This is a genomic window from Chitinophaga niabensis (genome assembly GCF_900129465.1).
Lineage (GTDB): Bacteria > Bacteroidota > Bacteroidia > Chitinophagales > Chitinophagaceae > Chitinophaga > Chitinophaga niabensis.
Window position 1 is genome coordinate 1038084 of sequence record NZ_FSRA01000002.1, and the last position, 57671, is coordinate 1095754.

Genomic DNA, 57671 nt, shown 5'->3' on the forward strand with positions numbered 1-57671 from the left:
AAAAGCTTAAAGGAGAAATAAAATATCATACCCTGCATGCCAATGCATGGGTATCACAATTATGCCGCGCAGGAGAAGAAAGCCATGCGCGAATGCAATCCGCGCTCACGGCCTGTTTTCCATTGGCACTCGGTCTTTTTGAACCAGGCGGCGAAGCAGAGCAGATACTGATAGCAGAAAAAGTATATCCCGGCGAAAAAGCCCTCAAAGAGATCTGGATGGACAGGATCTATAATATCCTCACAGCAGCGGCATTAAACCTCCCGGATGAAAACACAACAGAACCCGTTTATGGTGGCCGGAAAGGATATCATACCATCTACCTGCAACCTTTACTGGAAGAAATGGGGGCCGTATTCCGTACAGACCCCGCAGCAACCTGGTGATCATGGAAGTGAATGAACAAAATATCTATAAAGCGCTGGAACTGGTCATGGATCCGGAAATTCCCGTACTCAATGTACTGGACCTGGGCATGATCACTTCTGTTACCTTTTCAGATATAGGGGTACATGTTAAAATGATCCCCACCTTTGCCGCATGCCCTGCCGTAGAACTGATCCGGCGCAATATCCGTTCTGTATTGCAGGACCAGCTGCACACGGAAGTAATCGTGGAAATAGATAAGGAAGAAAGCTGGAACAGTAACCGGATGACGGAAGGCGCGAAGGAAAAACTAAAGAACTTTGGCATCGCACCACCTAAGCCCTATAACGGAGAGGACTACACGGAATTTTTCCTCGGCACCACCTGCCCTCACTGCAACGGCAACGATACTTACCTGCGTTCCCCATTTGGCTCTACCCTTTGCCGCGCCATTCATTTCTGTAAAGATTGCGGCCAGGTGTTTGAGCATTTCAAACCGCTGGATTAATTAGTATATTGCCATCATGAAAATCGGTCTATACTTTGGTTCTTTCAACCCTATACACACGGGTCATATGATCATCGCCAATTTTATGGCCTATCATACGGACCTCGATAAAGTTTGGTTGGTAGTATCTCCGCACAATCCATTGAAAGCATCTTCCAGCCTGCTGAATGAACATCATCGTTTTCATATGGCAGAAATGGCGGTAGCGGATGAACCCCGCCTGAGAGTAAGCAATATTGAGTTTTCTTTGCCACGCCCATCCTTCACCATAGATACGTTAACTTATCTCACAGAGAAATTCCCCACCCAGGAATTCGTGGTGATCATGGGTAGCGATAGTTTTCAGAACATCTCCCGCTGGAAGAATTATGAGCAGCTCATAGCACGTTATGCTATTTATGTATACAACCGCCCCGGCCATGAAATAAAGGAAACGTACGGAGCAAATGTGAAGATCATGCATGCGCCGATGCTGGACATTTCCTCCAGCAATATCCGCAAATGGATCCAGGAAGGCAAATCCGTGAGATATATGGTACCCGATGCTATCTGGAAATATATGGCCGAGAATAACTATTATAAGGGCTGATCAACAAACTGTGGAATTAATCCCCCGACTTTTTCATCTGCTTTTCTTTGGCATGCGCCGTTTTTACAATTTTAACTTCCCGTTTTTTAACGAGATATTCATTGGAATAGATCTTTAAAAGCACAATGAACAAGGAAATTAACAGGGGACCGAATATCAGTCCTATGAATCCAAAGAGGCTCACACCTATGATCACACCAAAGATGGTGATCAACGGATGCACATCCCCGATCTTTTTAGCCAGCATCATCCTGAACAGGTTATCAGAGGTTCCCACAGCCCCAAATCCATAGATCAGGATGGCAACCCCCTGCCATGTTTGCCCGGAGGAAAGAAGGAAAACGCCCATGGGCACATATACTGCGGCAGCGCCAATAATAGGCAGCATAGCCGTAAAGCTCGTTACCACAAACCAGAATACAGGCTCCGGCACACCAAAGATCAGGTACCCGATCAAAGACACAATGCCTTGTATCAATGCTATCAGCGGGATCCCGATGGCATTGCTCACCACCATGTTCTTCATTTCTTTACCCAGTAATTCCACGTTCTCATCTTTCAGCGGAATATATTCATAAAGGGCTTCTTCCATTTCCCGCGCATTCACCAGCATGAAGTATAGTATAAAATACATGATAGCAATAGCTGTGAGCGTATTGAAAGTGGCCCCCACAAAGCCTGGCAGCACGGCAGTGATAGTTTCCTGTATCTTCTGCAAACGGGCCTCCGTCATCAGGTTAACCCCGAGAGATTGCTGCAATTGCTGGTTGAATTTTTCCAACCCTTTGATCAGTTCAGAAGAATGGGTGATGGCATAAGTTACTTTGGAAGTAAGCATGTTCACCAGCCCACCGATAGGCAGCAGGATGATCAGGAAAGATAAGACCATGATCAGCGTAGCAGCCCAGCTCCTGCCCCATTTGCGTTGTTCCACCAGGCGGAACATCCATTTCCGGGAAAGTACATACAGGGTAACCGCACCGAGGAAACCAGGGAAAAATGCATATAGCTCTTTAAAAAGGATGATGCCCAGAAATGCAAGGATCAGTAAAAATACAACCTGTTTCAGGCGTTCATTGTCGAGGTAGCTCATAGCGGGTAATGTGGGTGGTTATATCAAACCTACATGATTTTCAGTGGATCACAAAGTGTGCCATTGCGCCCGGGGAGGGAAATATAATGCTGTTTTAACAAGTAAAGTGGGGAATTGAACAATTATGGAACAAAGTTTGTAACCTTTAATGCGGAGTAGATGGAAGCCCCAACACTCCCGAACCCAATCTTTCACTTTAAAAATTCTTAACTATGAGCAGAAGTTCAAAAGCGGTGGTGTCTTTTATTGTAGGAGCTGCCGTTGGCGTAGCCGTTGGTTATTTCCTTAATTCAGACAAAAAAGATGAACTGGTAGAAAAATTAAGATTCCAGGCGGATAAGTTGAAAGATAAATTCCGCGCTAAAAAGCAACAGTTTGAAGATGCCATGGAAAATGAATTAACTTAAGGATTCCTTTTTAGCATCTAAAAAATCAAAGCATGGAAGATAATTTTTCCAACTATTTTTCTGAGACGGGCAAGGTGGCCAGGGAATACGTGGAAACCCGGCTCGATCTCATTAAACTGCAGGCAGCAGGAAAGCTGTCGAAAGCGTTAGGCCTGTTCTTTTCGCTCATCATGGCTTTCCTGTTGTTCTTTTTTGTAGTCGTTTTCCTCGGAATGATGTTAGGCTTCTGGATAGGCGAAAAGTATAACAGCTTCACCTTAGGTTTTGCCTGGGCTGCGGGCTTTTTTATCTTCCTGTTCGCCCTTATATTAGTGTTCCGTAAAAGCCTTATCCAGCGCCCGCTCGCTAACCTGTTAGCGGCTGAACTGGTAGAAGAGATAGAAGAAATGGAAGAGAGAAAAGAGGAAAGGAAAAAATCAAAAGATCAAATGGCACAATAATACTTTCCAAAACATGCCTAAGAAAAAAGTAACTAATCTGGCGATGCTTGAGGAGGAAATCCTTCGCCTCAGGGAAAAGAGCCGTGGGCTGGAAGATCAGCTGGGAGAACGGGTAGACCATTTCAAGGCTAATTACAAAAGTATGGCCATGAACAGCGTGATCCCCGGAGTGGCCAATAGTGGTGTGTTTGGATTTGTGGGTAAAGTGGCACAAACCGCCTTTAAAAGCGGATCTGGCAAATCCCTGATCACCAGCGCACTGATGACGGCGCTGGAATTTATTGCCGTGCGTTTTGGCGTAAAGCTGGTGAATAATTTTCAACAGAAAAGGCGGCGCAAAAAGGCAGAAAAAGCAGCTAAAACAGAAGAATAGCTTTAACCCCAGACTTTCGTTCCTTCACTGCAATTCGCACAGATATCAATGTGTTTACGCCCCTTGATGATCTGGCTGCGGAAGTTCACATAACTTTCATTATGCCAGAGCGTTTTGAAGCTGGATGATTTCAGGTCTCCCAGTTTATGTGTGGCGTCTTTATCAAAGCAGCAGGGCACTACCAGGCCATCCCAGGTGATCACCGGGGAATGCCATAAGCGCCAGCAATGATCTTCCATCGTATTTTTAATGGCATAAGTTCCATCTTCATTTTTACGATAGCGGGAATATTTATCTATTGTGGGGATCAGGCGGTTGCCTTCTTCATAATCATATACCTGCGCGGTTTTAAACCTCACCTCATCTACACCTACTTCAGCAGCTAATTTCTTGATATCTTCTATCTGGTGCTCATTCGGTTTTACCACCAGGAACTGGAAGAACACAAATGGTTTTTTAGATTTCAGCTCCTTTTTCCATTTCACAATATTCTTCGCACCCTCGATCACTTTATCCAGGTTTCCGCCAACACGGTATTGTGTATACACATCCTGGGTGGTACCATCTATGGAAATGATCAGCCTGTCCAACCCGCTTTCCACCGTTTTCTTCGCATTTGCGTCTGTGAGGTAATGCGCATTGGTGGAAGTAGCCGTGTAAATCCCCTTACCGGAAGCATATTTCACCATATCCAGGAAAGCAGTGTTCAGGTAAGGCTCTCCCTGGAAGTAAAAGATCAGGTACAACAGGTCCTTATGCAATTCATCGATGGTTTCCCGGAAGAATTTATTATCCAGCATGCCTGTAGGCCTGGTAAAAGCCCTCAGCCCGCTGGGGCATTCCGGGCAACGGAGGTTGCAGGAAGTGGTAGGTTCAAAGGAGATGGAAATAGGGAACCCCCATTGGATAGGTTTCTTTCTCCACTTGCTCCAGTAGAAACTGCCCAATACTTTTCCCGCGTTCCAACCGCGGCGGAAAGTAAATTTTGACAGAAAGTTCAACGAGTCATTCAGGTTCAGTTTCGGCATAATTCGGGCCTCTTTAGGAGCCTAAATTTACTACAACTCTGCGGGCTTTCATGCATAGCACAAAAAATTGCCCTATACTTGCTCCTGAATTTCATAGCACACCAGTAAGAATGGCAAGAAGAAAACGCGTGCGGAGCCGCCCCTTTATCTACATCTTTGTGTTCATCAGCCTGGCCGGAGCTGCCGCTGCTGTATGGTGGTGGCTGCGTACAAAGGAACCCATGACCTTTGTACGGTATGAGGAATTTGGAATAGACATGCCCGTGAATTATTCCGTGCATGGCATAGATATCTCCAAATTCCAGGGAAATGTGAACTGGATGGCCGTGCGGCAAATGCAGGTAGATGAAATTCGTATATCCTTTGCCTTTATTAAAGCTACAGAAGGGATCAGCCGCCAGGACGGTACTTTTCAGCGGAACTGGGAAAAAGCCAAAGAAGCCGGTGTGATCCGGGGAGCCTATCATTTTTTCTATTCCACCCGAGATCCTATCAAGCAGGCCATCAATTTCAGGAATGTGGTACAGCTGGAATCAGGGGACCTCCCTCCCGTACTGGATATAGAAGTACACAACAATCAGCCCGCTGCCGTGATCCGCAGTACAGCCCGCATCTGGCTGGAAGACATGGAAAAGGCCTACGGCGTAAAACCCATCATCTACACCAATATTCATTTCTACGAAAAATACCTGGGCAAAGAATTTGACGATTACCCGCTTTGGGTGGCGCATTATTATCAGAAGGATAAACCCCGCAGTGCCAGGAACTGGGTCTTCTGGCAGCACAGCGATATCGGGCATGTGAACGGGATCAGAACTACCGTTGATTTTAATGTTTTCAGGGGAGATAGTACTGAGCTCTTAAAGCTCTGTATTCCGTAACTTTACTACTATGGAAGAAGAACCAAAAGATAATTTCGACTGGAAGCTTCTGCAATTCTTTGTGAAGATCGTCCGCACCATCTTCATTGGGCTGATCCTGATGATGATCGATATTTTTACGGGCATGTATCTTGGCTTCGGCATCCCGGAAGAATCCACTCCCACCAGGTTAACACTATTCTACATTTGGTTTGGCCTCAGCATGGGGGCTTACATTTATTTCCTCTGGCGCTTGTGGCGAAAGAAAATGCCCGCCCCCTGACCTTATTTTATTATTGTTTGGAAGAAGTGGCACCGAAGGTCTGCGTCCAGATATTTCCGGCACGCGCTACGGCAACATCTCTGTAATTGGCACTCATCATATTCTTGCAATGCCCTGCACTTTTTAACCAGCCATCGATCACTGCCTGCTCTGTAGTTGGCCCTGAAGCAATATTTTCACCAGACCAGGACGCTTTGTAACCGGCATCTGCAATGCGGGTTTGGGGAGTACCGCCATTAGGACTGTTATGTGCAAAGTATTTGCGTGTTTGCATATCCTTACTGTGGTTGGCTGCAGCCAGTTCCAGGTAAATATTCCATTTAAGAGGATCTACAGGAGGCATTACTTCACCCCCACAATTACATCCTTTGGTACGTACATTATTTATAAGAGAAAGCAGCACTTCTTTATTGACGTTGTTCTCAAACACCGGAACAGTTCCTGGTTCCTGCGTTGCGGGCCCTTCCGGCAGTTGTGGCTCCAGCGGCGCTTCTTTAGTGCACGCAGTAGCGAACAGCAGAATGGAAATAACAAAAGGTACTAAGCGGTTATTATTAGGTAACATGTAAAATCCCAGTTAAAATAAAAAATAGGTACTGGGTTCTTAATAGGAAAAAGGCTAAAACAAAACGAATGGTTCTTTCAGAGGAGAAGGGTTAAAAAGGAAGAATAGATCTTTAATTCCGGATCAAAGATAACCTGCCGGCTGGAATAAAGCACTGGGAGCATGCAAAAAATATGTTAATGAAAATAACAGATTACAGATCAACGTAGTATGATCCGTAATCTGTATATAATCGGCTAGAACGCTTTAGGGACGGCCATTTCCTGGCTCCAGAAGTTGCCTACCTTAGCAACGCCCATTTCACGAAAACTACTGGTCATCAGCACTTTACAGTGCGTTACGCTCTTAAACCAACCCTCCACAACGGTACGCTCATTGAGCACTCCAAGGGCAATATTTTCTCCCCAGGCCTGCCAGATATACCCCATGCTGGCAATCCGTTTCCCACCGTTTCCACCCTCCAGGTCATTATGACTGAAATAATTATTCTCGAACATATCCTTGCTATGTAAGTAGGCTGCCCTTTCTAATGGTTTGCTCCATATAATAGGAGCGGCGGCTGCCATAAATGTATCGCCACAATTACATCCTTTCGTGCGGATCTCATTCACTAATGTTATTAATAACTGCTGGTTAACCGGGTTATTCATCACAAACGTCGTGTCCTTAACAGGCGGCGGCGGTGGTGGTGTCATTTCTGTTAATGGTGTTTTGCTGCATGCAACAGAAAGTAATACCCATAGCGATGCACCTGCGATCATTGCAGGGCGTACGATTCCCTTCATCATGTTTTGATGATTTAAAAAATGAACAATAAAAACCGAGGTGGTTTACAGGAAGGCTACGGTAAAAAATAAGGTGGCTTAGTCGCGAGGATATGAGAAAAAATATCAAGTCTGGTTACTGTGTCTTTTGGGCAAACAAATAGACCACCAGACAAATTTGAACGACATAGGAGTTTGCAAAGCTAATGCCGGAATCATCTTTTGGAGCTTTCCTGCTTGTAAAATTTCTGTTAACGTGTTGATTGTTAAGCGCTTGTAAATATTTTCATAGGCAATAATGTATAGGTTCATGTTAAAATACTATCACTGTCAGGCATAGGAAAAAAAGTAACAATTCCAGAGTTTCGTTTATTTAGATATGATAGCTTGTCAAATATATAAAATAATAATAAAATGTAAAAATATAAATGTCAGCCGGAAGATTGAATAGATGGCCCGGAAATTGAATTATTTGATGCTTAGATCGTATTTTTAAACCCTCTTATATCAGCTATAAGATTTATATTAACTGTTACACATTGCTTGACTTCTTCAAAAGCTTTTTTTTAAAGTACAGCACGAGAAAAATTCGGTATGCCGCACAGGATTACAACCTGATTTTGGAGCAGCAGATCGTCAATGGTATTCCTTTGGAACACCGTTATCTTGGAAAGCTTACACTTTCAAGCGGTTTTGTTGTGGCATGTGATCCCCTGTTAGGCCTGCACGATGCATTACCTTTTACACGTAAAGTCCCTACCGGCGAATATCCCGTTTACATGGTACTGTCCGGCAGTGGCAACCATCGCAAGAATACCCTGATCAAACTGGAACTCTCAGATAAACGGGCAGTCCGTTGGGAATTGGCCATGGTACCCGGCCAATCTTCCGGCCATTCCTATATTGCAGATGTATATTATGGTTTCACCGTGGATGCCGGCATTGGTTGTATCTGTGATGCCCATACACAGAAACACTATAATAGTTACCTGGAACGTTTCTTTAAGGACAATCCGAACGGTAATATTTATGATTCACTCTTTGCTTCCGCATTTGCACGCAACGGTATAGAAGAAAATCATAGCTTTAATTTCTATCTCCCGGCACGCCCGCAACAAAACGTGATCATGTTCCATACCGGTTATGGTGATGGTATTTATCCCGCTTACTGGGGGCTGTCTGAAGAAGGAGATGTTTGCAGTTTTGTGATCGATTTTATGGTACTATAAATTATTCCGCTATGTTAGCCATACGTTTATTCCTGTTGTTATGCCTTGCGCAGAACAAAGAGCTTGCCGAAGGAGACATCATTTTTCAATCCAATATTTCCCCGCAATGCAAAGCCATTGAATTAGCCACGCATTCCAAATACAGCCACTGCGGCATCTTATTTAAGAAAGGACAGGATTGGTATGTATGGGAAGCCGTGCAACCTGTAATGCAAACACGCCTGGAAGAATGGACCCTGCGGGGCAACAAACATTTTGTGGTGAAACGCCTTATCGCAGATTCACTGATCACCACAGCCGTGATCAAAAAAATGCAGGATGCCGGCAGTAAATACATGGGCAAAAATTACGACAGCTACTTCGAATGGTCGGACGACAGGATCTATTGCTCTGAGCTGGTATGGAAGATCTATAAAGAAACGATGGATATTGAAGTGGGGAAACGCAACCCGCTGCGCAGCTACGATCTCAGCCATCCGCTGGTAAAGGCCACACTGAAAGAAAGATATGGGAAGAATATTCCTTTGGAAGAAATGATGGTATCCCCCGGTGATATCTTTGAAAGCCCGTTATTGAAAACCGTCGTTTCTCAATAAGAGAGAACACTCTTTCTTTTTAAATGTTATATCCGTATGAAAAAACTTCATTTACTCCTCATAGCAGGTGCATGGAACTTCACCGCTTGCCAGAATGCTCCTAAAACTACTACCGCAACAGACAGTGCGCAAGCCGCTGTTAATGCGGATGGTTATTACGAAGCCAGCCTGGCAGCAGCATCTTCTCCCGGAAGATTGATAGGCCTCACGCTGAAAACCACCAACGATGCGGAAATGACCACAGACTATCTCAACAGCACCCCCGAGATAGTGCAAATGGGTAACTGGTCTGCGCTGGACAGTGGAAAATACCTGATCACACTCGTTACCGTAGGCAGCGGCAATCCCCAAAAAGATTCCCTGATCTTTAAACAGGATGGGAACGATCTTCGCTATATAGGGGATGATTATGGTTCGGACGGATTAACGCTTATAAAGAAAGAAAAACCTGCCCCCACCACAAAACAACTGATCATCTGGGTAAAGAACGAAGCAGAATGTGACCGCGGCCCCGGATTCGGCAAAACCAAATGTTACGACGTGGTATACGGAGACAAGCTTCTCCCCGATGCAAAATGGGACAGGCTCTCCGAACCAATAGACAGCTTTACCTACGAAAAGGGCAATATCTATAAGCTGAAAGTGAACCGCATCCCCCGCGATCCCCGTATCCAGGACGTAGGTGCTTATGAGTATAAACTGGCAGAAGTGATCTCAAAAGAGAAGGCAAAGTAAGGGATCCCAATACTTGACATAGGCTCGACATAGGCTCAGCCTATAAGATTCCTATACTATTCCTTAAATATCTTCTCCCCACTGCAGCATCTGGCCGCACTCCAATATTCCTCCAGATTTGCATCTATACTTTGTTTTACGAACAAGGCAGGCCCTGTTCTTAACAAAGTTTCCGCATGAGGTCATTCGTACGATACATTATTTTCCTCTTAAGCTTGAACGGGCCGCTGATGGGCCAGGAGAAAACCCTTGATGACTATGTCAACACCGCCCTTCAGAACAGCCCATTGCTGAAAGATTATACGAACCAGCAAAAGCTCAACCAGGTGGATAGCCTTCGTATCCTCGCCGGGTACAAACCCCAGGTAACAGCTATCAGCACCAATACCTATGCTCCTACTTATCATAGTTATGGTTATGACAATGCTATCACCAACGGAGGCCAGTTCAGCGAGCTGGTCACCGTCAACAAACTCCTTATTGGGAAAAAGAACCTGAACAATCAGCTGGATGCCGTACTGTTATTAAACCGGTCCCTGGAAATTACCGGTAAAATATCCGGGCAGGACCTGAAAAAAGCGGTAACCGCACAATATGTAACCGCTTATGGTACCAGCCAGGAACTGAAGTTTAATGAAGAAATGCTGACATTACTCCGTAAAGAGGAAGTGATCCTGAGAAAAATGGCAGAAAAAGGGGTTTACCGGCAAACAGACTATCTCATCTTCCTGACCACTTTAAAGCAGCAGGAACTGGTGAACACCCAGTCAAAGATCCTGCTGCAGAAAGAGTATGCCGCCCTTAATTACCTCGTAGGCATAAAAGATACCGGTACCGCCATCCTTCGCCCCCCTTTGCTTTCTCCTGAAATGGTGGCAGATGTGGAAGGCACAATATTTTACCAGCAGTTTATCACAGACAGCCTGAAACTTCGCAATAGCGATGCCCTCATCGACTATAACTACAAGCCCAAAGTGAGCCTTTATGGTGATGCCGGTTTTGCTTCCACTTTTACAGACCATGCTTACAGGAACTGGGGTGCCAGTTTTGGGGTAACGCTTGCCGTTCCCATCTATGATGGCCACCAGCGCAAAATGCAGCATACAAAAATTGAGATGCAGGAACAAACGCGGCAGCAGTACCGGGACTTCTTTAAGGTGCAAACGGCTCAACAGCTGGCAGACCTTTACCAGCAGTTACAATCCACCCGGCAGCTGATATCGCAAACTGCTGATCAGTTAAAATATGCATCAGCCCTCATTGCGGCCAACCAGAAATTAATGAACACCGGTGATGTTCATATGGCAGACTATGTACTGGCTATCGGCAATTACATGGCGGCAAAGAACATCCTTACGCAAAACACCATCAACGAACTACAGATCATTAACCAAATAAATTACTGGAACGGAAAATAATATACAATGGCATTATCCCGATTCATTCTTGCTTCTTTTGTTTTGCTGGCCATGCAAGGTTGTGGCCCCAAAGCGCCGGATGCAGCCACCGCAGGGGCAGAAGCAAATAGCGAAGCAGCCGGAACCCCCGTTACGGTTACCTCGCCGGGCATAGAAGACATGCAGGATGTGATAACGTTGAACGCTGTTTCTTCATTCCTGTTAAAAACGCCTGTGAGATCAAGCGCTAACGGCTACCTGCAAAAAGTGTACACCCAGCCTGGCCGTTTTGTCAATGCCGGGCAGGACCTCTTTGTTATCAGAACAAAAGAATCGCAAAGCCTGGGCAATACTATCAGCGGACTGGATTCCTCCCTGCATTTCGACGGGCTCATTCATGTGAAGGCCCCCGGAAGCGGTTATGTAACAGGGCTTTCGTACCGCCCGGGAGATTATGTGTTGGACGGAGAGCAGCTGGCCACGATCTCAGATGCCAAAAGTTTTGTTTTCCTGCTAAATCTGCCTTATGAGCTGAAACCATTTATCCCGGCCAATAAACAACTGACCCTGCAATTGCCGGACAGTACAAGCCTCACGGGTTACCTGGATATTGCTATGCCCGCACTCGATTCAGCCTCACAAACCCAGAGCTATAAGCTCAGGGTTAACACGAATATGGATATCCCGGAGAACCTCATCGCCAAAGTAATGCTCCTAAAGAAAACAAGCCCTCACACCGTAACCTTACCCAAAGGAGCGGTATTGTCAGATGAAATGCAACGTGTTTTCTGGATCATGAAAATGATAGATAGTACCACCGCAGTAAAAACGATCATCGCAAAGGGAATGGAAACCGCCACTACGGTAGAAATACTTTCACCAAAACTCTCTGCTACAGATAAGGTATTGCTCACAGGCAATTATGGCCTGCCGGATACAGCAAAAGTTTTAATCACCCAACAACCGTGACCATGCGAAATTACTTTTCAGCATATAAAAATCCGGTTGCAGTGCTCATCGTGCTCATCATCTGCGGAGGCCTTTTTGCTTACAGCAAAATGCAAACATCCCTTTTCCCGGAGATCACTTTTCCTAAGATCAAGATCATTGCAGATGCAGGTCAGCAACCAGTGAAAAAGATGATGATCACCGTTACCCGCCAACTGGAAAATGCCATAAAACAAGTGCCGGACCTGGAAATGATCCGCAGCAGAACCAGCAGAGGCAGCTGTGAAATATCCGCATACATGAACTGGAACAGTAACATAGATGTGAACCAGCAAAGGATAGAATCAAAGATCAACGAAATAAAGAATATCCTGCCACCGGATATCCAGATCACGGTGGAAAGGATGAACCCTTCTATTTTGCCGGTTATCGGGTATTCGCTGGCCAGTAAAACACGCAGCCCGGTAGATATGAAGATGCTGGCCAAATACACCATCAAACCATTTCTTTCCCAGGTACCCGGTATTAGTGATGTTCGTGTGGTAGGTGGCAAAGAAAAAGAATACTGGCTCATCCTGGACCTCCAAAAAATGAACACCCTGGGCATTACTCCTGATATTATTAATACCGCATTGGGACAAACAAATTTCATTCGCTCTAACGGGTACCTTTCTGATTACCGGCTGATGTATCTCACCATCACAGATGCCTCCGTTACTTCAAGGTCGCAGCTGGAAGAGATCGTGATCAGTAATAACGGCCAGCGCATTGTTACCCTTAAAGATATTGCAGCCGTTGAGATCCGGGAGGCAAAAGAATATGTGAAGATCAACGCTAATGGGAAAGATGGTCTATTGCTCGCAGTGATAAAACAACCAAATGCGAACCTCGTTGAACTCAGCGATAAAATGCAGGTAAAGCTCGAAGCGCTGAAAAAGATCATACCCCGGGACGTAACGATTGAACCATTTTATATACAGGCAGATTTTGTGAAAGATGCCGTACACAGTGTTACGGACAGCCTCTGGATAGGTCTTGTACTGGCCATTTTTGTTGCCATTATATTCCTTCGGTCTGTTAAAGCAAGCGCTGTTATCCTGGTCACGATTCCGGTAATACTTTTATTATCCGTTATTTGTCTCTTTGCAACAGGCCAGTCGTTCAACATCATGACACTTGGCGCCCTTGCTGCTGCAATAGGCCTGATAATAGACGATGCCATTGTTGTAGTGGAGCAGATCCATCGCACGCACGAAGAACATCCTGAGGAACCAACGGCCACCCTTGTTCAGAAGGCGATTAGGTATCTCTTCCCAGCTATGGTAGGCTCTTCCTTAAGTACTATTGTAATATTCCTGCCCTTCGTATTAATGAGTGGTGTGGCCGGCGCCTACTTTAAAGTGATGACGGATACGATGATCATCACCCTCACTTGTTCATTTTTTGTGACCTGGTTGGTATTGCCTGTCATCTACCTGTTGCTGACAAAAAAAGACATGCCAAAGGCCCGGCTGAAGGAAACACCTGCACATCATGTAAAAACACAGCAATGGGTAGCGTTCTTTATCAAAAGGCCGGTTATCAGCCTGGCCATAATAGGGTTCCTGGTTGCCAGTATCATCTATATTTATCCTAGGCTGGCCACAGGTTTCCTGCCGGAAATGGACGAAGGCAGCATTATCCTGGACTACGAATCGCCACCCGGCACTTCCCTGGAAGAAACGGATAACATGCTTCGGCAGGTGGAAAAGATCCTGGTGAAAGTGCCGGAAGTTCAGGCTTATAGCAGGCGTACAGGCACACAGTTGGGCTTTTTTATAACAGAGCCCAATACCGGCGATTACCTTATTCAGCTGAAAAAACAACGGAACAGGTCTACAGATGAAGTAATTACAGCCATCAGGGATCAGGTAGAAGTGTCACAACCCGCACTTAGAATAGATTTTGGACAGGTGATCGGAGATATGCTGGGAGACCTCATGACTTCCGTTCAACCGATAGAGGTGAAAATATTTGGCACGGATCAGGCAAAACTGCAGGAGTTGTCCAAACAGGTAGCCGGCATTATGTCTGAAGTTCAGGGCACGGCAGATGTATTTGATGGCATTGTATATGTAGGGCCTTCTATTAATGTGATTCCTAATAGTACCACCCTGGCCCAATATGGTATTACACCGGCCAACCTGCAATACCAGCTGCAGTCTTCCCTGGAAGGAAATATTGCCGGGGGCGTATATGACAGAGAACAGGTCACTAATATCCGTTTGGTATATCCCGGCAACCAATCACTGAGCATTGGAGATATCAGCAAAACGCCCGTTTTTCTTCCTAATGGCCGCCTGATGCCCATAGACCAACTGGCCACTGTAAATATGGTGCAAGGAGAAGCAGAGATTGAAAGGGAAGACCTGCAATCTATGGGCGTAGTTTCTGCAAGACTGGAAAACAGGGATCTGGGCAGCGTTATAAAAGATATTCAAAGTGAAGTAGCCGCCAAAGTACAACTCCCACAAGGATATGCTATAGTATATGGTGGCGATTATGCAAACCAGCAACAGTCTTTCAGCGAATTGCTCACTATCCTGCTCACTTCCAGTTTCCTTGTTTTTAGTGTGATCCTTTTCCTTTACAGGGATTTCAGGATAGCCCTCATGATCCTTTTGGTTGCCGTATTGGGTATCAGTGGCAGTTATGCCGGATTGTACTTCACTAATACGCCCCTGAATGTGGGCAGTTATACGGGCCTTATCATGATTGTTGGCATCATCGGCGAAAATGCCATCTTCACTTTCCTTCAATTCAGGGAATCACTCCAGGAAACCGGCGATGTAGACAAAGCAATCATCTATTCTATTTCCACAAGGCTAAGACCCAAATTAATGACGGCTATAGGGGCCATTATTGCCCTCTTGCCAATTGCCCTGGGCATAGGTACCGGCGCACAATTACACCAGCCTTTAGCTATCGCCGTCATAGGTGGTTTTATCATCGCCTTGCCTTTACTGCTAATTGTATTGCCAACGCTGATGCGTTGGTTCTTTAAAACACATAAAACACAATAAACATGAAAAACGTACTAACAGGGATCGCCTTACTTTTTATCACAACAGGGATTCATGCACAAAGCAAAACGGTAACAGATGCCTTCGCTAAATCATTTCCGGGCGCAACAAAGATTAAATGGGAAAAAGAGGGAGCAGACTTTGAAGTTGGGTTTACGCTGAATGGCCAGGGAATGTCTGCCGTGTATAACGGCAAGGGAGATCTGATGGAGAAGGAAGTGGAGATAAAGGTCTCAGAATTGCCGGCTGGTGTAGCAGCATATGTTAAAGAACACTACAAAGGGGCGAAGATTACAGACGCGGCCCGCATAACAAAAGCAAATGGGGAAGTGAACATAGAAGCCGGAATAAAAGGGAAAGATATTTTGTTTACAGCAGACGGTAAGTTCCTGAAAGAAGCAAAAGATTAGGCAAGATGAAATTCGCAGCAACAGGCGGCCTTGTTAAAGCATATGTGATGAATCTTTTCATGGACTCAACGCAGGATTACATGTTATACCACAACCTCTCCCATACGGAAAAGGTTGTGGGCCATACCATGGAAATAGTACGCCATTACCAGCTGAATGAAAGAGAAAGATTTGTGCTGAACACGGCTGCCTGGTTCCATGATACCGGCCATATGTTTGCCAGTATAGAAGTACATGAGGAAGCCGGGGTGCATATTATGAGGTCCTTTTTAGAAAAGGAGCATGCCCCCGGCGAATTAATAGAAATGATCGCCCAATGTATCATGGCCACCAAATATCCTCCCACACCAGGAAACCAGCTGGAAGAGATCATTTGTGATGCAGATACCTATCACTTTGGAACCCCGGAATTCAGAATAACAGATGAACTGATCAAAAAAGAAATGCAATTGAGAACTGGCAAAGAGTTTAAGAACTGGTACCAGGATAGCATGAAATTACTGGAAAGCCACCGGTTCTTCACATCCTATTGCCGTTATAAGCTCGAAGCAGGTAAACAACAGAATATACAATATCTGCAGGCAAAGATCAAAAACAGTTAACATTATTTATGAAAAGCATAACCCTTATACTTTCCTTTTTAGCTTTAAGTCTAAATATTTTCAGTCAGCAGAATAAGAACGGAAAGATCACAGGAAAAATACTAAGCAGCGCTGGCAAACAACCTGTAGAGTACGCCACCATCACTGTTACAGACCTCAGTACAGGAAAGATTGCCAGCGGCGCTGTTACAAACGCAGGCGGAACATTTGTGATCAATGCCTTAAACACCGGCAGCTTTAAAGTAATGGTGGATTTTTTGGGGTACGATAAGAAAATAATTGACAGCGTAATGATCACCAACGCAAAATCTTCCAGGGACCTGGGCACTATATATCTTTCCGTACACAGCAGATCGTTGAATGAAGTGGTAATTACTTCCCATACCATCGTAGAGAATAAAATCGACAGGGTCGTATATAATGTAGCGAACGATGTTACTTCCCAGGGTGGAGTGGCTACAGATGTACTGAAAAAAGTACCCCAGGTAACAGTAGACCTGGATGGGAATGTGGAATTACAGGGCAATCCCAATATCCGCTTCCTGATAAACGGGAAACCTTCCAGTATGTTTGGCAATAGCCTTGCAGATGCGTTGGCTTCGATCCCCGCCAGCCAGATCAAAAGTATTGAAGCCATCACCAGCCCCGGCGCAAAATATGATGCACAGGGTACAGGAGGGATCATTAATATCATCCTGAAAGACAATAAAATGCAGGGGATTAACGGAAGCGTCAATCTTTCCGCAGGCACCAGGCTGGAAAATGGTTCCGTAAACCTGAATGTACGGCACAACAATTTCGGGATGAATTTCTTTTTCAGTGGCAATGCGCAGCTCAGTTCTTCCACACCTTCCTCGCAGGACAGGCATTCCATTGATTCTATCGCCGGCACAACTACCCGTTTATTACAGAATGGCGTAGCAGACTTTCGCAGGAGCGCTTATGAATCCGGCCTGGGTTTTGACTGGAACATCAGTAAAACAGATAACCTGAGCGGGGCCTTTTCCTATGATCACTTCAGGAATAATTCAGAAGGCTTAACAAAACAGCAGCAACAGGTACGGGAATTTAACAACCCTTTTGCAGATACCACAGATATGATCAGAAGGTCTGCAACACGTAACCGCATGCATGCGCTGGACTGGGACCTGGCATATAAAAAGAAGTTCAAAAAAGAAGGGCAGGAACTGGATGTATTATACAGCGCAAGTTATGGCTCACCTTTCTCTTATTATCTGCTGGTTTTACCGGATGTAAGGTCGTTCAGCAATAATCCCGGAAAAGATAAAGAGAACAATCTTGCCATAGACTATACTCACCCGGTGAATAACAACTTTACCATTGAAACAGGGCTGAAAGCAATCTTTTATGACATCAGTAACACAGCAGATGTGCATACTTATGATAAAACAGCCAATGATTACTTTCCGGACCCTACACAAACCTACAGCTTTAATTACAAAATGAATGTTTACGGAGGATACCTGTCCGCTACATTTTCGATCGCCCGGTTCCTGGATATTAAAGCGGGCGGCAGATACGAACACACCCATGTAAATGCTGATTTTACGGGTACAAACGTACCGTCCTACGGAAACTTTTTCCCTTCGGTTATCCTGTCTCACAAGTTTAATAAAGACCAATCCCTCAAACTGTCCTATACAAAAAGGCTGGAACGGCCGGAAGGAGGAGAGTTGAACCCCTTCCTCAATCTCAGCGATCCCCATAACATCAATACAGGCAATCCGCTCTTAAAACCGGAAATAGGGAACAATATGGAGCTGGGGTATAACAGGATTTTTGAGAAAGGAGGGAATATCTATATCGCTTTGATGGAAAGGATCAACACCAATGATATAAAACAGTATACCACCTTTTATCCTGACTTCCAGGTAGGAGATTCTGTTTATAAAAATGTGTCTGTTTCAAAACGAACGAATGTAGGCGCAGAATACAATACGGGCCTGATTATTAATGGAGCAGCTCCTGTTACGCAGCAACTCAGCATGCGGGGCAACCTGATGCTTTTTAACAGGTTTGTGGTGAACGACCTGGAGGGCGGGAGGCAAACAAGCGGCCTCAACTGGCGGCTGAACATGAATGCTTCCTACCGGTTCCCGGAAAACCTGGTGGCAGAAGTGTTCGGGGAATACCGTTCTGCGTTCAATAATATCCAGGGCCGGCAGCCACAAAGCCTTTCTTACACTTTCGCATTCAGGAAACAGTTCTGGAATAAGAACGCCAGTATAGGCTTCACCGCTACCAACCCGTTTAATCAATACATCCATCAGCGTACCACCATCAATGCGGCCAATTATTCCTCGGTTGCTGAGCGGCAGATCCCCTACCGCTCATTTGGCATCAGCCTGATGTATAAATTCGGCAAGCTGCAGTTTAAGGAAAAGGAAGCAGATAATAATTACCTCAATAATCCGCCGGCCATGTAAGGATTTAATGTAATATCTACAAGATTTCTCCAGTTTTCCATAGCAAATTGAAAAGATGCGAAAGAAAATATTGTCTTTATCCCTGTTGGCCATGATGATATCTCCTTTGATCTATGGCCAGGATTCAAGTACGGTGATCAATTTCAGGCAATCGGACTATCTGCGGGAAGGCGGAAGGAAACGTTTTCCGGGGATGCTGCTGGTACCCACAATGCTTATTGGATATGGGGCAGCTTCCCTGGGCGTAAATGGCCTGAAGAATGTGAATGGTCATTTTCAGGAGGAACTATACCTGGAGCATAACCCGGCTCCATTGCATATAGACAATTACCTGCAGGTAGCGCCCGCATTGATGGTATATGGTTTAAACATAGCAGGCATTAAGGGAAAGAATAATTTCAGGGATCGTACCATCATTTACGCTATGTCCAATGTGATCATGGGAGGTACGGTATTCCTTACAAAGAACCTCACACAGGAACAGCGGCCGGATGGGTCTGACCGGATGTCCTTTCCTTCCGGCCATACGGCTACGGCCTTTGCAGCAGCAGAGTTCCTCCGGCAGGAGTATAAAGACGTTTCTCCATGGTATGGTATTGCCGGGTATGCCATGGCAGCAACTACCGGATATTTTCGCATGCATAATAATAAACATTGGCTGGGAGATGTAGTGGCAGGTGCAGGGGTCGGTATCCTTTCAACAGATCTGGCTTATTACATTTATCCTTCCATGAGGCGGATGTTTACTAATAAAAAGACCGCGGGAACAACCATCATTGTACCAACTTACCAGCAGGGAGTGCCCGGTATCAGCATGGTACATGTTTTCAGATAATCCCGGTTATTTAAAGTGAATGGTGAACACGTGTTTTTCCACTTCATAATCATATGTAACCCTAAGACCGGAAGCTTCGCAGATCTGGCGGATCACTGCCAGCCCCAAACCGTTACTGGTACTGCTATTGGAAGGATTATAAAATCGCTGGAAAAGATGTGTTTTACTCAGAGGAGTATTGTTGCCGGTATTACTGATCACCATTTGTTCCTCATCTAAAGAAATAAAGATCTCTCCATGATCGTAATTATGCCGGGTAGCATTGCTGAAAAGGTTATTCAGTAAAAATTCGATCAACTCCTTATTGGCGTTGAGGGTTACCGCTTTAATCTCTGTATGGACCGTCAGATGCCTGTCCTCCCAAAGTTCTTTAAATTGCGCAATTTTCTTCGTTAAGAGCTGATCAATGCTCACCAGGGATTTAGAGGCGAATTGTTCGTTTTCTATTTTGGTCAGTAACAGCAGGGATTGGTTCATCCTTGCTAATTTATTCAGCGCTTCTATCGCTCCTTGTAATGCGGCAAACTGGTGCTCCTGCATGTTTTCGTCCTGCATGATCACTTCCAGTTTAGACCGGATGATGGCCAGCGGGGTCTGGAGTTCATGAGATGCGTTTTCCGTAAATACCTTTAACGCTTCATAGTCCTGTAATGCCTTTTCCGTACTGCGTTCCAGCGTGGCATTCATAAAGCTGAACTCGTCAATGCCTGTGGGGGGAAATTTAAGTACCTGCCGGTTCCCTACTTTGAACTGCTGCAGGATCTCTAAAGAATGATAAAAAGGCTGCCACAGCCTTTTTAGGGTTGTTCTGTTAATAACAAATGTGGCAATAAGGATTAAAAGGATGGTACAGAATGTGATCAGGAAAACGGAGCGGGTAATGAGTTCCGTTCCCTCCAGGGACTTACTCACGCTTACATTATACCACTGCCCACCCGCACGAATGCTAAACTCAAGTTTCCGGAATTGCTCTTCATCGCCGGGCATTTCTATTGTTTCATAGAGTTGACCCTCAACCGGTTCTGCCGTTTGGCGAAAGAGGATCTGTTGGTCTTTTACCTCTACGGGGCGTGGTAAAGAATCGTGCTGATGAACAAAATTGCTGATCTCATTCTGCTCAATTTCAAGATCTTCATCCACCTGCCGCAAAAGCGTGAAGTGAAGTGCGAAATAAAAAGCAATGCCCGCCAGCACAAAGATCGCAATTGTTGAAAGCAGATTAATACGGTTATATTTTTCCAGTAATTTCATCGCAGCTGTTTAATAAGAGAACTTATACCCCATCCCATAGATGGATTTGATATAATCAGGGCAGCCTGATTGCACCAGCTTTTTCCGGAGGTTTTTGATATGACTGTAAATGAAGTCGTAGTTTTCGGAAATATCCATATCGTCTCCCCATAAATGTTCTGCTATGGCGCTTTTGCTGATCACCCTGTTCTTATTGCTGATGAAATAAAGTAACAGATCGTACTCTTTACGGGTAAGGTCTATTACTTTATTTTTTACAACGGCTGTTTTTTCCAGCAGGTTCAGCTGTAATTCATCAAACGATATAATATTACTGCCATCAAAGCTTTTCCTCCTGATAATGGCAGCTACGCGGGCTGATAGCTCCGGTAAATAAAATGGCTTGGCCAGATAATCGTCCGCGCCGGCCTTTAATCCATATACTTTATCATCCAGGGAGTTTTTGGCGGAAACTATCAATACCCCATCTGCTTTATTACTGCGTTTTAATTCTTTAAGCAGGTCCAGCCCGCTTCCGCCGGGAAGGTTAATGTCTAATATGATGCAGGTATAATCATAGAGAGAGATCTTTTCCATGGCTGTTTCAAAGGTCCCTGCCACTTCACACAGGAAGTTCTCATCTGCCAGGTACTGGCATATACTGTCTGACAGGTTCTGCTCATCCTCTATGATCAATACTTTCATATAGTTACAATTAATACGAAGTACGGGATAAAATCTGTAGACATTTAGACATCAGTCTATCCGAAACTCCGGCTTATGAAAGAACCCGAACCAGAAAGCAAACCCCTCATTTTGCTCCAATATCCCAAACTGATCGAATATCTCATGCGCAAAAGGCACTCCTGCCGTACCATTGGCCGTGATCACCTGTTTATCCCGAACAGCTGCTTTCTGAACATAATTCGCTTCCCCTTTATAAGAAGGTACTGCATCCTTCAACAACCCCAGGTCATTGCTGGTATGTTTGATATTATCCAGGAAACCCTCTGCCGCCATGTATAAGGTGGCATCACAGATAGCCGCCACTGTTTTCCCTTCACTCAATGCTTCTTTAATAAAAGGGGTGATCTCCCGGTTCTTTCCTTCGGACCATGCTGCCCCTCCCGGAATAATAATAAGATCAGCCGTATCCAGTTCCGCTAAGGACAGCCTGGGCACAACCGTAAGGTTACCAGCGGAGGTGACTGGTTTTCCATCAAGAGAAAATGTCTGTACTTCGAAATCAGTGAACTGCTGCAAACCTGCAACTGCGAGAGCGGGTTCCCAGTCAGAATACCCATTGAATACAAAGAGATAACAAAGTTTGTTTTTCATGACGCCTGTTTTTATTGACAGTACAAATGTCCTGCCGGGGAATGACAGCCTTATGTCAGTAGAAAAACAGGCATATGATGAAAGTCATTGTTTTTTTTGCGCATAAAGCGCTAACTTGCCCCCTGAAATATCTTAAAACTGTATATCATGTTGTTGAACGTTCTACTCAGCTCTGGCTATGAGCTCGGCAATAAAATCGGCCACTACGGCGCTTGGTTTTTCATCATTCTGTTTAGCCTGATGTTTTTGTATGCCATGGTGAAATACGTTAAACGTTAATCAGACAGCTCAAAATATTTGAAATAAAAGGCCCCCGATCCAATCGGGGGCCTTTTTATATGAAGTAATTTAAAACGCTTCCGACAGCGAAATATAAAACCCGCTCTGCCGCTTTTCTCCCGGCCTCTTTTCTCCCCATCCATAATCCACCCGAAGCGTGATCCGTGCCGCCTTATCATAGAAGTAACGCAGCCCCAGCCCATAATTGGGTTTTAACCCAGCAGTGGTAAATCCGCCATTCTTGAACACGGTACCTGTTCCGGCAAAACCTGCCAGCGCAAAAGTGGGTTTCATATCAATGAACCAGAACTTAATATGTTTCTTAGGGTCTAAGAAATAACGGTACTCCGCCTGTGCTGCCAGGTAATTCTGGTCGCGGTAACGCCCCGTATAATAACCCCGCATAATGTTATCATTCCCCATTTCCGGCATCAGGTAAAAAGGCAATGTATTACCCTGCAGGGAATGCCCGTAAGCATTCAGGCCCAGTGTGCTTTTTGCAGAGATGGGAATAAAATGACTGGCCTTCAGCTCAAGCCGCCACAAAGGATGTTTGCTTAAAAAAGAAGGGGCGTAGGATACATTGGTCCTTACAAAAGTGCCCCCTGTGCAGTAATTCTGATTATTCCGGTTATCGTACACACCCGTCACCCCCAAAAAAGTAGCGTAACCACCTTCTTTATCCTGCAGATCTGCCAGCGGGTAAATACCTTTCTGTTCATCCACCGTGAACCGGTCGTGCTGATACATAAGGGAAAGCCCTGCGTAAAAATGACTGGTCACTCTTTTCTCAGCTTCTACGGAGAACTTGTACCTTTTATTCCCTACCAGGGAGCGGTTCTTGTACTGCGTAGTATCTCCCATTCCGTAGAAATAGAAAGGGAAATTATGATAGCGGAAGTTTGTTTTTATATGGAAGTTGTTATCCTTCGTCCAGTTTTCGAAACGGACGTCAAACTTGAACTGGCTATTGGTAGTGAAGGTTGAAAGTATGCTGGCCGTGGAGTTCCGCGTCCAGGGAGAAGGGTCCTTTTTATCTGAATAATAGGAATACAGTGCAGCTACGCCGAATTCAAAACCCTTTTCGGGAGAAAAACCAATCACCGGTATCGGGAAAAGACTGTTCCTGCGCGCCGGAATAGAATCCGGCAGAGGAGAATCCTGTGCTCTCAGTCCCGACCCCGCCAAAATACAGAGAGAAAGTGCCGAAATGGTTTTACGCATCTGCGCAATATGCAAAAAATTCCTGAGGTACGAACAGCCGGCTACCGCTGCAAAGCCTTAAGGGATATGATTTAACACTTTCTTACCACGTATAAAACCAGCGATCAGATTAATGATAAATAGAATTTGTCCCAGCAGGAAAATAGCCAATAGAAAAACAGGCGTCTGTTTCAACACAACAGCTACCAATGCGCTGAAACCTGTTCCTGCCACGTGAAACCATTGAGTGCTGCGCCATTGGCGATAATTATCCGTGAGAAAATAAAGTACGGTTTCCAGTAGAAAGAACCCGCCCATCAACACTCCTATGTGAAAATTACTGATAATATAATAAGTGTCCATCAAGGGAATGTCTGTTGTAGAACGGCCTGCAAGAAAGCCCGAAATGATTACCAGCAAAGAAATGATCAGCAGGATATATTTGGGCTGGGATAAAAACGTCATATAGCAGCATTTTTCCTGATATCCTCAAACCGCTGGTCCTTCACCAGCTTCCCATCCTCGAAAACCGTTTCCAACACATCGGGCAGCTCAGGAAACTCATCCGCCCCCACCGTTTTATACCCATCAGAACCCTTCACGAGCTTGAATTTCCCCGCCTTGGATTTTTTGAAAGAAGTCCGCAGTTCGCCGGAAGCATCCATTTCCACCGGAGACTTAGAAACATCCACGCCTTCCCCGTTAATCTCCGCATAAGAACATTTCAGTGCAAACTCCTGCGTATCCCGGTTCACCTTTTGGATCAAAGCCCCGCCCATACCCAGCACAAGGTTCTCCGCACTGATCCCTGCCTGCTGTAAGGCAGCATAGATCTCCCGGATGGATTGGTAATTGATCCCATCCCCCTGGATCACCCGAACCTGTGGTGGCAGTACTTTATAGCCCTTTTCATTCAGGGTAAATCCAAATTTATCCATCAGGATCCCGAACACTTTCAGCAATGTTCTCACCGGGTCTCCGGAATCCGGCCGGATCACCAATGTACCTTTCCTGGCCAGGACCTGGTCTTTCAGCAAAGTGCCCCAGTATTCCTCACAGGCCCGGAAGATATTATAGGAATCAGAGACACAGGCAATAGTGCCTTCCGGAAAAGTGTCCAGCACATGTTTGAATATTTTTTCCTCTCCTGCTTCTCCCAATAAAGTAACAATAGAATGTTCCGTAGCCGGAATGGAAAGCCCCGGAGCTTTCGATGCATGGTAATATCTTTTCGCAAAAGTGGAAGCCGCCAATGTATCGCTCCCGCTGAAGTTCACAAGATGCGCACTGCCACCTAACCCTGCCGCCTCTACGGAAGTAGCGCCACGGAATCCAAAATCATTCAGCACAAGATCGATCCCCGCCTGCGAAGCGGCACTGGCCGTAGCCTTGAAGTATTGGAGAACAATCTTCTTTATCTCCCGCGAAAGCGTAGCTACCGTATTCGGATACCAAACCTGCATCAGTAATGTCTCTAAAAAATTCGTGAGCCAATAACATTTAGGGTCCGTATTTTCGATCGTCATCAATACATTTTTCACCGGAACAACAGTTCCTTCCGGCACCGCTTTAATCCGCACAGGCAAATGGCCACTATGTTCTTCCAGGAGATATTGAAAGCGCGAGGCATCAAATACATCATCCCTGCCAAATACTTCCGGCAACATCTCCGAAGCCTCTTTGATCTTTTCCGCAGTGATCACCTGACCTTCTAAATAGGCTTTCAGAAGATACTGCAATCCATAAAATACCGTTTCGGAAAACAGGCCGCCACGGCTTTCCAGGTAAGAATAGATCTTATTCGTGCCCGGAACATAGAGCTTGTGATGGGAATATTTGTAGGCGTCCGCGAGTAAAATAAGGTTCTGCATACTGTAAATTAAGCATTTAGCCCCTAAATGAAGAAACCCTTTGCTGGAAAGGGTTTCGGGCTAATTTATGTTCTTTGTACACAAATAGCCATATTATATTCAATATTCATATATTATTTGTGTAAATAGGCGCTAAAATCTAAAAACCAGTACTTTAGGAGAATATTTCAACGAAAGTGCCCTTTTCCTGTAATTCCGTGAATTTCTCCCTGTTAAAGCTAAATAATTGAGCCGGACGACCTTGTAAAGGGTGCTTCAATTTCTCCTGCTGCGTGGTCAGTAATCCCAATCCGTGGATCTTTTTCTGGAAATTCCGCCGGTCTACCATCCGGTCGTACAACCATTCGTAGAGTTTCTCCAGTTCGGAAACAGGGAACTTGGCATCGAGCAGTTCAAAGGCCAGGGGTTCATGCCTGAAACGCAGGCGAAGATGGTCCAGCGCAGCGGCAATCACTTCTGCATGATCAAAGGCCATTTGCGGTAATTCCCTCACGGGGTACCAGCGTGCTTCTTTGTTTCCCGCGCCCAGCGTTAGTTTAGCCGCGGAAGGTTTGATCAGCCCTACATGTGCCACACACAATACGCGGCCACGCGGATCACGGTCCGGCGCGCCAAAAGTTTTGAACTGTTCCAGGTAATTAACACGGAGCCCGGTCTCATCGCGGATTTCGCGATGTACGGCGTTTTCCAGCGGTTCGTCGTTTTGAACAAAACCACCGGGAAGCCCCCATTTAAAAATGTGAGGAGGGATACTGCGTTTACTGAGCAATACCATCATGCCTTCCTTAGAGTTGAAGCGAAGCACTACGGCATCCGCTGTCACCCTGATGTGTTGATGAACTGGCAAGGGATAATCGTTTTTACTGAATTACTTTTCTCTGATGTACTGTTCCACTTGTGCTGTGCCTTTGTGAAGGTTCACGAACAGCGGATTTTTAGCCGGGTCAAAAACAATGATGGTATTGGATTCCCAGGCATCCTGTGGTGTTGGCAGCACCAGGTCTACCTGTAATCCATTTTGCCGGCGGAACATCAAACTGTCCTTTTTGATATACCTCACCGGAAATTGCTGTTCTTTTAAATATTGTACTAAAAGCTCTCTGCTGGCGTTAACCAAACTATCCGTTACGATCGGATGTTCCCGCATCACAAAACATTTTTCACTGATCACATCGTAATTGGCGGTGTCTGTTTTCTCACGTGTAGGGTTACACGCAGTAAGCACTGCCAGTGTAAGTAGGAAGTAACGCATAATGCAAGTTATAAACTTAAAAACGGATGTCAAATACTTTCTCTTCTTTTCCGCGCTTTACTTTAACGGTCGTTTGGTCTCCGGCTTTAAATGTTGAAAGGGCTCCCATATAAGTTTCCACATCCGTAACGGGCATATTTCCCAGTTGAATGATCACATCACCAGTAGCCAAACCAGCCTTGCTGGCGGGTTTGCCATCAGAAACACCGTCTACCCGCACGCCCCCTTTGCTATAGGTATAGTCCGGCATAATACCCAGCGTTACCGTAAAGCGGGTACTGCGCCCCATCTGCATTTCCCGGGTTTTGGTAAAAGCCAGGCGGGGCTGCGCATTGGTTTTTTCAATGATCTCATACACCGTTTTCAGCACGGTGAGTTCTCCTTCGTAATTGATCTTATCCGCGTCGTCGCTGGGTTTGTGGTAATCCGCATGGGTGCCGGTAAAAAAGAAAAGCACGGGAATATCTTTCCGGTAAAAGGAGGTATGGTCAGATGGGCCGGTGCCGGAAGAATCATAACTTACTTTTAACCCGGAAGGCAGGCTGCTTTTGAGGAGGGCCGTCCAGGAAGGAGAGGTGCCAATGCCACCGATCTGTAAACCTTTATCATTATTGAGGCGGCCCACCATATCCATGTTCACCATGTAATTCACAGATGTAATATCTATAGTGCTGTTCTCTGTATAATACTTGCTGCCAAAAAGCCCCAGTTCTTCCCCGGAAAAAGCGATCAGCAGGTAATTGTTGTTTTTAAGTTTCGAAGCCTTCAGTAACCGGCCCAATTCCAGCAGGGCAGCCGTTCCGCTGGCATTATCATCTGCCCCGTTATGAATGGCCTTTTCGCCGGGGGCAAGGGAATTATGATCTTCTCCCAGCCCCAGGTGATCATAGTGTGCGCCGATAACAACCGTATTGGCGGCTCCGTTATCTATATACCCCACCACATTGGTACCGGTACGTTTGCTGTCTTTAAAATCCACCTGCATCTCTATCTGGAACCCATTGGCATCATCCGCGGAGAGGGTTTTGCTGGCTTCCGGGCCTACCCACACTGCCGGGATCGGCAAGGCTTCCGACTTTTCATCCAGCCAGCGGGTAACGGTCGTGAACTCCTCAGGGCCATTGTAGAACACAATGCCTGTAGCCCCGTTCTTTTTAGCTTCTTTGGTCTTTTTAATATACAACTCCATCGGAGAAGCATGCGGGCTTACCTTTTCATCCCAGGCCTTCACATTGTCCAGCCAGATATTATCCATTTCATTTACCCCCGGCAGCACTTCTCCTTTTGCTGCTTTTACAGCACTGAAGGGCAAAGGCCTGTAATGTTCAGGTTTGATGGCCTGGTGGTTAATGTTAAATTTTGTGTTGGCGCCGGGTTCTTTTCCTTCCCGTACCGTAAAAGTTTGCAGGTATCCCTGGTCCCCTTTGGGGCTAAGGCCCGCCAGCTTCATCTGTTCTGCAATGTAGGCGGAGGCCAGTTGTTCACCTTCCGTGCCAGTACGGCGCCCTTCCAGCTTATCACTGGCCAGGTAAGTCACATGCAATTGCAGGTTATTGACAGTTTTGCGATCAGCTTTCTTTTGCGGGTAAGCAACCAGCGTTATACAAACGAGTGGGAGTAACAGGTAACACTTTTTCACTGCATGGTAAATTTGAAGCAAAAATAATGGTAATCTCTGACCTAAAGTGGTATTTATCATAGGAATGTCTTACGCAGCCACCCCCTTTGTTTTATCGTCAAATTAAATATTAAATTTGCCGGGCTCTGGAACGAGTTACAACAAAACACCAAAAAATGAAGAACACGCCGTTTACACACAAACACATTGCACTGGGCGCAAAAATGGCGCCATTCGCAGGTTATAACATGCCGATCTCTTATACCGGTATCAATGATGAACACGCAGCAGTGCGTAATAGTGCAGGTGTGTTTGATGTAAGCCACATGGGCGAATTCATTCTCAAAGGAGAAAATGCCCTGGACCTCATTCAGCGCGTTACCAGTAACGACGCTTCCAAACTTACTGCCGGAAAGGCCCAGTACTCCTGCCTCCCCAATGCAGAAGGAGGTATCGTGGACGACCTGCTGGTATATTGCATCGAGGAAAATAAAGTATACATGCTGGTGGTGAACGCCAGTAATATTGAAAAGGACTGGAACTGGATCAGCCAGTTCAACTCCAAAGGGGTGGAAATGCATAACATTTCAGACCAAACCTGCCTGCTGGCCATCCAGGGCCCACTTGCCACCAGCATCCTGCAGACCTTAACAGATAAAGACGTTATCAATCTTAAATATTACACCTTCGTAAAAGGCACTTTTGCAGGGGTGGAAAATGTACTGATCAGTGCTACGGGTTATACCGGCGCAGGTGGTCTTGAGATCTATTTTGAAGATAAGGACGGCGCAGCAGATAAGGTCTGGGACGCTATCTTTGCCGCCGGTGCTTCTAAAGGCATCAAGCCAATTGGCCTGGGGGCCCGCGATACCCTCCGCCTGGAAATGGGTTTCTGCCTCTATGGGAATGATATAGACGACCGTACCAATCCATTGGAAGCCGGTTTGGGCTGGATCACCAAGTTCACAAAAGACTTTACCGCCCGCCCCATCCTGGAAAAAATTAAGGCAGAAGGGGTTAAACAAAAGCTCGTAGGTCTTGAGATGATAGATAAAGGCATTCCCCGCCATGATTATGAGATCAAAGATGCACAAGGCAACCTGATCGGCAGGGTTACTTCCGGCACACAATCCCCCACCCTCCAGAAAGCAGTGGGATTGGGATATGTGAGAACAGACTTTGCAACACTCGATTCAGAAGTTTATATTGCAGTGCGCGACAAGCTCCTGAAAGCAAAAGTTTCCAAGGTGCCATTCCTGTCCTAAGCAGGAAAAAGCCATACAATTTAGCGGGAAAGGGGAGCGTTATTGAAACCTATCATCTTTAGAACCATATCTTTAAATGCTATGCCGCTGATCCATCTTACCACGGTTATTCATGCTCCATTGCACAGGGTCTTTGACCTGAGCCGGAGTATCACACTGCATAAACGCAGTATGGAACACTTAAAAGAAGAGGCCATAAAAGGAAGAACGAGTGGATTGATAGAATATGATGAAACGGTTACATGGAGAGCCAAACATCTTAACAAAATGCGGCAGCTCACCATGAAGATCACGGCCATGCAAAAAGACCACTACTTTTGCGATGAAATGGTGGATGGTGACTTCACCTTTATGAAGCACGAACATTTTTTCCGCGAGATAGCAAATGGTACCGTAGTAATAGATATCATGGAGTTCGGAACACCCTATGGCCGCGTTGGCCGCTGGTTTGAAAAGCTCTATCTTAAAAAATACATGCAACGCCTGTTAGCGCTGCGCAACAATATCATCAAGGAATATGCAGAAAGTGAAAAGTGGCGGGTGATCCTTGATTAAAAAACAAAGAATGGACGAAATAACAAAACCAAGGCTGGAAGTATGCCTTTCCCCAGCCCTCCTTCACTTGTTCGACGTTAAGAACAGCATTGTTGTAATTATCGACGTTTTACGCGCTACTTCCACCATTTGCACTGCATTATACAATGGTGCGGCAAAAGTTATTCCGGTGGCCACTGTGGAAGAATGCGTAAGTATCGGCCGCCAGCTGGACGCTATCACTGCCGGAGAGCGGGATGGTAAAATTGCCGAAGGTTTATTACATGGCAATTCCCCCTTCGAATATCCCACAGAATTCATTGGCGGTAAAGTGCTGGTGCTTACCACTACCAATGGCACCAAACTTTTGCACATGGCAAAAGATGCCGTACAGATCATCACGGGATCTTTCCCTAACATTTCCGCCGTTTGCGAATACCTGATCTCCCAGGGGCAGAACGTGATCCTCGGTTGCGCTGCCTGGAAAGACCGCGTAAATATGGAAGACACCCTGTTTGCCGGAGCAGTAGTGAGCCGCATCAAAGAACATTTCGATGTAAACTGCGATTCTGCGATTGCTGCTGAAACACTCTACCATAGCGCAAAAGGAGACCTGTTCTCTTTCATGAAAAAAGCATCTCACTTCCATCGCCTGGCCCGCTACGGACTGGAAGAAGATATAAAATACTGCCTTACGGAAGATGGTGCCAACATCCTGCCCATCTTAAGGAATGGCGAACTGATCAAAGAAAAATAAAAAAGGCGCGGTGAATTTCACCGCGCCTTTTTTCTGTTCAAAATGTTTTTAAGCGACCTGTCTTTTGAGTCGCAGGAAATTATCTGCTGAATAAACGCCACCGCCGTTGAACAAAAAGAATACATTGATCAGCAGCATGGTAATCGCTCCGGTGGCATCCCCTAAGGTAGCGCCGAGCGCAAACTTAAATACAGTAGCCACGATCATGGTGATCACCAGTGAAAGGGCCGCAAAACGGGTGAATAAGCCAAACACGAGCAACAATCCACCCAGGAATTCAGAAATAGTAGCCAGCAGCCCCCAGAATGCAGGCCATGCACTGATACCAAAAAACTTCATGGAACCACCTACTCCCGTCCAAACAGGCTCACCGCCAGCTATTTTTTGCCATCCGAAAATAAAGAACAATACCCCAACGCCAATACGCAATATTAATAATCCGAGCTGTTGGGTCTTTGTGTTTTCAATAGAGGTTATATTCGCCATAGATTTAATTTATACAAAGGTAACAGCAGAAGCCCCCGGTACTCAATGGATATTTTTTCGTTTGAGTTGCACTATTTTAGTAATACCAAAACCCTCAGCAGTATGACAAATTACATCTGCACCACTTGCGGCGTGCAATATGAGTCCGGCATAACGCCACCACTCCATTGCCCCATCTGTGAAGACGACAGGCAATATGTAAACCCCGGCGGCCAAAGCTGGACCTCCCTGAAAGAGGTTGCCAAACAACACCGCAATATCATAGAAAAGATCTCCCCGGACCTTTATGCTATCTATACTGCGCCGAAATTCGGCATTGGGCAGAGAGCTTATCTTGTGATAAGCCCCGGTGGTAATGTGTTATGGGACTGCATCACGTTATTAGACCCCAGCACCATAGATATCATTGAAAAACTGGGCGGCATCAAGGCCATTGTGCTTTCACACCCCCATTATTTCAGCACTATTGTTGAATGGAGCGAAGCTTTCCAGGCAGATATTTACGTACATGCGGAAGATGCTCACTGGCTGGGCCGGAGGAATAATAAACTGCGTTTATGGGAGGGGGATATAGAACCCTTATGGGACCAGATCAAGATCGTACGCTGCGGCGGACATTTTCCCGGAGCCTGCATTTTACACTGGCCTGTTGGTGATGGCATATTGCTGGTAGGCGATACCATCCAGGTATCACCCAATTTAACAACCGTTTCCTTTATGTACAGTTACCCTAATAATATACCCCTGCCCAAAAAGGACATCCTGGCCATCGCATTTGCAGTTAAATTATTGCAATACAATGTGATGCACGGTGCTTTTGGTCTCAGTATCCGGGAAAATGCCGCCGCCGTAATGGATCGTTCCGTACAACGGTACCTGCAGATCTATGAATAACGGATACCCGTAAACACCTCTTCAGCGTGCGCTATGTGAATTTTTATGCTTACTTTTGTGGATTGCCTTTTTATGAGCCATTTAGAGAAAAATTTAGTTCACAGACAGCAGGAACAGAGATGATGAAGCGTGGTCTTTTTGTTTTACAACCCGGGTTTATGTAAAGAAGGCAATAGCAAAGAAAAGCATGTCGCTACCCCATTTATTGAAATATGTTTATAATAACGGAACCGATGAGGTGATCCGCCGGGGGAAACGCATCTTTTCCACAGGCGGTGTGGAGTTGCTGGAAGGGGACCCTGTGCTCAAATCTGCTACTTTTCGCGTAAAAAGCGATACACACGCTAACTACTATAAAGTTTCCATCAGCAAATATCACGAGCCCGCCACCATGAGTGTACGGTGCCAGTGCCCTTATAATTTAGGAGATATCTGCCGGCACGAAGCGGCCGCTCTTTTCCAGTTACAGGAAATGCTGGACAGGAATCATTTTGAATCTTACGAAACACAATATGATCAGCAGCACACGCTGATCAAAATGAAATCCATAGACCTTAAAACCCTCAAACTCCTTACCTCCAGCCCTATGATGCAGGATGCAGAAACCATCCTCCGCAAAACACAGGCTGTGATCAAAGCTGCCAAAGATGAAAAAGTAGAGGCAGAACTGAAGTTTGAAGGCAAAAAATATCCGCTCATCCTGCAACGCAACGAAGAGCGGAACTTCGATACCCATTGTACCTGCGATGAACATGAACATCCCATCTGCGTACATAAACTGGCCCTGTTCCTGCAACTGCTGCATGCACACGGACCATTTTATTTTGATACCCTCCGCAACTGGGATAAAGAAAAAAATAAACTCCTTTCCTCTTACGGATACACGCTGAACGACGACCTCAACGGGAAGTTTGCGTTCTCTTACCTCAACGGTAAACCCTTCCTCCGCGTACTGGACCCCAGTATCAAAAAAGTGGAAGCGCCCGTAGCGGCAAGTAAAGCAGAACCACCACCAGAGCAGGAAACCATTACGGTAACACGCAGGCTGGGCGTTATGCTCAACGCCAACGATAAACTGTTCCCTTACTTCCAGGCAGAACTGATCAACGGAGATGCCAATGAAGATGAAACAGAATTTGTTTCCCTCGTTACCCGCCTGGACCTTAGCAAGTACGTAGACTTCTATCAATATAAAGAACGGGACAGGGAACTGATCACGCCTGTACGCAAAATACAGCATGCGGAAGTGAGCAAGTTCCTGAACAAAAATTCTCCTTTCGCCGGTATCTGGGAAAACATCATGCATGAAAATGAAGATGGCCTGCCCATGGAAACCATGGAGCTGATCGTGGAATACCTGCATCCCAAGATCGTAAAGCTCTTCCCCATACTGATGGAACACCGCCTGGTGTTCCTGCTGAGAGAAGGGCAACCGTTTAAGACCAAGAACCTGCAACCATTGCTGGTAGCAGATGAGCCGCTGCAGCCTTACTTCAAGGCAGACCCTGTGAATGATCATGTGGAAGTGACTGCCTGGGTAGATATTGAAGGAGAGCCCGTGAACGTGTTTGCCAACCAATGGGCCAGCCCTATGCTGTTCCTTTACAACGGCACCATTTTCCATTTCAAGCGTCCGCAGGATAGTATCAACATTATGCGTTATCAGCAGATGAATGCATTAAAGGTACCCTCTGCAGAATGGCAGGACTTCCTGAAAGATGTGATGCTGCCCCTTGGCAAAGATTACGCCGTACAGTTTGATGCTACCCTGCTCGCAGAAGTAGATGATATCATACCTGAAACACGTGTGTACCTCAAAGAAATGGGCGAAACATTCGTGATCCAGCCGGGCTTCTCCTATGCCGGGCATGAAGTGGAATGGAATGAGGAAAGCCGTATCACCGTGCAGGAAGCCAACAAGGTACTTGTTATTCACCGGAACAAGGAAGTGGAGAATGCTTTTGTGGCGAAGCTCCGCACCCTGCATACCAACTTTAATCATCTCAGTAACTATAACTACTTTTTCCTGCGTTCCAAAGAAGCGCTGAAGAACAACTGGTTCTTCCTTTTCTTTGATGCGCTCAAGGAAATGGATGTTCGGGTATTCGGTTTCGAACAACTCCGCAACTTCCGCTTCAATCCGCAAAAACCCGTTACCAACCTGCAGATCAGCTCTGGCATAGATTGGTTCGATGCACAGGTGGAAGTATTGTATGGCGATCAGAAAGTAGGGATCCGCGATATCAAACGCGCATTGGCCAACAAGCAGAATTATGTGCAGCTGGCAGATGGTACCCTTGGTTTATTACCGGAAGAATGGTTGAAAAAATATTCCCTGCTCTTTAAGATCGGGGAAGAAAAAGATAAAGGTGCCGGCCTGAAGTTGAGTAAATACAACTTCTCCGTGATCGATGAATTATATGAATTCATTGATGATGATGCCATCCTTGCAGAGCTGGATGAAAAACGCCGCAAGCTGTTGCAGTTTGATGAGATCCGCAATGTGCCCTTACCGAAGAATGTAAATGCCAATCTCCGCCCCTACCAGGAAAGTGGTTTCCAGTGGCTCAATTACCTGGATGAAGTGAAGTGGGGAGGTATCCTGGCGGATGATATGGGTCTTGGTAAAACCGTACAGGCGCTTACCTTCATTCAACACTACAAGAATGAGAACGGCCAAAGCATGATGCTGGTGGTTTGCCCTACCACGCTGATCTATAACTGGGAGAATGAGATCAAGAAATTCACACCAGGCATCACTTACCATATCCATCATGGCCCTGCACGTATCCGCGCGGCGGAAGAACTACAGGCCTTTGATGTGGTCATTACCACTTATGGTACACTCCGGAGCGACATCCAGCTGCTCATGAAGATCCAGTTCGATTATGTGATCCTCGATGAATCGCAGGCTATCAAAAACCCGCAGTCCAAAGTGACCAAAGCAGCACAGTTGCTCAATACCCGCAATCGTATTGCATTGAGTGGTACACCCATGCAGAACAATACCTTTGATATCTATGCACAGATGAACTTCCTCAATCCGGGAATGCTGGGTAGTGTGGACTTCTTCAGAAATGAATTTGCCACCCCTATCGATAAGTTCCAGGATGAAGAAAGGAAAGAGCACCTGAAAAAACTCATTTATCCGTTCATTCTCCGCCGCACGAAAGAGCAGGTGGCCAAAGACCTGCCGGATAAGATCGAGACGGTGATCTTCTGTGAAATGGACCCTGAACAAAGGCATATTTACGATGCTTACCGTAACACCTATCGTTCCAAGATCCTGGGTGTAATAGAGGATCAGGGTATGGAGCGCAGCCAGCTCACCATCTTGCAGGGCCTTATGAAGCTGCGCCAGATCTGTGATTCGCCGGCCATCCTCAACGAAACAGAAAAGTATCCCAACCATTCCGTGAAGCTGCACGAGCTTACCCGTGAGATAGCGGAAAACAGCGGGCATCATAAAGTTTTAGTGTTCAGCCAGTTCCTGGGTATGCTGGGCCTCATCCGGGAAAGGATGACGCACATGAAGATCCCGTATGAATATTTTGATGGCAGCACCTCTACCGTAGATAGAGAAAAAGCAATTCAGAACTTCCAGAATAATGACGATTGCAGGGTATTCCTCATTTCCCTGAAAGCAGGTGGGGTGGGTCTTAACCTTACCGCCGCAGATTACGTGTACATTGTTGACCCATGGTGGAACCCCGCTGTGGAACAACAGGCGATTGACCGTACACACCGTATCGGGCAGACCAAAAACATCTTTGCTTACCGCATGATCTGTAAGGATACGGTAGAAGAAAAAATACTGGAATTGCAGGAACGTAAAAAATCCCTCGTAAAAGATATCATTGCAGATGATAACGGCTTTATCAAAAAGCTGTCTAAAGAAGATGTGCTCTACCTCTTCAGTTAAGAGATCAGTTTATAGCCGATCCCGCGGATGTTCACGATCTGTATCCTTGGATCTTCTTTCAGGTAGCGGCGTAGCTTGGTGATGAACACATCCATGCTGCGGGCATTGAAGAAATTATCATCCCCCCATATATCCAGCAGGATAGATTTCCGCTCCATCACCTGGTTGCGGTGTTTACATAAACGCCAGAGTACTTCTGCTTCCCGGTGAGAAAGGAATTCCGTATGATTATTCCTGGAGAGGGTTTGTTTCGTATAATTGAATGCGTATTGGCCGATGGTCACATTATCTTCCCCCTGTTCCTGCTGTACAGGTGTTGGCTGAAAGCGGTTGAGCAAAGACCTGATCCTTACGATCAGTTCATCCATGCTGAAAGGCTTTTTCAAATAATCGTTGCCTCCCAATTCAAATCCTTTTACCACATCAATCGTTTGCGATTTTGCAGAAAGGAAAATGATCGGGGTTTGTTTATCAGATTTCCTGATCTCTGCGGTGAGCGAAAAGCCGTCCATATTTGGCATCATAATGTCCAGCACAATAACATCCGGTTTATGTTGCCGGTACAAGCGAAGGCCCTCATTACCGTCATTAGCGATGAACATGCGGAAACCCCGCATTTCCAGGCTGTCTTTCACGATCTGTGCCAGTTGCGATTCATCTTCTATCAACAATACGCTTGCGTTCATGTTGTATAAATTTCCGCTGTGTTCATGATACATTAAATTTCAGGTATTTCCAGCAGGAACTCACTTCCTTTGTCCGGTTCACTTTTCACGCGGATAAACCCGCCGTGTTTCTCTACGATCTTTTTTACATAGCTCAGCCCAAGCCCGAATCCTTTTACATTATGCAGGTTGCCCGTTGGCACCCGGAAGAACTTTTCAAAGATACTGTCCTGGTAATTATGCGGAATGCCGATGCCATTATCTTTAACAACAATCTTCAGCCTGTCCTGCAGGCGGCTTACCTGGATGGTGATCTCTGCGGGTTCGCCGGAATACTTGATGGCATTGTCCACCAGGTTATTCAGCGCATTGGAAAGATGTGTTTTATCCACTTTCACCATGGCATCTGAAAGGATCGTATAGGTGAAATCCACCTTCTTATTGGCTTTCAGGCGATGATTGGTAATGATGTGACTGATCAGGTCATTAAGGTCCGTTTCTTCCCTGTACAGTTCAAAATCATCTTTTTCTTCAGCGGCGATATGTAATACTTTTTCCACAAGATCGCTCAGACGTGTTAATTCCTGCCGCGAGATGCTTAAATACTTTTGTGTTTTCTGCTGATCATTCAGGGCATTGAAGTTCTGCATGGCTTCTACCGCCGCGGATACCGTGGCGATCGGCGTTTTCAGCTCATGCGTCATGTTGTTGATGAAGTCGTTCTTTACTTCAGAGAGCTTTTTCTGTTTGAGGATGGTGCGGAGCATGTAAATGAAACAGAGCACGGTGAGCATTAAAAGGAGAGCTGTGCTGAGAAGCGGCCCTATCATCTGACCCAGGATCCTTTGCACAGGATTACTGAAAGAAGCCTGCACAAGGATATCGCTGAATGGATTGAAGGGTATCTTAGCCGTTTGCAGCAGATTGACAGGCTCTGAGAGGAAGATGATCGTATCCTTTTGGAACGAATCTTCTTCTACACGGAAGGTATCCAGTTTATAAGATACATTGATGCCACGGCTCAGCAGTTCCTCTTTGTAAACAGAATCTACTTTCTTTGCGGAGAACCTTTCTTTGTAAATCCTGTTCAGGATCAGCATATCTGAGATCTGCCGGGAGAGCGAATCTGCGTAGAAACGGTATGCCGTGTCCCGGTCCCTGATCTGAATGTTGAGGGTAGTGGCGTTGGTGGAATGTATCAGCCTTTGAAACCGCCGCGGTGCAATACTATCGTTATAAGGTTCGGCCTCCATAAAAACAGCCTCACCGCCAACAGGCATTGCTTTCCCTACAACAGTTCCCCGCACGGAATCGGCCATAACCGTTAAGCCGCTCATAGGTCTCGCCTTTCTCAGGAACACAGAATCTTTCATGAAGACCGCGGGTTTTCCTCTCAGTGCGTAACTGGCATTCACGGAAGGATACCGCCGCCCGATAAACCTCCCGGCATCCATAAACTGTTTATTGTACACCGCAGTGCGCAGTGCATCATTAATATCCTTGTTGAATTCCTCCAGCCGGAGCTTATAAGAGTTATACAACCAGTAAGCCTGGAAAGCGAAAATACCCAGTATACAGGTACTCATCAGGGTCAATATGTTGCGGATTCTGTTGCGCATGGAATGTAAATCTATCCAATCCTTATCATCTACAGGCGGAGCTTAACACTAATTAACAGTAAATAAGACTGCTTAACCCTCCCCCTGCGGCGTATCCTGCAATTTTACACAACAAAAACAGCGCACATATGAAAACGATCATCACCGCTTTGCTAATACTGGCCTTTTCCAATACAGAGGCCCAGCAAAAAACCTCCGGCATAATCGAATATGAAGTAACCTCCCGGATGGACCTGTCCATGGCCCGCACTGTAATGATAGGCCCCGGTGGCCAGGTTACACAGGGAAGCGCAGCAGACATGCCAGACCTTCCGGACCTGATCACCAGCAAACAAACCCTCACCTTTTCCAACACCAAAGGAAAACTGGAAGCAGAAGGTGGCGGGGGCCCTCAGATGCTGAGCTTTTCATCAGCCATGCCGGCAGGAGCAGCGGGAGCTTCAAGAGTACAGGCAATTGACGTGGCAGGGAGCCCAGGTGGCGGCAGAACCTTCTCGGCTGGCCCTGGTGGCCCCGGAGTATCACTGCGCCCCCCTCTCAGTAACACTACGTATATTGATCTGGCAAATAAAAAGTACTTAACCGTTACCACAGAGAAAAAGGACAGTGTTACCAGCAACAGTTGGTATGCCGAAGAGGATTACAAGACCCCTGCAGATATTAAAACCAGCAATAAAACTAAAACCATTGCAGGATTTAAGTGCCAGCGCGGCACCGTAAAACTCGGCGACGAAAACTTCGTTTTCTGGTATACCACAGAAATCCCGCTTTTATTCTCCCCGGTAAATGGTGTGTTGCCCGCAGCAGGAGTTGTGCTATCCATTGAAAGCAGCAAACGCTCCTATGTAGCAAAAAAAGTAGCGTTTAAACCCATAGAAGATACGGAGGTGAGCCTTCCTGCCAATGCGCAGAAAGTAACTGAAGAAGAACTGAAAGCTAAAAGACGCCAGATCCTGGAGAAGTTCCATAACGACAGACTGGAAAAACTCCAACTCAATAACTAAGCCACCACCCCAGCTATAAACCCAATTATGAAACGACGCGTTTTATTGACCGTGGTGTTGGTTATTGCCATCTTAACCATTGCCCGGGCACAGACACAGACCAAACTTCAGATCACCGGCCGCCTGATCGATTACTCCAATAAAGAACCATTGCCCAATGCGGCAGTAGCTTTGCTGGAAGTAAAAGATTCCTCAATAGCTGCCACAGTAGTGGCAGACGCAAAAGGGCTCTTTAATATTACCGGTGCAAAACCCGGCAACTATGTGCTCGTTGTTTCATACATGGGATACCAGCAGCTGACCCGCAATGTACATATACAGGATACCTCCCGCCTGATTGCCTTAGGAACATTAACATTAAAAAGGAAAGGGCTTAACCTGAACGAAGTGGAGATCGTGGACGTAAAACCTCCGATCACCATTAAAGAAGATACGGTGGAATACAATGCAGGCTCTTTTAAAACAAGAGAAAATGCCCTGTTGGAAGAACTGCTTAAAAAACTCCCCGGCATACAGGTGGAAAAAGATGGTACCATCAAAGCCAATGGAGAAACCGTAAAAAAGGTACTGGTAGATGGAAAACCTTTCTTTGGGGATGACCCCAAAATGGCTACCCGTAACCTGCCTGCGGATATCGTAGATAAGATCCAGCTGATAGACCGGAAAAGCGAACAGGCACAATTTACCGGTATCGCAGATGGAGAGATCGAGAAAACGCTCAACTTCACCATCAAGCAGGACCGTAAAAAAGGCGTGTTTGGAAGAGCAACTGCCGGATATGGAAGTGATGAACGTTTCTCCGTGAATGCCAGCATGAACCGCTTCCGGCAAACACAGCAACTTTCCATCATGGGAGGAGGGAACAATACCAATAATACCGGCTTCTCTTTTTCAGATGGCTTTAACTTCGGCGGCGGAGCAAAAGGTGGCGGCGGAACAGGAAATACAGGACTTAACCGGAACTGGAATGGCGGTATCAATTACAGCGATAATCTCGCTAAAGGGTTACGCATCAGCGGCAGTTATTTTATGAGTGATATGCAGCGGGATAATGAAAGAAGAAGTGAAAGGGAGAACCGTCATAAGCCGGATTCTTTTTCCTACGTGAACTCCAACAGCGCCTCCTTAAGTAACAACAGGAACCACCGGGTGAATGCACGCATTGAATATGATATCGATTCTTTTCATTCCCTGATAGTGACCCCCAACATCAGCTTCGGCTCAGGAGATAACTTCTCTGAAAGCAGGAATACCACGCTCAATAATAACCGGGATACTGTCAACAACGGGCGAAACATGAATAAAACCACCGCCAATTCTCCCAGTATTAACGGTACCGCTTTATTCCGCAAAAAGTTCGATAAGAAAGGGCGCACATTCAGTACCAATCTGAACTTTGGCGCTAACAGCAACGAACGGGAATCCATCAACCAGTCGCAGACATCTTACCTGCAACGTAATGGCACCTTCCGGAACGATACCTTAGATCAAAAGGTGATACAGGATAACAGCAGCAAAACCCTGGGTGTGAGGATGAGTTATACAGAGCCGGTATTCATAGACCGCTTCCTGGAGTTGAATTATGGATATAACTATAACGCCAATTCATCCAACAGAACCACCTACGATAAAGGCAAAGATGCTTATGACCAGTTGAACGACAGCCTCACCAACGCTTTCAATAATGTATACAGCAATCACCAGGCCGGCATCAGCATCATGACGCAGAAGCTGCGCTACAATTATACATTGGGCATGAACGTACAGTTCAACAACCTGAACAGCGAGAACATTACAAAGGATAGCACCATACAGCAGCATACCGTGAACATTTCTCCGCTGGCCCAGATGAACTATAACTTTTCCAAGAACCGCCGGATGCGGTTAGCTTACCGCGGGCAAACACAACAACCCTCGCTGGAGCAATTACAACCGGTGCCGGATAATTCCAATCCCTTGTTTGTGAAGTTGGGTAATCCCGATCTGAAACCCTCCTTCAACAACAACCTCAGTGTGAACTATAATAATTTTGATCCGGTGAGCATGCGCAGTTTCTTTGCTTCCCTTACCGGAACATTTACCCTGAACAAGATCGTGAACAACACGGCTATCAATGACCAGGGCATACAAACCAGCCGCCCCGTGAACGTAAATGGCAATTACAATGTGAATGCTTATATGGTGAATGGTTTCTCCATCAACAGGCAGCAGAAAACAACTATCAATACGAATACTTACGCCGGCCTGACGCGGGACGTAAGTTTCCTGAATAACCAGAAGAACTTTACACAAACCCTGAACATTACGCAGGCTGCCAGTTTCAACTATATGTATAAGGAAGTGTTTGACATGGCTGCGGGTGGCAGTGTGAATTATAACAGGGCACGCTTCAGTAACAATAAAGCCAACAACACCAATTATTTCAACTACAATTTTTCCCTGGATTTTAACCTGAACCTGCCGGGAGGTATTATCATTGGCGGGGATGTGGACCATACCATCAATACGGGGAGAACGGAAGGCTACAACCTGCAATACACCCTCGCGAATGGCTTTATTTCAAAAACACTGTTTAAAGCCAAACAGGGCCTGGTCAAATTCCAGGTATTTGACCTGTTCAACCAGAACGTAAGCGTGAACCGTACCGTGATGGATAATTACACGGAGGATTCCGAAACAAAAGTTTTGCAGCGTTATTTTATGGTGAGTTTTTCCTACTTCCTGAACCGTTTCGGAGGGAAGGCGCCCAAGGGGCAAAGAGGGGACAGGATGATGGAAGGGCCGCGTAATAACGTGCGCTTCTAACAAACAACATAATACGGGTGTAATTCGGTCTAAGCCCGTTTGCCGGCTCTGAAATCATTCAAAATGTTCTTCTTCCGGTTTTCCTGCCACTGGTTGGTGAGGTACACCACCAGGCGGCTGATCGTAAAAGTGGGGATGAAATCCAGGCCGGGGAACAGCTCCTCAATGAAATTGAATACGCCACCGAAACCACCGATCGGCCCACCAAACATTTTGTAAAAGATGAGGGCCGATATAGGCGCCCAAATTACATCACTCACTTCCCCGAATACCGGAACTGCATAACTGGCGCAACCCAACAGGTCCATCAGCAGGCAAAGTGTTAAACTGGGAGTAACTCTTCTTTCCATACACACATGCTTTTGTATATATAATCAAATAACCTACCAAAATGTTACTGCCCCTGGGCATAGGAACCAGCAAATCCCTGAAAAGCACATCATAAATCCTTATCCATAAAGCGTTTGCGTTCGAATGCGGTTTGTCCTTATTTTGAAAAAAACGTATTTCCACGGTGCTTGCAAACGGACAAAATTTCTCTTAAATTCACCCCTGGTAAACCCGTTCCACTTATGGCAGACAATCACTCCCGCAGAGATGCGATCAAAAAAGTAGCAACTATGGCTTTAGCAGGCACAGCGCTTTCTTCCCTGACTAACCGCGTATCCGCGCATGAGCAGGCAATGGACGCAAAGCTCAAAGGAAAAGTAAACCACTCCGTTTGCAGATGGTGTTACAATGGTATCCCGCTGGACGAGCTTTGCAAAGCCTCCAAAGAAATAGGCATAGCATCTATTGACCTGGCCAGCCCGGAAGACTTTGCCACCCTTAAGAAATACGACCTCACCTGTGCCATGGTGGCCTCGAATGGTAAAGAATGGGGTATCACCAAAGGTTGGAACCGCCTGGAGCATCACGATAAGCTGGTCACCTATTTTGAACACCTGATCGATGAAACAGCCAACGCCGGATTCACCAACCTCATCTGCTTTTCCGGGAACCGCGAAGGCATGAGTGATCAGCAGGGCCTGGAAAACTGTGCCACCGGTCTGAAAAAGATCATGAGTTATGCAGAAAAGAAAAAGGTAACACTGGTGATGGAATTGCTCAACAGCAAAGTGAACCATCCCGATTATCAATGCGACCGTACTGCATGGGGCGTGGAACTTTGCAAAGCCATCGGCTCTGATCATTTCAAACTCTTATACGACATCTATCACATGCAGATCATGGAAGGAGATGTGATCCGCACTATCCGTGAAAGCCAGCAATACATTGCGCATTACCATACCGGCGGAGTTCCCGGCCGGAACGAAATAGATGAAACACAGGAATTATTCTATCCTGCTATCATACAGGCTGTAGTGGATACCGGTTTCAAAGGATTCGTAGCACAGGAATTCATTCCTAAAAGAGCAGATAAACTGGCATCCCTCAAACAAGGGGTACAGATCTGCGACGTTTAATATTTCCAGTCACGGCGCAGCATCCCCATCACTACCATATCCACGTAATGCCCGTGGAGCTTGGCGCTCTGGCGTAGTATACCTTCTTTGGAAAAGCCCAGCTTGATGGGGATCTGGGCGCTTTTCTCGTTCTGTAACACAAAACGGATCTCTACCTTATTCAGCCGGAGCGCTGCAAATGCATAGCTGATAATGGTCCTGCAACTATTGGTAACAATTCCCTTACCCTGGAAAGATTCCGTGAGCCAGTAACCGATCTCTGCTTTTTGCAGCGGATGGTCCCAGTCGTGCAAATCAATAACTCCACAAAGATGGCCACCATGCCATATTCCGAAGGCAATCGCATCCTGCTCGCTGGCTTTACGCAACATGAGTTCAATGAAGCGGAGAGAATGTTCTTCTGTTGTATTGTAATCCACCCAGGGCAGGTATTTACGCAATGCTTTACGGGATGTATTAACCGCCAAAAACAGGTCAGGAGCGTGTTCCGGTTGTAATTGTCTTAACAGGGTGGTATCGTTTACAGGTAGTTCCAGCATAATCTTCAGGTCAAAAATACAGATATCCCCTTAAAACGCAACAGGCGATCCCCTTTCGAAGATCACCTGTTGTTTTGATTATGACGGTACTGTACTACTACTAACGTTGCGTGATCAATTGCTGTTTGGTCATATCCTTCACCACCTGTTGACTATACACCACGGCCATTCTGGCTGCAGAGGACGGGTCAAAGGTTTCAGTGCGCACGGAATAAAGCAATTGTTTGTTCTTCATGCTGTATAAATTACTTTCAAGGAAGTATTTGGTGTTGGTTGTATAATACCCCGGTTCATAAATACGGTTGTACATACTTCCGTAGTAAGACCACCAGCCACCATAATAAGGACGGTAGAACATCGTTCTGCCTGGTACGTAATTCTTTTCTTTGGATTTATCCAGCATTACGATCGTGAGCACCTGGTCCACATCTTTTTTACGGATCATGTTCATGGCCTTTTCTTCCTTCAATCCTTTAAACGTTTTCGGCCCATATGTTTCATAAGCGGATACAGCGTTGTATCCCTTTTGTTTCAATGCGGCCACCATTTCTTCTTCCATCCTGGCCTGCAAAGCACCCTGGCGGTCCTGGACCAGTCCCAGTACCATGATCTTCTGATCAGGACTTAAGGATGTTTCCGGTTCTTTCCAGGAAGAAGTCACTTTGGTGCTGGAACAGGCTGAGAGGAACAACGCCAGGCCTGATAGCACCACCACGGTTAATATTTTCATCTGTTTCATCATCGTCTGGAGTTTTTATACTGATTAGACGGAGAAAGAGAGGCAAAAGATACATGGGGTAGGGGGAATTAACAATAATTTGGGGGAACTGTTAAAGGAATGAAAAAAGGAGCCATGCGGCTCCTTTTTTATATAGTGGATTAGTAATTGATCACCTGTTCTTCTATCTGTTGCGGAATCTCCCGGAACTGGTAAAGTTGTGTACGGAGCTGTGGTTCAAAACCTGCTTCCCGGATAGCATCCTGTATGCTTTTATAGGTAAAGCGGTGAGGCGCGCCGGCTGCTGATACCACATTTTCTTCGATCATAATAGAGCCAAAATCATTGGCACCTGCATGCAGGCATAATTGCGCAACGGATTTACCTACCGTGAGCCAGGAAGCCTGTATGTTTTTGATATTGGGCAGCATGATGCGGCTCATGGCGATCATGCGGATGTACTCTTCAGAAGTGGTCATGTTATGCACGCCGCGGATCCTGGAGAGCAGGGTATCCACATCCTGGAAGGTCCAGGGAATAAAGGCGGTGAAGCCATAATGCCCTTCCGGTTTTTCACTTTGCACCTGGCGGATGGCCACAAGGTGTTCAAAACGTTCCAGCACGGTTTCCACATGCCCGAACATCATGGTGCCAGAAGAGGCAATGTTGAGTTTATGCGCTGCACGCATCACATCCAGCCATTCCTGCGCACCGCATTTTCCTTTGGAAATAAGGCGGCGCACACGATCGTTCAGGATCTCGGCTCCGGCTCCGGGAAGGCTGTCCATTCCCGCTTCCTTCAAAGCTTTCAGCACTTCTATATGGGTGCTTTTTTCCAGTTTGGTGATATGGGCTACTTCGGGAGGGCCGAGTGTGTGCAAACGAACATCAGGATACAATTGTTTCAGCTCACGGAACAGGTTGGTATAAAAGCTGAGGCCCAGTTCAGGATGGTGGCCCCCCTGCAAAAGCAATTGATCCCCGCCATACTTAACGGTTTCCTCGATCTTGCGTTTATATTCGGCTATTTCAGTGATGTAAGCATCCTTATGGCCGGGTATGCGGTAGAAGTTGCAAAACTTGCAATTGGCCGTGCAAACGTTGGTGGTATTTACGTTCCGGTCTATCTGCCAGGTCACCTTACCATGAGGCACCTGCTGCTTCCTTAATTCATTGGCGATCTCCATCAGTTCCGCCAGGGGAGCGTGTTCGAACATATACACTCCTTCCTCTGCCGTTAAAAACTCAAACTGTTGCGCCCTTTTGTATAAATCCTGTAATTGCATCTTAAAACAAAGGTAAGGAAAGTGCAAATGTTATCCGGGGAACTATTTTGCCGTTTATACCAAATAGCCGTGCAACAAACGAACTTAAATGTTAAATTTAGGTAAATGAGGATGCCCGGCATCATAGCTTATGCGAATCCATAACCTGTTTCACGTTTTTGTTCTCTGCCTGTCGATCTGTAACGTTAGAGCCCGTGCCCAGGAAAAAGAAAATGCACCGTCTGTCGAGCCTGAAGCCAGGCTGATCACTCGTTTCCCTTTTAAACAGTATTACGGAGGTGTAGTGGTGATTTCCGCACGCCTGAACGACTACAAGGACACCCTGCAGTTCCTCCTGGATACCGGCAGCGCCGGAATTTCCCTGGATACCAATACCTGTATAGCCCTGGGCGTAAAGCTCACCCCTTCCGATAAGATCGTCCGCGGGCTGGGGGCCAGTAAAAACATCTCTTTTGCCTTAGATAATACCCTTCATTTGCCGGGTTTGGATGTGGATAGCCTTGATTTTCATGTGAATGACTACGAACTGATCAGCCAGGTATACGGCATCCAGATAGACGGGATCATGGGCTACAGCATCCTGAGCAGGTATGTGGTACAGATCGATTACGACAAAGAAGAGATCCTCATCTATACCCAGGGGAGCTTTAAATACCCCCGTGGCGGTTACCTCATGAAGCCCAACCTTACTTTCATTCCCGTGGTAAATTCTCCCCTCCGCAGCGGGAAACGGAATGTTAATCACCGCTATTATTTTGATACCGGCGCCGGGATGTGTTTACTGCTCAGCACCCAGTTTGTGAAAGACAGTAGCCTGCTGGTGAAACGCAAAGCCAAAGTGATCCCCACGGAGGCACAGGGTCTGGGAGGTAAAATGCAGATGTATATCACTACCATGAACGAATTCAGAATAGGCAACTACACTTTCCGGAATGTACCTACCTACCTGTTTGACGATATTACCAATATCACTTCCTATCCCTCCCTGGCCGGGATGATCGGGAACGACCTGCTCAGGCGGTTTAATCTGACCCTCAATTACGCCCGCAAGGAAATTCACCTCATGCCCAATACCCACTTCAGGGACCAGTTCGACTATTCCTATACCGGCCTGATCATTTACCTGATAGACAATCGTATTGAGGTCACAGACGTGATCAGGAACTCCCCGGCAGAAAAAGCCGGCTTTAAAAGAGGGGATTTTGTACTGGCCGTGAATAACAACTTCACCACCAACCTCCAGATCTACCGAGACCTCCTGAAGAACATCGGCACCCGTCCTACCCTGCTCATTATGAGGGATGGGGAACTCATGCTGAAAAAGCTGCCGATCCGCAGCATATTGTAGCTAATAGCTTTTGTCGTAAATTTGCCCGTTTTGGTTTGATCATCAGGGCATTTTCTTATTTTTCAGTCAAAGACAGATATGATCCATTTTAATAGATTCACTTTAGAGAACGGGCTGCGTGTGATTGTTCATGAAGATAATACAACCCCCATGGCTGTTGTAAATGTGTTGTATGATGTGGGCGCCCGTGATGAAAATCCTCAACAGACCGGCTTTGCGCATTTATTTGAACACCTGATGTTTGGCGGTTCCGTGAACATCCCGGAATATGACGAGCCCCTGCAAATGGCAGGCGGGGAAAACAACGCCTTCACCACCAACGACCTTACCAATTACTACATAGAATTACCCGCCGAAAACCTGGAAACAGCCTTCTGGCTGGAAAGCGACCGGATGTTATCCCTTGCCTTTTCAGAAAAGAGCCTGGAAGTACAACGGAAAGTGGTAACTGAAGAATTTAAGGAGCACTACATTAACAAACCTTACGGAGATGTGGGCCATAAGCTGAGGGCATTGTCCTACACCAGCCATCCCTACCGCTGGCAGACCATCGGAAAGGAATTGTCCCATATTGAAAACGCGCAGCTGGAAGATGTTAAGAACTTCTTTTTCCGTCATTACCGCCCCATCAATGCCATCCTGGTAGTGGCCGGCAAAGTCACCACAGAACAGGTGAAAGCCCTGGCGGAGAAATGGTTTGGCGATATTCCTTCCGGGGAAAAGTATGTACGTGAACTTCCGGCGGAACCTCCGCAGAAAGCCTCCAACTTCCTGGAAGTAAAAGCCAAGGTACCTTTAGACGCATTGTACAAAGCCTATCATATTTACCCGCGGAACGACCCGCGTTATTATGCAGCAGACCTTATTTCAGACATCCTGAGCGGCGGCGGCTCCTCCCGTTTGCACCAGGTGCTCGTGAAAGAGAAGAAACTTTTCAGCAACATCGATTGTTATCATTTTGGCAGCATAGACGCCGGCCTGCTTTGCATAGAAGGCAAACTGGTAAAGGGCGTTAAAATGAAGGATGCGGAGAAAGGCGTGCAGGAAGAACTGGAAAAACTGCAACAGAACATTATCCCGGAAAGAGAATTGCAAAAAGTGAAGAACCGCGTAGAAAGCATGCTGGCTTTTGAAGACATGGGTTTATTAAGCCGCGCTAACAACCTCGCCTTTTATGAACTCTTAGGCGATGCCGCTTTCATGAACAAAGAATTCGAAAACTACGAACGCGTAACAAAAGAAGACATCCACAGAGAGGCTAAGATCATCTTCGACGAAAAGAACTCCAACACCATTCATTATTACGCAGGAAACTAAGAACAAATTATGGTCAACAGAAGTCAGGCACCCGCTATAAAAGATGCAGTAGATTTTGAAATATTGCTCAAGCCATATGAGAAGTTTAACCTGGACAATGGCATTCCCGTATATGTGATCCGTTCGGAAGAACAGGAAACCCTGCAGCTGGAACTCGTGTTCCCAGCCGGCAGCTGGTTTGAAACAGAGAACCTCATCGCTTCTGCTACCAACTTCCTTATGAAGAACGGTACCAGCAAACGCTCTGCTTTAGAGATCAACGAGGCGGCAGAATACTATGGCGCGTACCTCAACAGGGCATGCTTTCATGAAAATGCCACCTATACATTACACTGCCTTACCAAACATACGGCAGACCTGTTGCCGGTTTTACAGGAAGTGATCCTCGATCCCGTTTTCCCGGAAGAGGAGCTGAGCACCTTTGTGCAGAACATGAAACAAAAACTGGCGGTGAACCTCACCAAGTGCGATTTTGTAGCCAACCGCCACATCGATAAATTCCTCTTCGGAGAATTTCACCCATACGGCCGCGTGAGTAATATGCTGGCCTACGATGCTTTGCAGACCGAGTCTTTGAAAGCATTCTATAAAAAGCATTACACATACAACAACTGTAAGATCTTCATTGCCGGCAACCTGCCGGCGAACATTATTCCCCTGCTCAATCAATACTTCGGCAGTACAAAATGGAATGGGGAAGAACTGATCATTCGCCCGGAGCTACCGGTTTTACCGGCAGAGGAAAAGAAGTTCCGCATCTTCAATGATGAGAATGGGGTACAGGGTGCAGTGCGTATAGCAAGGCCATTCCCGAACCGCTACCATCCGGATTTTGGAAAGATGCTTGTGCTGAATACCATCTTTGGTGGTTATTTTGGATCAAGGCTCATGAGCAATATCCGCGAAGAAAAAGGATATACTTACGGCATCCATTCCCAGATCTACAACTTCCGCCAGGTGAGCGGCATCAATATCCAAACCGAAGCCGGTCGCGATGTTTGTGAAGCAACCGTTGCTGAAGTGTACAAAGAAATGGAACGCCTGAAGAACGAAGAGATCCCGGAAGAGGAGCTGAGCCTGGTGCGTAATTTCATGATCGGTTCTATCCTGGGCGACCTCGATGGTGCTTTTCATGTGATCCAGCGTTGGAAAAACCTGATCCTGAACGACCTCGACGAAAATTATTTCTATAATAATATCCGCATCATAAAAACGATCACTGCCGCTGAGTTACAACAACTTGCGCAGCAATATTATAACAAGGAGGACTTTTACGAACTGATTGTGATCTGATCTGCTGTGAACATTCAGCATGCTTTTTGCGTAATTTGATGACAGTATTTTAATCGCGTTCTATCATGGGAATACTTATCCGCATCCTCGTTACAGCATTAGCCGCTCTCTTAACGGCCTATTTATTACCGGGCGTTAAGCTGGCCAGTTTCACTTCTGCGCTGCTCCTGGCTATCGTTTTAGGATTGCTCAATTTACTCGTGAAGCCGGTATTGGTGATCCTTACCCTGCCTGTTACCATTGTAACACTGGGCCTTTTTCTGTTAGTGATCAATGCACTGATAGTGCTCTGGGCCAGCAGCCTGGTGAAAGGATTTAAAGTAGATAATTTCTGGTGGGCGCTGATCTTTAGTGTGGTATTGTCTGTTATCAGCAGTATCATGTTATCGCTCGGGCCTGCGGATAAAGATTAATTATTTTATTCTTTATGGCGTAGTACAACTCCACCGCGCGTACCAATGTGCCGGCCATTTTCCACGGTCACCTGCCCATTCACCAGCACGTATTTAAAACCCGTGGCATACTGATGCGGTTGTGTATAAGTGGAAAGGTCTTTCACGGTATTGGGATCAAAGATCACAACGTCTGCCGCGTAACCCGGCACCAGCAAGCCTCTTTCCTTCAGATTGAACTTTTGTGCCGGTAATGAAGTCATACGCCGTATGGCTTCCTCCAGCCGGATCACTTTTTCTTCCCGGACATATTTACCCAATACACGGGAGTTGGTACCATAACCGCGGGGATGTGGAACGCCCACTCCAAATTCACGGATGCTGGCGTCTGAAGCAAACATGTTGAAGGGATATTTCATGATATATTTCACATCTTCCTCACTCATGCCGTGGAATACCATGCCGGCATTGCCCTGTTCGGAAAGGTCCAGGATAGTTTGTACTTCATTTGCCAGGGTGGATTTACGGCCCTTCATGATATTGATCTCCATGATGTTCTTTCCGTTGTAAGTAGTGTCCTGCTTGAAATAAGCCACCACCGCATAATCCAGGTGTTTGAGCTTGCGGCGTTTATAGGTGGCCGTCATTTCTGCTGCAATGCTTTTTCTGATAGCAGGCTGCTGCAAACGGTAACGGATAGAGTCTGCGCCACCGGAAAGTACCCAGTCCGGCAACATGGTACGCAGGCTGGTACTACTGGCGGTATAAGGATATTGGTCTATCGTAACTTCCAGCCCTTCATTCCTTGCCTTCTCCACCATGGCCAATGTTATTTTGGAACGGCCCCAGTTCTGTTTTCCGCCTATTTTAAAATGAGAGATCTCAACCGGGATGTTGGCCTGCCTGCCAATGGTCAGTGCTTCTTCAATAGCTGCTTCCACAGCATCTCCTTCATTCCGCATATGTGTAGCATACAGCCCTCCATAGCGGGCAGCCACTTTTGCCATACCTACTACTTCCGGCGTACGGGCGTAAAGTCCCGGCAGGTAAATAAGACCAGTGGAAAGGCCTACTGCGCCATCTTTCATCGCTTTTTCCACCAGCGCTTCCATTTGTTGCTGTTCTGCTTCAGAAGGAGCACGATCTGTACTGCCCATCACAGCTCTGCGGATATCATTATGGCCAATGAGTGAACCAACATTAATGGAAGTTTTCATACTGTCCAGCTGCCGGAAATAATTACCCAGGTCAACATTGGAAGACCCGCAATTTCCTGTGATCACCGTGGTTACACCATCATAAATAAAACTTTCGGCAGTGGGGATCTTGAATTCATCTCCTTCAATATGCGTATGCACATCAATGAATCCCGGCGCCACCACCAGTCCATTGGCATCAATGGTTTTACCGGCAGAGAAATTACCGGGTATAGTACCCGTACGGAGCACCTTGCCATTTTTGATGGCTACATCCCCATAGTACCAGGAGTTGCCGGTACCGTCAATGATCTTTGCATGCCGGATCAGGATGTCGCAATCGGTCTGTGCCTTGCAGGCCAGCGAACCGGCAAAGAAAGTCAGGAGGAGAAAAAGCCGCTTTGCCATGAAAAAGAGATTTAACTGCTATGATCTGCTATAATTTTCCAATCACCATCGATCTTGCGGAGCACAAGGGTAAAATGTCCGGAAAGATCACCTGCTGTTCTTGCCAGCATCCACTTCCCTACAACAAAATACACATCGCCGGCCAGTTTTTTAAATTCCAGCAGATCAAAGGAAAGCGTACCCATGGCGGCCTTATCAGGGTACCCCTTTTTATAGTTCTCCAAAGTGGCCTTCCAGCCATAGGTTGGGCCTTTTTTGCCGATGAAGATGAGCGAGTCCGACTTCCAGTAAGTTTCCATAAAACCATCCAGGTTTCCCTGGTTCCAGGCTTTGATCTGGGAGGCCATCAGCATACGGATCCGGCCTTCATCTGTAGACTGCGCCCATAGGGGATTTTGGCCGCAAAAAGCTATCAGGGCTATGATAATGACGAGCGAACGCATGGTAAATATTTAGCAAAAGATAAACAGTTTTTATGATTTATGCATTCTTTGATTATACTACCTTTGCACAACCACAAAAAAAATATCAATATGCCAGGATTTGAACTATTTGGCGCTGAAGAGAAAAAAGAAGTAAATGATGTACTGGAAACAGGCATCTATATGCGTTATGGTTTTGATGGTCCGCGTAAAGGGATCTGGAAAGCAAAAGAACTGGAACAGGCCCTCACCGAAAGATTTAATGTAAAGTATGCACAACTCACCTCCAGCGGAACCACTGCCCTCACTACTGCCATGGCAGCATTGGGAATTGGTGCAGGAGATGAAGTGATCATGCCTACTTTCACATTTGTGGCCAGCTTTGAAGCGGTACTTTCTGTAGGCGCAACACCCATCCTCGTGGATGTGGACGATACCCTCACCCTTGCACCTGATGCAGTGAGAGCGGCCATTACGCCAAAAACAAAAGCAGTAATGCCGGTGCATATGTGCGGTTCCATGGCAGATATGGATGCATTGCTGGACATTTGTAGAGCACATAATCTCCTTTTGCTGGAAGACGCTTGCCAGTCTACCGGCGCAACGTATAAAGGTAAAGCCCTTGGCTCCATTGGCCATGCCGGCACCTTCTCTTTCGATTTCGTGAAAACGATCACCTGTGCAGAAGGTGGTGCCATCATTACTAACAGTGAAGATATCTATACAAAAGCAGATGCTTTTTCTGATCATGGGCACGACCATCTTGGTGGTGCAGATCGTGGCGCAGATGGTCATCCGCATTTCGGGTATAATTTCCGCATTTCCGAACTGCATGCAGCAGTAGGATTGGCACAGATCCGCAAGCTGGATAAATTCCTGGCCATCCTGCGTAATAACAAGCAGATCCTGAAAGAAGCCCTCGGTGCTGTACCCGGCGTAACTTTCCGCCGTTTACCAGACCCCGCGGGAGACAGTGCTACACACCTCTCTTTCTTCCTGCCTGATGCAGAAGCAGCAAAAGCCGCCACTGCCGCTATTAAAGCAGCCGGTCTTCCTGCTTTCTATTGGTTCGATAATAACTGGCACTACTTCCGTAAATGGAACCACTTCAAAGAAGGGGCTACCTTACATCCTTTTGCAGCGCAACTGGCAAAGGCCATGGAAGTATATAAAACAAAAGAATTCCCGGCATCAGATGCATTGATGAGCCGCTGTATCTCTTTCCCCATCAGCCTTGTATGGACAGATGAAGAAGTGCGCGACAGAGCAGAGAAACTGATAGCTGCCGTAAAAAGTGCTTTATAATGAAAACAATCGCATTGATCCCTGCCCGTTATGCTGCCAGCCGGTTCCCCGGCAAAATGATGGCAGTGCTGGCAGGTAAGACCGTGATCTGGCGTACATATGAATCTGCTTTGCAAACTGGTGTGTTTGATGAAGTGATGGTGGTAACGGACAGCGATATCATTTATAACGAGATCGTGAGCCACGGCGGCAAAGCCATCATGAGCAAACGGGAACACGAAAGCGGTTCAGACCGTATCGCAGAAGCCGTTGAAAACATGTTGGATGTGGAGATTGTTGTGAATGTACAGGGCGATACCCCTTTCACCCAAAAAGGACCACTGGAAAAACTGCTCAAAGTATTTGAAGGTGAGGAAGGAAAGAAAGTACAGGTAGCCTCTTTGATGCAGGAGCTGAAAGACTGGAAAGATATTGAAGATCCCAACTTCGTGAAAGTAGCGGTAGACAGGAATTTCAACTCGCTGTTCTTTTCCCGCTCTGTGATCCCTTATCCAAGAGATAAGGCCGTGAACACTACTTACTACGAGCATATCGGCATTTATGCTTTCCGCCGCGAAGCCTTGCTGTTATTCACAAAAACACCCATGACCCCGCTGGAAGCAGCAGAGAAGGTAGAATGCCTTCGCTACCTGGAAATGGGCATCCCCCTGAAAATGGTCGTAACCGATTATATGGGAGTTGAAATTGATACGCCGGAAGACCTCGAAAGAGCTTCCAGGTATTTAGAAGAAAAATAACGAATTATGAAATTCAGAAACTTTAAACTGGTAGGGTACGTCATCTTTGGACGTGGCGCATTTAATCAACTGGATGAGATCATCGCTCCTCACCGCAAAGGCGATGCGCCCATGATCTTTTTTGTGGACCACTTTTTTGAAGGCAATCAACCCTGGCTTTCCCGTATTCCTTTACGTGGAAAAGACAAGGTGATATTTATAGATGTAACACACGAGCCTAAAACCGTATACGTAGACCGCCTGAGAGATGAGCTGACAGCTGAATTCGGAGAAGTGAGCGGTATTATAGGCATCGGCGGTGGTTCCACCATGGACATGGCAAAAGCCGTATCCCTGATGATGACCAACCCCGGTTCTTCCGCAGATTACCAGGGCTGGGACCTCCTGAAAAAACCAGGTGTTTATAAAGTAGGTGTACCCACGCTTTCCGGTACAGGCGCAGAAGTGAGCAGGACCACTGTACTCACTGGCCCAACCAAAAAGCTGGGCATGAACTCAGACTTCACACCCTTTGACCAGATCTTACTGGACCCTGAATTAATAAAGAACGCTCCCGTGAACCAGCGTTTCTACACAGCCATGGATTGTTATATCCACTGTATAGAATCCCTGGAAGGTACGTACCTCAACGCTTTCAGCAAGTCCTACGGAGAAAAGGCCCTGGAACTTTGCCAGGAGATCTACCTGAAAAAAGACCGTTGGGATGATGATGCAGACGAGAAATTAATGATGGCCTCTTATGCAGGTGGGATGAGCATTGCCTATTCCCAGGTGGGTGTAGCGCATGCGGTAAGTTATGGATTGAGTTACCTGCTGGGCACCAAACACGGCGTGGGCAACTGCATCGTGTTCGATAAACTGGAAGAGTTCTACCCTGCCGGGGTAAAGGAATTTAAGCAAATGGTGGATAAACACCAGGTAGCTATTCCGCAGCACATCACCAAGGGGCTTACAGACGCTGATTTTGAAAAGATGATAGACGTATCCATGGGCCTGGTGCCCTTGTGGGAAAATGCCCTGGGTAAAGACTGGCAACAGCAAATGACCCGGGACAGGCTGCGTAAATTATATGAATTGCTTTAATAAAAATAACCAGGGCCGGCGTATATAACGTTGGCCCTTTTACTTTTGCATTATGGAAAACATCACCAAACTGGCAGAAGAATATGCGCTTGCGCTGATCAAGATCCAGGAACGTAGGAAGCACTGGCAACTGCAAACCAAACCATTCCTGCTCAAACATCTCAAAGAGATCACGGAGAAAACCAAGCTCACCTGGAAATCCGGGTCCAATGAAACGATGCAGAACCTTGAATCCATATTCATTGTATTTGATTCCGAGCCAAGCGGCATTGTGGAACAAACACAATTCAGCGTAGTGCAGAAAATGAAGATCGGCGGATTCCTTTCTTTCTCTCAAAACCGCAACGGGCAAGTGATCGTATGGATCAACTTCCCTTTCATAGAAGGGATGACGGTAGATGAGAAAGCAAAGAATGAAATATTAGAAACGGTAGAGCCCGAAGAAATAACCGAAGAATCCGTGAATCGTTTCATGCATAAATTCCTGGATGAAATGATCCAGTGGGAAAACGATGCGAGAGACGAGATAGGATTTGTGCGGCATAAATAGTTTTTTATGGAAGACATTAAAGACAGCAGAGACATTGAAGCGCTGGTAGATACTTTCTACGGAAAGATCCAGCAGGACCCTTTACTGGCACCCATTTTTGCAGAGAAAATACCCGCGGATGCATGGACACCGCACTTGCAGACCATGTACCGGTTCTGGAACACACAGCTTTTAGGAGAAAAAGAATACCAGGGCAATCCCTTTGCCAAACACCGCAATTTGCCAATAGACGGCGCACACTTTACACAATGGGTAAAGTTGTTTCACGAAACGGTAGATGAATTGTTCTATGGAGCGCTGGCTGCTACTGCCAAGGTAAAAGCAGAAGCCATCGGCAAGGTATTCCTGAGCAAGATCTTGTTTGAAAGAGGACTGTACGGTCCGTCAATGGCGGCGGGAGCGGATCTTTAAAGACCTGCGCATGAACCGCATGTATTTGTTCCGGTAAACGAACATCAGGTAGATCGTGGCCAGGATGGTAACAATGGCCATGATATAAAACACTTTTGCGAAATTTTCCGAATGGTTATTATACCATTGTGCAGAAAAGAAAGCCCCCAATCCTATACCTGCTTCCAAAGCGATATACATACTTCCCAATGCACGCCCCCTGTGTTCCGGTAAACCAAGGTCAATGGTCCAGGCAGTTACCGCGGGAGAGTTGATCCCTAAAGCTACGCCATACACCAAAGCCCCTGCCAGCAGGCCAAAGGGAGAAGTGGCAAAACCGATCATCAGCATAGAGATGGCCATTAAAGTAGCTGATATTTTCAGCATGGGCACACGGCCATACCTGTCAGAAGCCTTTCCGGCAATTAAACGGATGCCGATAGAACTCGCCGTGAAGAAAGTGAAGAACAATCCTTTATTCGCTAAACCCAGGTGCGCACTGAAGTCAGGAATAATGGTAAGCAAAGCACCGTAACTGAAATACGTGAGGAAGGTGATCACCATGGGCGCCAGCACCAGGGGTTCAATGATCTCCCCTTTGGATACTTTCAATAAAGCCGGGCGGAAGCGCTGTTTATTATGCAGGGTTTCCTTCATGCCAATGAGGATCACTACAGAAAGTAATGCGAACACGGCAGAAAGCTGGAACATGGTCATAATACCCCAGGCATTAGCAACAGAACCTCCGATGGAAGGGCCCAGCGAAAGCCCGATGGTACTGAATAAACCTACAACCCCCATTGCTTCCCCTCTCCTGGTAAAGGGAACCATGTCTGCTACATATGCAGAAGTGCCTGTGGGTTTAAATCCGGTAGAGAAACCATGAAAGAAACGCAGCAGCAGGAATGCCGCAACAGAACTTACCAGCGGATACAACAAACT

58 protein-coding genes (2 of these 58 cut by a window edge) are annotated in these 57671 nt (G+C 46.3%); 35 read left to right on the plus strand and 23 right to left on the minus strand.

The annotated features are described in order from the left end of the window. The 3 genes in view from paaC to nadD are tightly spaced (at most 16 nt apart) and all read left to right on the plus strand, a layout consistent with a single transcriptional unit that may run on beyond the window. Window positions 1-386, plus strand: the 3' portion of a protein-coding gene (gene paaC / locus BUR42_RS21210; RefSeq protein WP_074241609.1) for a 1,2-phenylacetyl-CoA epoxidase subunit PaaC. It extends 379 nt beyond the left edge of the window; 386 of the gene's 765 nt are visible here — the last part of the coding sequence; its start codon lies beyond the left edge, outside the window; its stop codon occupies window positions 384-386. 2 nt (window positions 387-388) lie between these two features. After that, window positions 389-874: a 1,2-phenylacetyl-CoA epoxidase subunit PaaD gene (paaD, locus tag BUR42_RS21215; protein WP_074241610.1), complete on the plus strand. Its 486-nt coding sequence runs from the start codon at window positions 389-391 to the stop codon at window positions 872-874. A 16-nt stretch (window positions 875-890) separates the two neighbouring features. After that, window positions 891-1463 (plus strand): nicotinate (nicotinamide) nucleotide adenylyltransferase, encoded by a 573-nt coding sequence (gene nadD, locus BUR42_RS21220; RefSeq protein WP_074241611.1) that lies wholly within the window; start codon window positions 891-893, stop codon window positions 1461-1463. A 16-nt stretch (window positions 1464-1479) separates the two neighbouring features. On the opposite strand, the gene BUR42_RS21225 is transcribed toward nadD, so the two are convergent. Then, window positions 1480-2556 (minus strand): AI-2E family transporter, encoded by a 1077-nt coding sequence (locus BUR42_RS21225; protein WP_074241612.1) that lies wholly within the window; start codon window positions 2554-2556, stop codon window positions 1480-1482. A gap of 212 nt (window positions 2557-2768) precedes the next feature. Between BUR42_RS21225 and BUR42_RS21230 the strand changes: the two genes are divergently transcribed. The 3 genes from BUR42_RS21230 to BUR42_RS21240 are packed head-to-tail and all read left to right on the plus strand — an operon-like array spanning window position 2769 to window position 3776. Further along, entirely contained in the window at window positions 2769-2963 is a 195-nt protein-coding gene (locus tag BUR42_RS21230; protein ID WP_074241613.1) for a YtxH domain-containing protein, read from the plus strand. Window positions 2964-2995: 32 nt separating this feature from the next. Then, window positions 2996-3403: a hypothetical protein gene (locus BUR42_RS21235; RefSeq protein ID WP_074241614.1), complete on the plus strand. Its 408-nt coding sequence runs from the start codon at window positions 2996-2998 to the stop codon at window positions 3401-3403. Window positions 3404-3416: 13 nt separating this feature from the next. Further along, a complete protein-coding gene (locus tag BUR42_RS21240; RefSeq protein ID WP_074241615.1) occupies window positions 3417-3776 on the plus strand; it encodes a hypothetical protein in 360 nt (119 codons plus the stop codon). A gap of 2 nt (window positions 3777-3778) precedes the next feature. Here BUR42_RS21240 and BUR42_RS21245 read toward each other — a convergent pair whose 3' ends face one another. Beyond that, window positions 3779-4804: an SPASM domain-containing protein gene (locus tag BUR42_RS21245; RefSeq protein WP_074241616.1), complete on the minus strand. Its 1026-nt coding sequence runs from the start codon at window positions 4802-4804 to the stop codon at window positions 3779-3781. 110 nt (window positions 4805-4914) lie between these two features. On the opposite strand from BUR42_RS21245, the gene BUR42_RS21250 reads away from it, so the two are divergent. Together BUR42_RS21250 and BUR42_RS21255 are read left to right on the plus strand one after the other, a co-directional pair. Beyond that, window positions 4915-5685 carry a glycoside hydrolase family 25 protein gene (locus BUR42_RS21250; protein ID WP_074241617.1) on the plus strand — a complete coding sequence of 257 codons (771 nt, stop codon included), beginning with the start codon at window positions 4915-4917 and terminating at the stop codon, window positions 5683-5685. A gap of 10 nt (window positions 5686-5695) precedes the next feature. Beyond that, window positions 5696-5947: a hypothetical protein gene (locus tag BUR42_RS21255; RefSeq protein ID WP_074241618.1), complete on the plus strand. Its 252-nt coding sequence runs from the start codon at window positions 5696-5698 to the stop codon at window positions 5945-5947. 10 nt (window positions 5948-5957) lie between these two features. Here the strand turns inward: BUR42_RS21255 and BUR42_RS21260 are convergent, their stop codons facing one another. Both BUR42_RS21260 and BUR42_RS21265 read right to left on the minus strand, forming a co-directional pair. Beyond that, window positions 5958-6512, minus strand: coding sequence for a CAP domain-containing protein (locus tag BUR42_RS21260; RefSeq protein ID WP_074241619.1), 555 nt, complete (start codon window positions 6510-6512; stop codon window positions 5958-5960). Between the two features lie 236 nt (window positions 6513-6748). Beyond that, complete coding sequence (locus BUR42_RS21265; RefSeq protein WP_074241620.1) at window positions 6749-7300, minus strand: CAP domain-containing protein; 552 nt, start codon at window positions 7298-7300, stop codon at window positions 6749-6751. 596 nt (window positions 7301-7896) lie between these two features. Between BUR42_RS21265 and BUR42_RS21275 the strand changes: the two genes are divergently transcribed. From BUR42_RS21275 to BUR42_RS21320, 10 genes are all read left to right on the plus strand, one after another. Then, window positions 7897-8505, plus strand: a complete 609-nt coding sequence (locus BUR42_RS21275; RefSeq protein ID WP_159442323.1) for a DUF4241 domain-containing protein — start codon at window positions 7897-7899, stop codon at window positions 8503-8505. A gap of 11 nt (window positions 8506-8516) precedes the next feature. Then, complete coding sequence (locus tag BUR42_RS21280) at window positions 8517-9101, plus strand: YiiX family permuted papain-like enzyme (RefSeq protein WP_143197544.1); 585 nt, start codon at window positions 8517-8519, stop codon at window positions 9099-9101. 36 nt (window positions 9102-9137) lie between these two features. Continuing rightward, window positions 9138-9836, plus strand: a complete 699-nt coding sequence (locus BUR42_RS21285; RefSeq protein ID WP_074241623.1) for a DUF4377 domain-containing protein — start codon at window positions 9138-9140, stop codon at window positions 9834-9836. Window positions 9837-10012: 176 nt separating this feature from the next. Beyond that, the gene (locus BUR42_RS21290; RefSeq protein WP_074241624.1) at window positions 10013-11254 is read left to right on the plus strand and encodes a TolC family protein; all 1242 of its coding nucleotides are present in this window, start codon (window positions 10013-10015) and stop codon (window positions 11252-11254) included. Between the two features lie 6 nt (window positions 11255-11260). Next, entirely contained in the window at window positions 11261-12202 is a 942-nt protein-coding gene (locus BUR42_RS21295; RefSeq protein WP_074241625.1) for an efflux RND transporter periplasmic adaptor subunit, read from the plus strand. Window positions 12203-12204: 2 nt separating this feature from the next. Further along, window positions 12205-15243 carry an efflux RND transporter permease subunit gene (locus tag BUR42_RS21300; RefSeq protein WP_074241626.1) on the plus strand — a complete coding sequence of 1013 codons (3039 nt, stop codon included), beginning with the start codon at window positions 12205-12207 and terminating at the stop codon, window positions 15241-15243. Window positions 15244-15245: 2 nt separating this feature from the next. Next, window positions 15246-15653 carry a PepSY-like domain-containing protein gene (locus BUR42_RS21305; protein WP_074241627.1) on the plus strand — a complete coding sequence of 136 codons (408 nt, stop codon included), beginning with the start codon at window positions 15246-15248 and terminating at the stop codon, window positions 15651-15653. A 5-nt stretch (window positions 15654-15658) separates the two neighbouring features. Beyond that, complete coding sequence (locus BUR42_RS21310) at window positions 15659-16255, plus strand: HD domain-containing protein (RefSeq protein WP_074241628.1); 597 nt, start codon at window positions 15659-15661, stop codon at window positions 16253-16255. A gap of 8 nt (window positions 16256-16263) precedes the next feature. Next, on the plus strand, window positions 16264-18702 hold the full coding sequence (locus BUR42_RS21315) for a TonB-dependent receptor domain-containing protein (RefSeq protein ID WP_074241629.1): 2439 nt from the start codon (window positions 16264-16266) through the stop codon (window positions 18700-18702). A 55-nt stretch (window positions 18703-18757) separates the two neighbouring features. Further along, a complete protein-coding gene (locus BUR42_RS21320) occupies window positions 18758-19537 on the plus strand; it encodes a phosphatase PAP2 family protein (RefSeq protein ID WP_084185745.1) in 780 nt (259 codons plus the stop codon). 6 nt (window positions 19538-19543) lie between these two features. Here BUR42_RS21320 and BUR42_RS21325 read toward each other — a convergent pair whose 3' ends face one another. From BUR42_RS21325 to BUR42_RS21365, 9 genes are all read right to left on the minus strand, one after another. Continuing rightward, window positions 19544-20788 carry a sensor histidine kinase gene (locus tag BUR42_RS21325; protein ID WP_074241631.1) on the minus strand — a complete coding sequence of 415 codons (1245 nt, stop codon included), beginning with the start codon at window positions 20786-20788 and terminating at the stop codon, window positions 19544-19546. A gap of 9 nt (window positions 20789-20797) precedes the next feature. Continuing rightward, complete coding sequence (locus BUR42_RS21330; protein WP_074241632.1) at window positions 20798-21472, minus strand: response regulator transcription factor; 675 nt, start codon at window positions 21470-21472, stop codon at window positions 20798-20800. A gap of 51 nt (window positions 21473-21523) precedes the next feature. Beyond that, complete coding sequence (locus BUR42_RS21335) at window positions 21524-22105, minus strand: type 1 glutamine amidotransferase family protein (protein WP_074241633.1); 582 nt, start codon at window positions 22103-22105, stop codon at window positions 21524-21526. A 348-nt stretch (window positions 22106-22453) separates the two neighbouring features. Further along, window positions 22454-23608, minus strand: a complete 1155-nt coding sequence (locus tag BUR42_RS21340) for a BamA/TamA family outer membrane protein (RefSeq protein ID WP_074241634.1) — start codon at window positions 23606-23608, stop codon at window positions 22454-22456. 57 nt (window positions 23609-23665) lie between these two features. Then, window positions 23666-24052 (minus strand): hypothetical protein, encoded by a 387-nt coding sequence (locus BUR42_RS21345; RefSeq protein WP_074241635.1) that lies wholly within the window; start codon window positions 24050-24052, stop codon window positions 23666-23668. Then, complete coding sequence (locus tag BUR42_RS21350; RefSeq protein ID WP_074241636.1) at window positions 24049-25458, minus strand: nicotinate phosphoribosyltransferase; 1410 nt, start codon at window positions 25456-25458, stop codon at window positions 24049-24051. Before BUR42_RS21350 ends, BUR42_RS21345 begins: the two co-directional genes overlap by 4 nt. A gap of 154 nt (window positions 25459-25612) precedes the next feature. Further along, window positions 25613-26305: an NUDIX hydrolase gene (locus BUR42_RS21355; RefSeq protein WP_074241637.1), complete on the minus strand. Its 693-nt coding sequence runs from the start codon at window positions 26303-26305 to the stop codon at window positions 25613-25615. A gap of 21 nt (window positions 26306-26326) precedes the next feature. Then, window positions 26327-26710, minus strand: coding sequence for a hypothetical protein (locus BUR42_RS21360; RefSeq protein ID WP_074241638.1), 384 nt, complete (start codon window positions 26708-26710; stop codon window positions 26327-26329). A gap of 16 nt (window positions 26711-26726) precedes the next feature. Continuing rightward, entirely contained in the window at window positions 26727-28349 is a 1623-nt protein-coding gene (locus BUR42_RS21365) for a M28 family peptidase (RefSeq protein ID WP_074241639.1), read from the minus strand. 155 nt (window positions 28350-28504) lie between these two features. Here BUR42_RS21365 and gcvT point away from each other — a divergent pair, with 155 nt between their 5' ends. From gcvT to BUR42_RS21380, 3 genes are all read left to right on the plus strand, one after another. Continuing rightward, window positions 28505-29593, plus strand: coding sequence for a glycine cleavage system aminomethyltransferase GcvT (gene gcvT, locus BUR42_RS21370; RefSeq protein WP_074241640.1), 1089 nt, complete (start codon window positions 28505-28507; stop codon window positions 29591-29593). 81 nt (window positions 29594-29674) lie between these two features. After that, window positions 29675-30148: an SRPBCC family protein gene (locus tag BUR42_RS21375; RefSeq protein ID WP_074241641.1), complete on the plus strand. Its 474-nt coding sequence runs from the start codon at window positions 29675-29677 to the stop codon at window positions 30146-30148. Window positions 30149-30158: 10 nt separating this feature from the next. Next, a complete protein-coding gene (locus tag BUR42_RS21380) occupies window positions 30159-30884 on the plus strand; it encodes a 2-phosphosulfolactate phosphatase (RefSeq protein ID WP_074241642.1) in 726 nt (241 codons plus the stop codon). A gap of 48 nt (window positions 30885-30932) precedes the next feature. Here BUR42_RS21380 and BUR42_RS21385 read toward each other — a convergent pair whose 3' ends face one another. Further along, window positions 30933-31370: a DoxX family protein gene (locus BUR42_RS21385; protein WP_074241643.1), complete on the minus strand. Its 438-nt coding sequence runs from the start codon at window positions 31368-31370 to the stop codon at window positions 30933-30935. Between the two features lie 102 nt (window positions 31371-31472). Between BUR42_RS21385 and BUR42_RS21390 the strand changes: the two genes are divergently transcribed. Then, window positions 31473-32264 carry an MBL fold metallo-hydrolase gene (locus BUR42_RS21390; RefSeq protein ID WP_074243129.1) on the plus strand — a complete coding sequence of 264 codons (792 nt, stop codon included), beginning with the start codon at window positions 31473-31475 and terminating at the stop codon, window positions 32262-32264. Window positions 32265-32451: 187 nt separating this feature from the next. Then, window positions 32452-36186 carry a DEAD/DEAH box helicase gene (locus BUR42_RS21395; RefSeq protein ID WP_074241644.1) on the plus strand — a complete coding sequence of 1245 codons (3735 nt, stop codon included), beginning with the start codon at window positions 32452-32454 and terminating at the stop codon, window positions 36184-36186. Here BUR42_RS21395 and BUR42_RS21400 read toward each other — a convergent pair. After that, on the minus strand, window positions 36183-36872 hold the full coding sequence (locus BUR42_RS21400) for a response regulator transcription factor (RefSeq protein WP_074243130.1): 690 nt from the start codon (window positions 36870-36872) through the stop codon (window positions 36183-36185). The genes BUR42_RS21395 and BUR42_RS21400 overlap by 4 nt on opposite strands. 32 nt (window positions 36873-36904) lie before the next feature. After that, window positions 36905-38470, minus strand: a complete 1566-nt coding sequence (locus BUR42_RS21405; RefSeq protein WP_074241645.1) for a sensor histidine kinase — start codon at window positions 38468-38470, stop codon at window positions 36905-36907. A 128-nt stretch (window positions 38471-38598) separates the two neighbouring features. On the opposite strand from BUR42_RS21405, the gene BUR42_RS21410 reads away from it, so the two are divergent. Both BUR42_RS21410 and BUR42_RS21415 read left to right on the plus strand, forming a co-directional pair. Further along, the gene (locus BUR42_RS21410; RefSeq protein WP_074241646.1) at window positions 38599-39474 is read left to right on the plus strand and encodes a GLPGLI family protein; all 876 of its coding nucleotides are present in this window, start codon (window positions 38599-38601) and stop codon (window positions 39472-39474) included. 27 nt (window positions 39475-39501) lie between these two features. After that, on the plus strand, window positions 39502-42279 hold the full coding sequence (locus BUR42_RS21415; RefSeq protein ID WP_084185747.1) for a TonB-dependent receptor: 2778 nt from the start codon (window positions 39502-39504) through the stop codon (window positions 42277-42279). Window positions 42280-42308: 29 nt separating this feature from the next. Here BUR42_RS21415 and BUR42_RS21420 read toward each other — a convergent pair whose 3' ends face one another. Further along, a complete protein-coding gene (locus BUR42_RS21420; RefSeq protein ID WP_074241648.1) occupies window positions 42309-42629 on the minus strand; it encodes a hypothetical protein in 321 nt (106 codons plus the stop codon). Between the two features lie 222 nt (window positions 42630-42851). Between BUR42_RS21420 and BUR42_RS21425 the strand changes: the two genes are divergently transcribed. Then, window positions 42852-43745 carry a hydroxypyruvate isomerase family protein gene (locus BUR42_RS21425; protein ID WP_074241649.1) on the plus strand — a complete coding sequence of 298 codons (894 nt, stop codon included), beginning with the start codon at window positions 42852-42854 and terminating at the stop codon, window positions 43743-43745. Here BUR42_RS21425 and BUR42_RS21430 read toward each other — a convergent pair. The 3 genes from BUR42_RS21430 to mqnC form a co-directional block, all read right to left on the minus strand. Further along, window positions 43742-44284, minus strand: coding sequence for a GNAT family N-acetyltransferase (locus BUR42_RS21430; protein ID WP_074241650.1), 543 nt, complete (start codon window positions 44282-44284; stop codon window positions 43742-43744). The genes BUR42_RS21425 and BUR42_RS21430 overlap by 4 nt on opposite strands. A 100-nt stretch (window positions 44285-44384) precedes the next feature. After that, window positions 44385-45026 (minus strand): hypothetical protein, encoded by a 642-nt coding sequence (locus BUR42_RS21435; protein ID WP_074241651.1) that lies wholly within the window; start codon window positions 45024-45026, stop codon window positions 44385-44387. A 137-nt stretch (window positions 45027-45163) separates the two neighbouring features. Further along, window positions 45164-46288: a cyclic dehypoxanthinyl futalosine synthase gene (gene mqnC / locus BUR42_RS21440; RefSeq protein WP_074241652.1), complete on the minus strand. Its 1125-nt coding sequence runs from the start codon at window positions 46286-46288 to the stop codon at window positions 45164-45166. 130 nt (window positions 46289-46418) lie between these two features. On the opposite strand from mqnC, the gene BUR42_RS21445 reads away from it, so the two are divergent. From BUR42_RS21445 to BUR42_RS21460, 4 genes are all read left to right on the plus strand, one after another. Further along, the gene (locus tag BUR42_RS21445) at window positions 46419-47636 is read left to right on the plus strand and encodes an aspartyl protease family protein (protein ID WP_074241653.1); all 1218 of its coding nucleotides are present in this window, start codon (window positions 46419-46421) and stop codon (window positions 47634-47636) included. A 78-nt stretch (window positions 47637-47714) separates the two neighbouring features. After that, window positions 47715-48953 (plus strand): M16 family metallopeptidase, encoded by a 1239-nt coding sequence (locus BUR42_RS21450; protein WP_074241654.1) that lies wholly within the window; start codon window positions 47715-47717, stop codon window positions 48951-48953. Window positions 48954-48962: 9 nt separating this feature from the next. Then, window positions 48963-50246: a M16 family metallopeptidase gene (locus tag BUR42_RS21455; protein ID WP_074241655.1), complete on the plus strand. Its 1284-nt coding sequence runs from the start codon at window positions 48963-48965 to the stop codon at window positions 50244-50246. A 65-nt stretch (window positions 50247-50311) separates the two neighbouring features. Then, window positions 50312-50659, plus strand: coding sequence for a phage holin family protein (locus tag BUR42_RS21460; RefSeq protein ID WP_074241656.1), 348 nt, complete (start codon window positions 50312-50314; stop codon window positions 50657-50659). A 5-nt stretch (window positions 50660-50664) separates the two neighbouring features. On the opposite strand, the gene BUR42_RS21465 is transcribed toward BUR42_RS21460, so the two are convergent. Both BUR42_RS21465 and BUR42_RS21470 read right to left on the minus strand, forming a co-directional pair. Beyond that, complete coding sequence (locus tag BUR42_RS21465; protein ID WP_074241657.1) at window positions 50665-52242, minus strand: N-acyl-D-amino-acid deacylase family protein; 1578 nt, start codon at window positions 52240-52242, stop codon at window positions 50665-50667. Window positions 52243-52253: 11 nt separating this feature from the next. Then, entirely contained in the window at window positions 52254-52685 is a 432-nt protein-coding gene (locus tag BUR42_RS21470; RefSeq protein WP_074241658.1) for a YybH family protein, read from the minus strand. A gap of 90 nt (window positions 52686-52775) precedes the next feature. Between BUR42_RS21470 and BUR42_RS21475 the strand changes: the two genes are divergently transcribed. Genes BUR42_RS21475 through BUR42_RS21495 form a run of 5 tightly spaced genes read left to right on the plus strand, consistent with a single transcriptional unit; the run spans window position 52776 to window position 56750 of the window. After that, the gene (locus tag BUR42_RS21475) at window positions 52776-53969 is read left to right on the plus strand and encodes a DegT/DnrJ/EryC1/StrS family aminotransferase (protein ID WP_074241659.1); all 1194 of its coding nucleotides are present in this window, start codon (window positions 52776-52778) and stop codon (window positions 53967-53969) included. Then, window positions 53969-54706: a 3-deoxy-manno-octulosonate cytidylyltransferase gene (gene kdsB, locus BUR42_RS21480; RefSeq protein ID WP_074241660.1), complete on the plus strand. Its 738-nt coding sequence runs from the start codon at window positions 53969-53971 to the stop codon at window positions 54704-54706. The genes BUR42_RS21475 and kdsB overlap by 1 nt, the downstream gene beginning before the upstream one ends. A gap of 6 nt (window positions 54707-54712) precedes the next feature. Beyond that, the gene (locus BUR42_RS21485; RefSeq protein ID WP_074241661.1) at window positions 54713-55789 is read left to right on the plus strand and encodes an iron-containing alcohol dehydrogenase family protein; all 1077 of its coding nucleotides are present in this window, start codon (window positions 54713-54715) and stop codon (window positions 55787-55789) included. Window positions 55790-55841: 52 nt separating this feature from the next. Beyond that, window positions 55842-56339 carry a BAR domain-containing protein gene (locus BUR42_RS21490; protein ID WP_074241662.1) on the plus strand — a complete coding sequence of 166 codons (498 nt, stop codon included), beginning with the start codon at window positions 55842-55844 and terminating at the stop codon, window positions 56337-56339. 6 nt (window positions 56340-56345) lie between these two features. Beyond that, entirely contained in the window at window positions 56346-56750 is a 405-nt protein-coding gene (locus BUR42_RS21495; protein WP_074241663.1) for a group III truncated hemoglobin, read from the plus strand. On the opposite strand, the gene BUR42_RS21500 is transcribed toward BUR42_RS21495, so the two are convergent. After that, a protein-coding gene (locus BUR42_RS21500) for an MFS transporter (RefSeq protein WP_074241664.1) crosses the window boundary here: on the minus strand, window positions 56724-57671 show its 3' portion. The gene runs 264 nt beyond the window's last position; the window shows 948 of its 1212 coding nt (coding positions 265-1212); its start codon lies off the right edge, out of view; the stop codon is at window positions 56724-56726. The two genes, BUR42_RS21495 and BUR42_RS21500, sit on opposite strands and share 27 nt — an antisense overlap.

What these genes read in the sequence shown, in the direction of transcription:
- paaD (WP_074241610.1), top strand. Translation starts at nt 389, where the DNA reads ATGGAAGTGAATGAACAAAATATCTATAAAGCGCTGGAACTGGTCATG.
- nadD (WP_074241611.1), top strand. Translation starts at nt 891, where the DNA reads ATGAAAATCGGTCTATACTTTGGTTCTTTCAACCCTATACACACGGGT.
- BUR42_RS21225 (WP_074241612.1), bottom strand. Translation starts at nt 2,556, where the DNA reads ATGAGCTACCTCGACAATGAACGCCTGAAACAGGTTGTATTTTTACTG.
- BUR42_RS21230 (WP_074241613.1), top strand. Translation starts at nt 2,769, where the DNA reads ATGAGCAGAAGTTCAAAAGCGGTGGTGTCTTTTATTGTAGGAGCTGCC.
- BUR42_RS21235 (WP_074241614.1), top strand. Translation starts at nt 2,996, where the DNA reads ATGGAAGATAATTTTTCCAACTATTTTTCTGAGACGGGCAAGGTGGCC.
- BUR42_RS21240 (WP_074241615.1), top strand. Translation starts at nt 3,417, where the DNA reads ATGCCTAAGAAAAAAGTAACTAATCTGGCGATGCTTGAGGAGGAAATC.
- BUR42_RS21245 (WP_074241616.1), bottom strand. Translation starts at nt 4,804, where the DNA reads ATGCCGAAACTGAACCTGAATGACTCGTTGAACTTTCTGTCAAAATTT.
- BUR42_RS21250 (WP_074241617.1), top strand. Translation starts at nt 4,915, where the DNA reads ATGGCAAGAAGAAAACGCGTGCGGAGCCGCCCCTTTATCTACATCTTT.
- BUR42_RS21255 (WP_074241618.1), top strand. Translation starts at nt 5,696, where the DNA reads ATGGAAGAAGAACCAAAAGATAATTTCGACTGGAAGCTTCTGCAATTC.
- BUR42_RS21260 (WP_074241619.1), bottom strand. Translation starts at nt 6,512, where the DNA reads ATGTTACCTAATAATAACCGCTTAGTACCTTTTGTTATTTCCATTCTG.
- BUR42_RS21265 (WP_074241620.1), bottom strand. Translation starts at nt 7,300, where the DNA reads ATGATGAAGGGAATCGTACGCCCTGCAATGATCGCAGGTGCATCGCTA.
- BUR42_RS21280 (WP_143197544.1), top strand. Translation starts at nt 8,517, where the DNA reads ATGTTAGCCATACGTTTATTCCTGTTGTTATGCCTTGCGCAGAACAAA.
- BUR42_RS21285 (WP_074241623.1), top strand. Translation starts at nt 9,138, where the DNA reads ATGAAAAAACTTCATTTACTCCTCATAGCAGGTGCATGGAACTTCACC.
- BUR42_RS21290 (WP_074241624.1), top strand. Translation starts at nt 10,013, where the DNA reads ATGAGGTCATTCGTACGATACATTATTTTCCTCTTAAGCTTGAACGGG.
- BUR42_RS21295 (WP_074241625.1), top strand. Translation starts at nt 11,261, where the DNA reads ATGGCATTATCCCGATTCATTCTTGCTTCTTTTGTTTTGCTGGCCATG.
- BUR42_RS21300 (WP_074241626.1), top strand. Translation starts at nt 12,205, where the DNA reads ATGCGAAATTACTTTTCAGCATATAAAAATCCGGTTGCAGTGCTCATC.
- BUR42_RS21305 (WP_074241627.1), top strand. Translation starts at nt 15,246, where the DNA reads ATGAAAAACGTACTAACAGGGATCGCCTTACTTTTTATCACAACAGGG.
- BUR42_RS21310 (WP_074241628.1), top strand. Translation starts at nt 15,659, where the DNA reads ATGAAATTCGCAGCAACAGGCGGCCTTGTTAAAGCATATGTGATGAAT.
- BUR42_RS21315 (WP_074241629.1), top strand. Translation starts at nt 16,264, where the DNA reads ATGAAAAGCATAACCCTTATACTTTCCTTTTTAGCTTTAAGTCTAAAT.
- BUR42_RS21320 (WP_084185745.1), top strand. Translation starts at nt 18,758, where the DNA reads ATGCGAAAGAAAATATTGTCTTTATCCCTGTTGGCCATGATGATATCT.
- BUR42_RS21325 (WP_074241631.1), bottom strand. Translation starts at nt 20,788, where the DNA reads ATGAAATTACTGGAAAAATATAACCGTATTAATCTGCTTTCAACAATT.
- BUR42_RS21330 (WP_074241632.1), bottom strand. Translation starts at nt 21,472, where the DNA reads ATGAAAGTATTGATCATAGAGGATGAGCAGAACCTGTCAGACAGTATA.
- BUR42_RS21335 (WP_074241633.1), bottom strand. Translation starts at nt 22,105, where the DNA reads ATGAAAAACAAACTTTGTTATCTCTTTGTATTCAATGGGTATTCTGAC.
- BUR42_RS21340 (WP_074241634.1), bottom strand. Translation starts at nt 23,608, where the DNA reads ATGCGTAAAACCATTTCGGCACTTTCTCTCTGTATTTTGGCGGGGTCG.
- BUR42_RS21345 (WP_074241635.1), bottom strand. Translation starts at nt 24,052, where the DNA reads ATGACGTTTTTATCCCAGCCCAAATATATCCTGCTGATCATTTCTTTG.
- BUR42_RS21350 (WP_074241636.1), bottom strand. Translation starts at nt 25,458, where the DNA reads ATGCAGAACCTTATTTTACTCGCGGACGCCTACAAATATTCCCATCAC.
- BUR42_RS21360 (WP_074241638.1), bottom strand. Translation starts at nt 26,710, where the DNA reads ATGCGTTACTTCCTACTTACACTGGCAGTGCTTACTGCGTGTAACCCT.
- gcvT (WP_074241640.1), top strand. Translation starts at nt 28,505, where the DNA reads ATGAAGAACACGCCGTTTACACACAAACACATTGCACTGGGCGCAAAA.
- BUR42_RS21375 (WP_074241641.1), top strand. Translation starts at nt 29,675, where the DNA reads ATGCCGCTGATCCATCTTACCACGGTTATTCATGCTCCATTGCACAGG.
- BUR42_RS21380 (WP_074241642.1), top strand. Translation starts at nt 30,159, where the DNA reads ATGGACGAAATAACAAAACCAAGGCTGGAAGTATGCCTTTCCCCAGCC.
- BUR42_RS21385 (WP_074241643.1), bottom strand. Translation starts at nt 31,370, where the DNA reads ATGGCGAATATAACCTCTATTGAAAACACAAAGACCCAACAGCTCGGA.
- BUR42_RS21390 (WP_074243129.1), top strand. Translation starts at nt 31,473, where the DNA reads ATGACAAATTACATCTGCACCACTTGCGGCGTGCAATATGAGTCCGGC.
- BUR42_RS21395 (WP_074241644.1), top strand. Translation starts at nt 32,452, where the DNA reads ATGTCGCTACCCCATTTATTGAAATATGTTTATAATAACGGAACCGAT.
- BUR42_RS21400 (WP_074243130.1), bottom strand. Translation starts at nt 36,872, where the DNA reads ATGAACGCAAGCGTATTGTTGATAGAAGATGAATCGCAACTGGCACAG.
- BUR42_RS21405 (WP_074241645.1), bottom strand. Translation starts at nt 38,470, where the DNA reads ATGCGCAACAGAATCCGCAACATATTGACCCTGATGAGTACCTGTATA.
- BUR42_RS21410 (WP_074241646.1), top strand. Translation starts at nt 38,599, where the DNA reads ATGAAAACGATCATCACCGCTTTGCTAATACTGGCCTTTTCCAATACA.
- BUR42_RS21415 (WP_084185747.1), top strand. Translation starts at nt 39,502, where the DNA reads ATGAAACGACGCGTTTTATTGACCGTGGTGTTGGTTATTGCCATCTTA.
- BUR42_RS21420 (WP_074241648.1), bottom strand. Translation starts at nt 42,629, where the DNA reads ATGGAAAGAAGAGTTACTCCCAGTTTAACACTTTGCCTGCTGATGGAC.
- BUR42_RS21425 (WP_074241649.1), top strand. Translation starts at nt 42,852, where the DNA reads ATGGCAGACAATCACTCCCGCAGAGATGCGATCAAAAAAGTAGCAACT.
- BUR42_RS21430 (WP_074241650.1), bottom strand. Translation starts at nt 44,284, where the DNA reads ATGCTGGAACTACCTGTAAACGATACCACCCTGTTAAGACAATTACAA.
- BUR42_RS21435 (WP_074241651.1), bottom strand. Translation starts at nt 45,026, where the DNA reads ATGATGAAACAGATGAAAATATTAACCGTGGTGGTGCTATCAGGCCTG.
- mqnC (WP_074241652.1), bottom strand. Translation starts at nt 46,288, where the DNA reads ATGCAATTACAGGATTTATACAAAAGGGCGCAACAGTTTGAGTTTTTA.
- BUR42_RS21445 (WP_074241653.1), top strand. Translation starts at nt 46,419, where the DNA reads ATGCGAATCCATAACCTGTTTCACGTTTTTGTTCTCTGCCTGTCGATC.
- BUR42_RS21450 (WP_074241654.1), top strand. Translation starts at nt 47,715, where the DNA reads ATGATCCATTTTAATAGATTCACTTTAGAGAACGGGCTGCGTGTGATT.
- BUR42_RS21455 (WP_074241655.1), top strand. Translation starts at nt 48,963, where the DNA reads ATGGTCAACAGAAGTCAGGCACCCGCTATAAAAGATGCAGTAGATTTT.
- BUR42_RS21460 (WP_074241656.1), top strand. Translation starts at nt 50,312, where the DNA reads ATGGGAATACTTATCCGCATCCTCGTTACAGCATTAGCCGCTCTCTTA.
- BUR42_RS21465 (WP_074241657.1), bottom strand. Translation starts at nt 52,242, where the DNA reads ATGGCAAAGCGGCTTTTTCTCCTCCTGACTTTCTTTGCCGGTTCGCTG.
- BUR42_RS21470 (WP_074241658.1), bottom strand. Translation starts at nt 52,685, where the DNA reads ATGCGTTCGCTCGTCATTATCATAGCCCTGATAGCTTTTTGCGGCCAA.
- BUR42_RS21475 (WP_074241659.1), top strand. Translation starts at nt 52,776, where the DNA reads ATGCCAGGATTTGAACTATTTGGCGCTGAAGAGAAAAAAGAAGTAAAT.
- kdsB (WP_074241660.1), top strand. Translation starts at nt 53,969, where the DNA reads ATGAAAACAATCGCATTGATCCCTGCCCGTTATGCTGCCAGCCGGTTC.
- BUR42_RS21485 (WP_074241661.1), top strand. Translation starts at nt 54,713, where the DNA reads ATGAAATTCAGAAACTTTAAACTGGTAGGGTACGTCATCTTTGGACGT.
- BUR42_RS21490 (WP_074241662.1), top strand. Translation starts at nt 55,842, where the DNA reads ATGGAAAACATCACCAAACTGGCAGAAGAATATGCGCTTGCGCTGATC.
- BUR42_RS21495 (WP_074241663.1), top strand. Translation starts at nt 56,346, where the DNA reads ATGGAAGACATTAAAGACAGCAGAGACATTGAAGCGCTGGTAGATACT.